General features: G+C 40.6%; 49 protein-coding genes and 1 pseudogene. 24 read left to right on the plus strand and 26 right to left on the minus strand.

Going from position 1 to position 56684, the window contains the following annotated elements:
- Window positions 1-408: 408 nt before the first annotated feature.
- The 3 genes from SAE01_RS19625 to SAE01_RS19635 all read right to left on the minus strand — a co-directional run bounded on the left by SAE01_RS19625 (window position 409) and on the right by SAE01_RS19635 (window position 4011).
- Window positions 409-1053: a YceI family protein gene (locus SAE01_RS19625; RefSeq protein WP_147205508.1), complete on the minus strand. Its 645-nt coding sequence runs from the start codon at window positions 1051-1053 to the stop codon at window positions 409-411.
- A 191-nt stretch (window positions 1054-1244) separates the two neighbouring features.
- The gene (gene tgt, locus SAE01_RS19630; RefSeq protein ID WP_147205509.1) at window positions 1245-2384 is read right to left on the minus strand and encodes a tRNA guanosine(34) transglycosylase Tgt; all 1140 of its coding nucleotides are present in this window, start codon (window positions 2382-2384) and stop codon (window positions 1245-1247) included.
- A gap of 79 nt (window positions 2385-2463) precedes the next feature.
- Window positions 2464-4011: a hypothetical protein gene (locus tag SAE01_RS19635; RefSeq protein ID WP_147205510.1), complete on the minus strand. Its 1548-nt coding sequence runs from the start codon at window positions 4009-4011 to the stop codon at window positions 2464-2466.
- 235 nt (window positions 4012-4246) lie between these two features.
- Here SAE01_RS19635 and SAE01_RS24570 point away from each other — a divergent pair, with 235 nt between their 5' ends.
- On the plus strand, window positions 4247-4399 hold the full coding sequence (locus SAE01_RS24570; RefSeq protein WP_170234212.1) for a hypothetical protein: 153 nt from the start codon (window positions 4247-4249) through the stop codon (window positions 4397-4399).
- Between the two features lie 8 nt (window positions 4400-4407).
- On the opposite strand, the gene SAE01_RS19640 is transcribed toward SAE01_RS24570, so the two are convergent.
- The 4 genes from SAE01_RS19640 to SAE01_RS19655 all read right to left on the minus strand — a co-directional run bounded on the left by SAE01_RS19640 (window position 4408) and on the right by SAE01_RS19655 (window position 8212).
- Entirely contained in the window at window positions 4408-5358 is a 951-nt protein-coding gene (locus SAE01_RS19640) for an NmrA/HSCARG family protein (RefSeq protein WP_147205511.1), read from the minus strand.
- Between the two features lie 188 nt (window positions 5359-5546).
- On the minus strand, window positions 5547-6197 hold the full coding sequence (locus SAE01_RS19645; RefSeq protein ID WP_147205512.1) for a response regulator transcription factor: 651 nt from the start codon (window positions 6195-6197) through the stop codon (window positions 5547-5549).
- On the minus strand, window positions 6194-7000 hold the full coding sequence (locus SAE01_RS19650; protein WP_147205513.1) for a sensor histidine kinase: 807 nt from the start codon (window positions 6998-7000) through the stop codon (window positions 6194-6196). The genes SAE01_RS19645 and SAE01_RS19650 overlap by 4 nt, the downstream gene beginning before the upstream one ends.
- A gap of 633 nt (window positions 7001-7633) precedes the next feature.
- Window positions 7634-8212: a hypothetical protein gene (locus tag SAE01_RS19655; protein WP_147205514.1), complete on the minus strand. Its 579-nt coding sequence runs from the start codon at window positions 8210-8212 to the stop codon at window positions 7634-7636.
- A 499-nt stretch (window positions 8213-8711) separates the two neighbouring features.
- Here SAE01_RS19655 and SAE01_RS19660 point away from each other — a divergent pair, with 499 nt between their 5' ends.
- The 6 genes from SAE01_RS19660 (at window position 8712) to SAE01_RS19685 (ending at window position 17109) form a co-directional block, all read left to right on the plus strand.
- Complete coding sequence (locus SAE01_RS19660; protein WP_147205515.1) at window positions 8712-9329, plus strand: DUF2652 domain-containing protein; 618 nt, start codon at window positions 8712-8714, stop codon at window positions 9327-9329.
- Window positions 9330-9562: 233 nt separating this feature from the next.
- On the plus strand, window positions 9563-10945 hold the full coding sequence (locus SAE01_RS19665; protein WP_147205516.1) for a Gfo/Idh/MocA family protein: 1383 nt from the start codon (window positions 9563-9565) through the stop codon (window positions 10943-10945).
- A gap of 173 nt (window positions 10946-11118) precedes the next feature.
- Window positions 11119-13680 carry a DUF7133 domain-containing protein gene (locus SAE01_RS19670; protein WP_147205517.1) on the plus strand — a complete coding sequence of 854 codons (2562 nt, stop codon included), beginning with the start codon at window positions 11119-11121 and terminating at the stop codon, window positions 13678-13680.
- 6 nt (window positions 13681-13686) lie between these two features.
- Entirely contained in the window at window positions 13687-14814 is a 1128-nt protein-coding gene (locus SAE01_RS19675) for a sugar phosphate isomerase/epimerase family protein (protein WP_218029203.1), read from the plus strand.
- A gap of 30 nt (window positions 14815-14844) precedes the next feature.
- On the plus strand, window positions 14845-15630 hold the full coding sequence (locus SAE01_RS19680) for an SDR family NAD(P)-dependent oxidoreductase (protein WP_147205518.1): 786 nt from the start codon (window positions 14845-14847) through the stop codon (window positions 15628-15630).
- Between the two features lie 144 nt (window positions 15631-15774).
- Window positions 15775-17109 carry an MFS transporter gene (locus tag SAE01_RS19685; protein ID WP_147205519.1) on the plus strand — a complete coding sequence of 445 codons (1335 nt, stop codon included), beginning with the start codon at window positions 15775-15777 and terminating at the stop codon, window positions 17107-17109.
- 28 nt (window positions 17110-17137) lie between these two features.
- Here the strand turns inward: SAE01_RS19685 and SAE01_RS19690 are convergent, their stop codons facing one another.
- Window positions 17138-18373 carry a Pycsar system effector family protein gene (locus SAE01_RS19690; protein ID WP_147205520.1) on the minus strand — a complete coding sequence of 412 codons (1236 nt, stop codon included), beginning with the start codon at window positions 18371-18373 and terminating at the stop codon, window positions 17138-17140.
- A 291-nt stretch (window positions 18374-18664) separates the two neighbouring features.
- Here SAE01_RS19690 and SAE01_RS19695 point away from each other — a divergent pair, with 291 nt between their 5' ends.
- Window positions 18665-19768 carry a hypothetical protein gene (locus tag SAE01_RS19695; protein ID WP_147205521.1) on the plus strand — a complete coding sequence of 368 codons (1104 nt, stop codon included), beginning with the start codon at window positions 18665-18667 and terminating at the stop codon, window positions 19766-19768.
- Here the strand turns inward: SAE01_RS19695 and SAE01_RS19700 are convergent.
- Window positions 19765-20277, minus strand: a complete 513-nt coding sequence (locus SAE01_RS19700; RefSeq protein WP_147205522.1) for a DUF4352 domain-containing protein — start codon at window positions 20275-20277, stop codon at window positions 19765-19767. The genes SAE01_RS19695 and SAE01_RS19700 overlap by 4 nt on opposite strands.
- Window positions 20278-20480: 203 nt before the next feature.
- Between SAE01_RS19700 and SAE01_RS19705 the strand changes: the two genes are divergently transcribed.
- The 4 genes from SAE01_RS19705 (at window position 20481) to purE (ending at window position 25401) form a co-directional block, all read left to right on the plus strand.
- Window positions 20481-21167: a hypothetical protein gene (locus SAE01_RS19705; RefSeq protein ID WP_147205523.1), complete on the plus strand. Its 687-nt coding sequence runs from the start codon at window positions 20481-20483 to the stop codon at window positions 21165-21167.
- Complete coding sequence (locus tag SAE01_RS19710; RefSeq protein ID WP_147205524.1) at window positions 21148-22209, plus strand: sensor histidine kinase; 1062 nt, start codon at window positions 21148-21150, stop codon at window positions 22207-22209. The genes SAE01_RS19705 and SAE01_RS19710 overlap by 20 nt, the downstream gene beginning before the upstream one ends.
- A 289-nt stretch (window positions 22210-22498) precedes the next feature.
- A complete protein-coding gene (locus SAE01_RS19715; RefSeq protein WP_147205525.1) occupies window positions 22499-24697 on the plus strand; it encodes a sensor histidine kinase in 2199 nt (732 codons plus the stop codon).
- A gap of 152 nt (window positions 24698-24849) precedes the next feature.
- On the plus strand, window positions 24850-25401 hold the full coding sequence (gene purE / locus SAE01_RS19720; RefSeq protein ID WP_147205526.1) for a 5-(carboxyamino)imidazole ribonucleotide mutase: 552 nt from the start codon (window positions 24850-24852) through the stop codon (window positions 25399-25401).
- Between the two features lie 82 nt (window positions 25402-25483).
- Here the strand turns inward: purE and SAE01_RS19725 are convergent, their stop codons facing one another.
- Window positions 25484-25843: a hypothetical protein gene (locus tag SAE01_RS19725; RefSeq protein WP_147205527.1), complete on the minus strand. Its 360-nt coding sequence runs from the start codon at window positions 25841-25843 to the stop codon at window positions 25484-25486.
- Between the two features lie 169 nt (window positions 25844-26012).
- Here SAE01_RS19725 and SAE01_RS19730 point away from each other — a divergent pair, with 169 nt between their 5' ends.
- Complete coding sequence (locus SAE01_RS19730; RefSeq protein ID WP_147205528.1) at window positions 26013-26462, plus strand: DUF1569 domain-containing protein; 450 nt, start codon at window positions 26013-26015, stop codon at window positions 26460-26462.
- Window positions 26463-26530: 68 nt separating this feature from the next.
- Here the strand turns inward: SAE01_RS19730 and SAE01_RS24575 are convergent, their stop codons facing one another.
- The 4 genes from SAE01_RS24575 to SAE01_RS19745 all read right to left on the minus strand — a co-directional run bounded on the left by SAE01_RS24575 (window position 26531) and on the right by SAE01_RS19745 (window position 29819).
- Window positions 26531-26701, minus strand: a complete 171-nt coding sequence (locus tag SAE01_RS24575) for a hypothetical protein (protein WP_170234213.1) — start codon at window positions 26699-26701, stop codon at window positions 26531-26533.
- Window positions 26702-26767: 66 nt separating this feature from the next.
- The gene (locus tag SAE01_RS19735) at window positions 26768-27217 is read right to left on the minus strand and encodes a response regulator (protein WP_147205529.1); all 450 of its coding nucleotides are present in this window, start codon (window positions 27215-27217) and stop codon (window positions 26768-26770) included.
- 158 nt (window positions 27218-27375) lie between these two features.
- Window positions 27376-28518 (minus strand): glycosyltransferase family 4 protein, encoded by a 1143-nt coding sequence (locus SAE01_RS19740; RefSeq protein ID WP_147205530.1) that lies wholly within the window; start codon window positions 28516-28518, stop codon window positions 27376-27378.
- Complete coding sequence (locus SAE01_RS19745; protein WP_147205531.1) at window positions 28518-29819, minus strand: MATE family efflux transporter; 1302 nt, start codon at window positions 29817-29819, stop codon at window positions 28518-28520. The genes SAE01_RS19740 and SAE01_RS19745 overlap by 1 nt, the downstream gene beginning before the upstream one ends.
- 228 nt (window positions 29820-30047) lie before the next feature.
- On the opposite strand from SAE01_RS19745, the gene SAE01_RS19750 reads away from it, so the two are divergent.
- The 3 genes from SAE01_RS19750 to SAE01_RS19760 all read left to right on the plus strand — a co-directional run bounded on the left by SAE01_RS19750 (window position 30048) and on the right by SAE01_RS19760 (window position 33328).
- Entirely contained in the window at window positions 30048-30722 is a 675-nt protein-coding gene (locus SAE01_RS19750; protein ID WP_147205532.1) for a protein-glutamine glutaminase family protein, read from the plus strand.
- A gap of 241 nt (window positions 30723-30963) precedes the next feature.
- The gene (gene cysM, locus SAE01_RS19755; protein ID WP_147205533.1) at window positions 30964-31845 is read left to right on the plus strand and encodes a cysteine synthase CysM; all 882 of its coding nucleotides are present in this window, start codon (window positions 30964-30966) and stop codon (window positions 31843-31845) included.
- Window positions 31846-32086: 241 nt separating this feature from the next.
- The gene (locus SAE01_RS19760; protein ID WP_147205534.1) at window positions 32087-33328 is read left to right on the plus strand and encodes a multidrug effflux MFS transporter; all 1242 of its coding nucleotides are present in this window, start codon (window positions 32087-32089) and stop codon (window positions 33326-33328) included.
- Here SAE01_RS19760 and SAE01_RS19765 read toward each other — a convergent pair.
- The 3 genes from SAE01_RS19765 to SAE01_RS19775 form a co-directional block, all read right to left on the minus strand.
- Window positions 33325-33807: a DUF2243 domain-containing protein gene (locus SAE01_RS19765; RefSeq protein WP_218029204.1), complete on the minus strand. Its 483-nt coding sequence runs from the start codon at window positions 33805-33807 to the stop codon at window positions 33325-33327. The two genes, SAE01_RS19760 and SAE01_RS19765, sit on opposite strands and share 4 nt — an antisense overlap.
- Window positions 33808-34123: 316 nt before the next feature.
- On the minus strand, window positions 34124-35494 hold the full coding sequence (locus SAE01_RS19770) for a glucuronyl esterase domain-containing protein (protein ID WP_147205535.1): 1371 nt from the start codon (window positions 35492-35494) through the stop codon (window positions 34124-34126).
- A 90-nt stretch (window positions 35495-35584) separates the two neighbouring features.
- Window positions 35585-37549, minus strand: a complete 1965-nt coding sequence (locus tag SAE01_RS19775; RefSeq protein WP_246113287.1) for a sialate O-acetylesterase — start codon at window positions 37547-37549, stop codon at window positions 35585-35587.
- A 285-nt stretch (window positions 37550-37834) separates the two neighbouring features.
- On the opposite strand from SAE01_RS19775, the gene SAE01_RS19780 reads away from it, so the two are divergent.
- The 4 genes from SAE01_RS19780 (at window position 37835) to SAE01_RS19795 (ending at window position 43195) form a co-directional block, all read left to right on the plus strand.
- Window positions 37835-39988, plus strand: coding sequence for an alpha-glucuronidase family glycosyl hydrolase (locus SAE01_RS19780; RefSeq protein WP_147205536.1), 2154 nt, complete (start codon window positions 37835-37837; stop codon window positions 39986-39988).
- 52 nt (window positions 39989-40040) lie between these two features.
- Window positions 40041-40829: a polysaccharide deacetylase family protein gene (locus tag SAE01_RS19785; RefSeq protein ID WP_147205537.1), complete on the plus strand. Its 789-nt coding sequence runs from the start codon at window positions 40041-40043 to the stop codon at window positions 40827-40829.
- Between the two features lie 68 nt (window positions 40830-40897).
- On the plus strand, window positions 40898-41992 hold the full coding sequence (locus SAE01_RS19790; protein WP_246113288.1) for an endo-1,4-beta-xylanase: 1095 nt from the start codon (window positions 40898-40900) through the stop codon (window positions 41990-41992).
- Window positions 41993-42115: 123 nt separating this feature from the next.
- Window positions 42116-43195, plus strand: coding sequence for a glycoside hydrolase family 43 protein (locus SAE01_RS19795; RefSeq protein WP_147205539.1), 1080 nt, complete (start codon window positions 42116-42118; stop codon window positions 43193-43195).
- A gap of 302 nt (window positions 43196-43497) precedes the next feature.
- On the opposite strand, the gene SAE01_RS19800 is transcribed toward SAE01_RS19795, so the two are convergent.
- The 3 genes from SAE01_RS19800 to SAE01_RS19810 all read right to left on the minus strand — a co-directional run bounded on the left by SAE01_RS19800 (window position 43498) and on the right by SAE01_RS19810 (window position 45851).
- Window positions 43498-44433 (minus strand): cation diffusion facilitator family transporter, encoded by a 936-nt coding sequence (locus SAE01_RS19800; RefSeq protein WP_246113289.1) that lies wholly within the window; start codon window positions 44431-44433, stop codon window positions 43498-43500.
- A gap of 81 nt (window positions 44434-44514) precedes the next feature.
- Entirely contained in the window at window positions 44515-45078 is a 564-nt protein-coding gene (locus SAE01_RS19805) for an NADPH-dependent FMN reductase (RefSeq protein WP_147205540.1), read from the minus strand.
- Between the two features lie 140 nt (window positions 45079-45218).
- Entirely contained in the window at window positions 45219-45851 is a 633-nt protein-coding gene (locus SAE01_RS19810; protein WP_147205541.1) for a T9SS type A sorting domain-containing protein, read from the minus strand.
- A gap of 289 nt (window positions 45852-46140) precedes the next feature.
- Here SAE01_RS19810 and mgrA point away from each other — a divergent pair, with 289 nt between their 5' ends.
- Together mgrA and SAE01_RS19820 are read left to right on the plus strand one after the other, a co-directional pair.
- Window positions 46141-47136, plus strand: a complete 996-nt coding sequence (mgrA, locus tag SAE01_RS19815; RefSeq protein WP_147205542.1) for an L-glyceraldehyde 3-phosphate reductase — start codon at window positions 46141-46143, stop codon at window positions 47134-47136.
- 257 nt (window positions 47137-47393) lie between these two features.
- Complete coding sequence (locus tag SAE01_RS19820) at window positions 47394-48359, plus strand: DUF1259 domain-containing protein (RefSeq protein ID WP_147205543.1); 966 nt, start codon at window positions 47394-47396, stop codon at window positions 48357-48359.
- 94 nt (window positions 48360-48453) lie between these two features.
- On the opposite strand, the gene SAE01_RS19825 is transcribed toward SAE01_RS19820, so the two are convergent.
- Window positions 48454-48699: a hypothetical protein gene (locus tag SAE01_RS19825; protein WP_147205544.1), complete on the minus strand. Its 246-nt coding sequence runs from the start codon at window positions 48697-48699 to the stop codon at window positions 48454-48456.
- A gap of 380 nt (window positions 48700-49079) precedes the next feature.
- On the opposite strand from SAE01_RS19825, the gene SAE01_RS19830 reads away from it, so the two are divergent.
- Entirely contained in the window at window positions 49080-49946 is an 867-nt protein-coding gene (locus tag SAE01_RS19830; protein WP_147205545.1) for a class I SAM-dependent methyltransferase, read from the plus strand.
- 124 nt (window positions 49947-50070) lie between these two features.
- Here SAE01_RS19830 and SAE01_RS19835 read toward each other — a convergent pair.
- Window positions 50071-50334, minus strand: a pseudogene (locus tag SAE01_RS19835) (Rieske (2Fe-2S) protein); the annotation flags it as partial.
- A gap of 78 nt (window positions 50335-50412) precedes the next feature.
- Between SAE01_RS19835 and SAE01_RS19840 the strand changes: the two are divergent.
- On the plus strand, window positions 50413-51522 hold the full coding sequence (locus SAE01_RS19840; RefSeq protein WP_147205547.1) for an SDR family NAD(P)-dependent oxidoreductase: 1110 nt from the start codon (window positions 50413-50415) through the stop codon (window positions 51520-51522).
- Between the two features lie 178 nt (window positions 51523-51700).
- On the opposite strand, the gene SAE01_RS19845 is transcribed toward SAE01_RS19840, so the two are convergent.
- The 4 genes from SAE01_RS19845 to SAE01_RS19860 all read right to left on the minus strand — a co-directional run bounded on the left by SAE01_RS19845 (window position 51701) and on the right by SAE01_RS19860 (window position 55810).
- On the minus strand, window positions 51701-52519 hold the full coding sequence (locus tag SAE01_RS19845; protein ID WP_147205548.1) for a TIR domain-containing protein: 819 nt from the start codon (window positions 52517-52519) through the stop codon (window positions 51701-51703).
- 71 nt (window positions 52520-52590) lie between these two features.
- The gene (locus tag SAE01_RS25220; protein WP_147205549.1) at window positions 52591-53151 is read right to left on the minus strand and encodes a DUF2085 domain-containing protein; all 561 of its coding nucleotides are present in this window, start codon (window positions 53149-53151) and stop codon (window positions 52591-52593) included.
- 9 nt (window positions 53152-53160) lie between these two features.
- Window positions 53161-53481 (minus strand): zinc-ribbon domain-containing protein, encoded by a 321-nt coding sequence (locus tag SAE01_RS19855; protein ID WP_147205550.1) that lies wholly within the window; start codon window positions 53479-53481, stop codon window positions 53161-53163.
- 316 nt (window positions 53482-53797) lie between these two features.
- A complete protein-coding gene (locus SAE01_RS19860) occupies window positions 53798-55810 on the minus strand; it encodes a M13 family metallopeptidase (RefSeq protein WP_147205551.1) in 2013 nt (670 codons plus the stop codon).
- Window positions 55811-56684: the final 874 nt, after the last annotated feature.

Raw genomic sequence — 56684 nt, forward strand, 5'->3', positions numbered from 1 at the left:
CCGACTAACAATATTTCTAAACCTGAGTAACATCTATTTCATTTCTTAACGCCTGAACTGGTAATTTTCTTAACGCCTTTTCTATGAGGTCGTTTCGAATACCTTCCATCCAAAACATTTTTACTGCCCAGGTAAAAGACTCTTGACAACAGTTCTTGCATAAGGGACATCAGCCGCTTGGGTGCCCAGCGAAGCGAAGGCATTTCGAAACATTGCGTAGCAGTTTCGAAAACAAGCGGGTGGAGTCACGTTGCAAGAACGAAGCCCAGCGGCTGGAGCTTTTGACAAAAATTAAATGCCTCATAAATACATTTAAACCTCGGTCTAACTAAAAACTGCCGCTTGTACAAAAAACAAAAAAAGCCGAACAACACGTGCCCGGCTTATAGATGACTTTCAGAAAGATCTTTATGCTTTATTCATTTCAACGTTTACAACAAGCTCTACGTCTTTGCTAACAACTAATCCGCCAGCTTCTGTTGCTTTGTCCCATTTAAGATTGTAATCGAAACGGTTGATGGTTGTTTTTGCTTTGAAGCCAGCTTTGGTTTTGCCCATATTAAGAGCAGTTCCACCAAAAGTAACATCGAAAACAACCGGTTTAGTTACGTCGCGAATGGTAAGATTACCAGCAAGCTTGTACTTGTTGCCGCCAGCGGGTGTGAAAGAAGTACTCTGGAACTTCATTGCGGGAAATTTTTCTGCATTGAAAAAATCGTCGCTTTTCAAATGCTTATCACGCATTTCATTCTCTGTATTAATCGAATTTACGTCAACAGTAAAGTTGATCTTAGCATCAGAAAAATCGTTCTTAGCGTTTTCCATATTGCCATCAAACATTTTAAAGTTGCCTTCTACTTCCGATACCACAAGATGCGTTACAGAAAACTTCACGTTTGAATGCGATTTGTCAATTACCCATTTTCCTGCCTCGCCTGGCAAGGATACAAAAAACTCATCTTTTGCCGCATCAAGATTTTTTGAAGGAGTAAAAGCCGAAGTTGCTACTACAAGTGCAGCAATAGCTAAAGATGCTGTAAAAAACTTTTTCATAATGTTTACCTGTTTTTCAGAGTTTTATTAAGGAGTTAAATAGGTTTCAAAAATATCAGTAACATGGTGGCGCAAATCAGCTAAGAGACCAAAGGAAGAAATGTTGCGACGAAAGTGAAAAAAAACGGTAAGTGAGCAGACTACGTCAGCAGGTTTTGCAAATGGATCGACTATATCATGCTTTAAAAGAATTATAACCGCTGTTGCAGAACAGGCACGACATCATTTTTCCAGCTTGTAAAACAGTCTTGTAAAATATGCTTTCTTGCCTCTTTCACCAGCCACAGGTAAAAGGCGAGGTTGTGTATGCTTGCCAACTGCAAACCCAGAATTTCATTTGCAACAAACAAGTGCCTCATGTACGCCTTGCTGTAGTATTGACTCACTTCGTTCGGGAGCTGATTATCAATTACTGAGAAGTCTTTCGCCCACTTGAGGTTTTTTATGTTGATTACTCCTCGCGTGGTAAACAACATTCCATTCCTTCCGTTGCGGGTGGGCATTACGCAGTCAAACATGTCAATTCCAAGATCAATACATTCAAGAATGTTCCAGGGGGTGCCGACGCCCATAAGGTAACGGGGCTTGTTCTCCGGAAGTTCTTCACAACACAACGCTGTAAACTCGTACATCATTTCCATTGGTTCGCCTACGCTCAATCCGCCAATGGCGTTTCCTGTAGCATCTTTTGAGGCTATGTATTGGCATGATGCTGTACGAAGATCTTTATAAGTCCCTCCCTGAACTATTGGAAAGAGATTTTGAGTGTAGCCATATTTTGAAGGAGTGGCATTAAAATGAGTGAAACACCTGTCGAGCCAGCGGTGAGTTAACTCCATGCTGTCCTTCGCATATTTGTATTCGCTCGGATAAGGAGGACATTCATCAAAAGCCATCATAATGTCGGCGCCAATCGTCCGCTCGATATCCATTACTTTTTCGGGAGTAAATAAATGCTTGCCTCCATCTATGTGAGATTGAAACATCACTCCCTCTTCATTTATCTTTCGATTGGCTGCCAGAGAAAAAACCTGGTAGCCACCACTGTCAGTCAAAATAGGACGATGCCATCCGTTGAATTTATGCAGTCCACCTGCTGCTTCTAACACTTCAAGTCCAGGCCTTAGGTATAGATGATAAGTATTGCCGAGGATTATTTGCGCATGCACATCATTATATAACTGCTGTTGGGTAACCGCTTTAACGCTTCCAACAGTACCAACGGGCATAAAGATGGGGGTTTCAATTTCACCGTGGTCTGTTGTTATTTTTCCCGCTCTTGCCTTTGAATGCTGCTGGGTATGTGTAAGTTCAAATTGTAATGCCGGCATAAGCCGGCAAAAGTAGGGAAATGACCTCCCTTAAAAAAGCTTTGGGTGGCATAACAAATGTTTAAAATTACTTCTGGTACTATGGATGTTTTTTGCCATAAATCCAAAAATCTTCATCAGGTACTGTCGAATGAATTGTTGGAGAGTATATCAGTTCGTAACCGATTGAGTTGATTGCAGAGTCACTTTTTCGTCCGTTAAAGACCATTGTTTCTATCTCATCCCTTAAAGCAATTTTGTAAATGTCTCGGTTGCTGCGAGGTTTCCTCTTATCATTAAACTTAATAAAACTGCCGTAACCATTAATAGTCGGATAATAAATCTCATTTATTCCTGCATAGTGCAGTAACGCCATCCCTTCAAAATCTGGATGAAGGACGATCTTATTATTATTCCTACCAGTTTTAACGAGAAAAGCTGCAGCTTCTTTTGCTCCTGAAAAAGGATATTTAACCTCATACACATGAACGATAACAGAGGCAGCAAACTGTGTTAGCAGCAAGAGGAAAAAAAGATAATTAAAATAAGTAGTGGGCTTTCCTTCTGATTTAGACGATGCGTTGTAAAGCCATACACTTAGCAGCAGCAGAACAAAAAAGGCTCCGGTGTGCCTTAGGAGTCCCCGGTCAAAAATGAAGTACATAAATAAAAGCAGGGCGACAAAAGAGCTGGTAAACAACCAAAAGACGGGACGTGATTGTTTGTACCAAGTATAAAGCGCCAGGACAAGCATACAAATTGTTAGCAGTTGTGGTACGTAGAAAACCAGTTTGTTTAAAAAAGAACTTTTAAAATAATTGCTTTCGAAGATACTGGTGCCCCAATACTTGTTTTCTTTTAAGGGCGCAGGCAGATAGAACAAGGCGTTGGAAACCTCCTTCGAAATTTTGCCCATTCTTTTAAAATTAACATTAGCCGCCACGGTTAACTTTGGTCTTCTGTCTGTTGGAGCCACCAATTGTAATAAGGCAATGGTTAGGAAGATTACGAATACAATTCCCGAGATATAAAAAAGCTTTGACTTGTAAGAAGAAGGTTTATTGAGAGGAAACGTGCTGGCAAAAAAATACATAAATAAGCAGCAGCTTATAATGGTTGCATAAATGTTACTATTTGCCGCGATGCCAACCATTATTGCTGTTAGTACAATAGAGCTTTTTGACTTGCTTTTATTAAAAACACAAATTGAGAGGAATAACAGAAAGATGCCAATCGAATAGTTTCTACTTATAGCTAAGTATTCAAATGACAGGAAGTACGAAAAACATAAAAGGAATTTCTCGAAAAAAGAAAATGGTGAGTAAAAGATGATAAGCGCTGCAACTGATAAACCAATGAGAAGATGAACTACCTGTATGGTATAGATGGAAGGGACAAGATGGTATGCGATAAATAATATTAAATGCCACAGAATAGGATGCCCCTCATAGCGCACATTTTGCCAAAGCTCACTCAGATCTTTACTATCCCTCGCTAAAAGAAATGCCTGCGATTCATCCCTCCACATTTCGTGATGATAAATGGTAGTTGCGCCAACAATACAACATCCAAGGAACAGGAGAAAAAGAAACAGACCACTATGTTTTCTTGACAGGGTGTCAACATCCAGCAGAAGTTTGGAGAACAATTCAATCAATTTTGGTAAAGTAAAAATCTTCTGCAAAAAACCTTCAAACTGAGCAGCGAGAAACAGCTAAAGGTTTTGCAGCTACAAATGTAGCTGCCCTTTATTATGCTTCGCTCACTACAAGAAAATTGAATGAAGTAACCATTGCTTACTCACGATATTACCAAGGGAATGTAGGTGAGCAACTATTAAAATAAGATGGTTTTTAGTATTTTCGAAAGTAAGAGCATTCTTTATGGAGCCAACCGAATTTCGGAAACTAAATGTAGACCTGCCGCTGGAACCGATCACCAACGATCGGCCATGGTTAGTTGTCGGCTGGCTGGTTGCGTGTTTGTTTTTTATTCTTGTTGTTTGTGCCTACCTGAAGTACAAGGGATTGTTGTAACAACCCACTTATCCAACCGGTATTTGCTGACCATACTTTTGAAGCCAACTGCTAAAAGATGCAAGATCGCTATTCAAACTTTTTGAAAATCCGATATCCCTTTTCTTGTTGAAGTCATCAGAAAAATCATGGTTGAATTGAAACATATTACCAAGATCATCTGCTCCTGGAAAGCCAAAGCTTCTAAACACTTCAGGTGGTATCTGATTGTACCCGATTTCTTGACCAAGTGCGTTCGTTAATGCTTGCGCCATTTCATTCCCGCTCAAATGGTCTCCGGCAATACCAACCGTTTTACCAACCAGTTCACCTCCTCTTTTAAAGATTCCATAGGCGCATTTTCCAATATCTTCAGCTGCAATCATGGCAAGTTTCCTATCTCCCATAGGCAGTGTTATTGCCAGTCGCCCGTCCTCCCCTTTCTTTGGCCCCATCCCGAAATAAATGAAATTATCGTAGTAAAAAGATGTTAGTAGAAACGTTGTTGGAACCCCTGCTTCAGTAAAAAATTTATTCGATTCCCCTTTAGCATCGAAGTGAGGAACTTTGTATTTTCCCATTAGCGTGGGCATTCGATCATCGGTCAGTGGTACATACTCTCGGGTGTCCTCCAACGTTGACCAAATTGCATGCTTTAGCCCGGCTTCTTTTGCTGCGAGTGCCATGGCTTTTGCTTCGTCCATTTCTCTTTCTGCTGACATGTGGGCCCAGAAAAAAGTTACGAAGTATGCACCATAAGCGCCATTTAAAGACTCCTTTAAAAATGCCGGGTCGTCAATATCGCCTGTTACTATCTCGGCTCCTTTTTGGGCCAGCTGTTGTGCTTTATCTGAATTTGCATCACGGGTAACTGCACGAACAGTAAATTCGGTATTCGGATCGTTTAGAATTGCGTGAGCTAACCCGCCGCCCTGCGCACCGGTTGCACCAAAAACGGTAATGATTTTTTTGTCTTGCATAAATTAATTTTTAAGGCCTGATGGTTGGTAAGTAGTTTTTGAAACATTAAGATAAAAACAATAATTAATCAAACAAACCCTCCGCTAGTTCGAACAGGATTAGGCACTTTTTGTTGTTTCTGTAATAATGCTATTTGATTGGAGACGGATGAGGGATTGGTACGAGCTATTAAATAGAGTGTAAAGTATTAGGTGACTATACCGTTTTTCAAAGCAAACATTACCAGACCCGCGGTATTTCTTACACCCACCTTTTCAATCAACCTGGTTCGAATACCCTCAACTGATCGTGGACTTAAGAATAAGTCTTTCCCCATTTCTGTAGCGGTTTTTTCTTCACAAATTAACTTGAGAACCTGCAACTCGCGTTCGGTGAATTCAACATCCTTGTTGAAAGATGGTTTTATGTTGCCCTTTAATACAAGTCTTTTCAACAACGCTTTATTTACCAAATCATTAAAGTAATAACCGTTTTCGTGCACAGCGTAAATCGATTTTCTTATTTCATCTGCGTCTGCATTTTTTAGCAGGTAACCATTTGCACCATTCTCCATTAGATGAATGATAAATTTGTCATCGTCATACATTGTTACCACAAGCACTTTCGATGAATTGAAACTTTTACGAACCTCCTTTGTAGCTTCAACGCCGTCCATCACAGGCATTTTCAAGTCCATGATAATCACATCAACGGCAGTACTCCTCATCCCAGTCAACAAGTCTTCGCCGTTATCAGCTTCTAGAACTACTTCCAAATTATCGTCTGCACCTAAACCAACCTTTAAACCATCCCGGTAGATCTTATAGTCATCTGCTATTGCAATCTTTATTTTCTTCATGTTGCTGTTGTGTTTATTGGTACGTTTATTCTAATTCGATAGCCGTCTGCCTCAGAAAAAAATTCTATTTTGCCTCTAAGCAATATCACCCGGTTCATTATATTTTTCAAGCCCAGCCCATCCTTATTATATCGCAATTCTTCAAACTGCTGTTGAGTCAACCCGATACCGGTATGGAAGATTGTGATCTCAAGAATGTGGTTTTGATACGTTGAACTTACCAATATTTCATCCGCCTTTGAATGCTTTAAAATATTATTAAGCAGTTCTTGCACCATCCGGTAAATACTGATATCATTCTCTGCATTTAGGGTTGTATAACTGTCATCCAAACGGGTTGTTGCTTTGATGATACTGCCTTCAATTGTCTTCTTAACAAAATGGCGGATTGCTTCATTGAGCCCAAATTCTTTCAAAATGTTGGAGTGGAGATTATGTGATATTCCGCGTACTTTTTGAATTCCCTCATCAAGCAATTCCTTGCCTTTTTCATGAAGTTGCTTACCACGTTCGTCAAGAAGACTAGCATTGATACCCTGTAGGTGTAATTTAGAAGAGGAAAGTATTGCACCAACTTCGTCATGTAAAGCTTCGGCGATTCGGTGGCGTTCTGTTTCCTCGCTGCGAATAGCAGCTTCGATTAATTGGTTTTGTTGTCGCTCGTGCAGTTCCTGCATATCTCGCTGGTACTTTAATTTCTTCCTCTGAGTAATAATAAAAGCAAGTAAAAAGCTAAAAAAGAACAAAAGCATTACAACAACGAAAACATACAATTTCCATTCGAGCGAACTATTTTGAAACATAAAAAGCTTTTGCAATAAACACACAAAAAAATAACAGTGCTACTTTTGGAATTTGCCACATTTGTACAGCAAAGGCTGTATTTTGATAAAAAGCAGAATCATAAAAAATATAAACGGCAAAAGTGGTGACAATGAAAATACTCAATCCTGTTACAATCCAAAAAGAGGGATCTTTAATAAAGGAAGTTTGTTCTTCCTTAAGAATATAGATATAATACTGAAGGCATAGAAACAATAAAATGATTGTTTCTGTAAGGCGTAAAGTTGTACTTATTTTTTCCTTGTAAAAAGATTCTAGAAAAAGAAAGTTTATAATTACAAATATTATAAATAAAATGGGTAACATAAATTTAATTCGACTAAGAAAACGTTGTTTTAGCAACAGGAAAAACAGGCTGAAGAGTAAAAGTCTGATTATAGAGTCTATATTGTAGAGGGCTACGTTATTATGCCACGGCAAACTATAGCCGTACAACTTCTGATTTGAAATAAGATTACTTATAAGGTTAAGAATAAAGGCTATTACAACATACAGCTTTACAGGAGTAAAAATGCTCCTCTTTCTTCTAGCTATTACGATAAAAAATAAGGGTATCAAAAAAGGCCAAACTTCTAACCAAGAAAGAATAAAGATCATTGTTCTAGCATTGTTGCACATACCATAGGTGGACAAGGATCTATTTCTATTGCTTGCGCAAAATAAACCTTTTTAGCATCCGCGTCATAAGGTGAAATTGAATAGGTTAAGTGCAAGTGATCACGTGTTGAAATCATAGGCTTGAAGTAGAGGCCCCCGAATGTTTTATCCTTGTTATTTTTTTGAAAAGCATCTTTGATTTTAATAATTGTTTTAATTGGAAGCGGAATATTTCCAAAGGCTACGGGACTAGTTATGATGGTGTCTTTACTTTCAAAATTTTTAAGAGTGTCAGGCTTGTTAGAATTTTCATAAGAACCATCATTTTTCTCTGCATAGGAAATAGAACTGAACCTACTTTGTTTACTTACGATATTTGAGTTAAATACATTTATTACTAAAAATCGATATTGCACAGTGTCAAGCCAGGGATTGATCTGACTAGCTTCATAAATCAAATCTTTAAATTTTGGTGATTCATTACAAGAACTAAAGGCCAGCAGTATTGATATTAATGCTAGGACTACACCTAAACTTCTATTGTTTTTAATGATTAGGCTGTTTACATTATCCATCTTTTCAGTTTTTTGTTTTTTACTAATTATTCTAAATGTTGTGTATTTAACGTGCGATAAACTTATCTGAAACTTAGCGACTCTCTCGCATAATAAGTGATCTGCTTACTATTATCATTACTCTTCTAATGTAATTCTCACTTTTCTCATTTCAAAGCTTTTGATAATATAATTGCGTATTTCTACGCAGCTTCTATAAATGAAAATTTACGGAGATGTTAGCGCGACTTAACAGTATCCTTACCTGACTTTTTTTATTAGTACATCCTACCTTGATATCGGCCGTAGTAAAGGCAAAATTTGTTGTATAAATAATCAGTTTATGTACAGCAAACTTCTCTTCTTCGCTCGCTTTCTTTTATTCTTATGTGCAACGGCCTTAATTAACCCAAATGATACCGTTGTTACTATCAGTAGAATATTTACAGCCTGCAAGTCCGTGTACTGTTTGCTTACGGCTGACTCCAAACCCTAAACCCGAATCTCAAAAAATATTCACATGAACGGCTTAATCATAATTCCAGACATTACCGGCTTTACCAATTTTGTAAAAAACACAAATATTGATCTAGGTGTATCTGTTATTTCTGACCTGTTGAATGAGGTTATTGACAGTAATCCCTTAGACATTGAGATTTCTGAAATTGAAGGCGACGCAATTCTGTTTTACAAATTAGGAAAACCTTTGTGCGTAAAACAAGTATTTGCTGGTTTAAAAACCATGTATGATGCTTTCAATAGCAAGTTCGAAACTTTGAAAAACACCTATAACCTTCAGGAGAGTCTATCTCTTAAATTCATAGTTCACTACGGCGAAATACACCTTTGCAATATCAGGGGTTTTAAAAACCTGTTTGGTCAAACAGTTATTGAGGCCCATTGCTTGCTTAAGAACGGAGAAGGCAACTCTGATTATATTCTAATCACCGACGACTATCTTGAGGCTTTGGAACAGAATGTTTCAGTAGTACACTCAGTTGCATGGAGATATTCAACTTCCGTTTCTCAATCCTTCTGCGGTTTGAGGCAAATCAAGTACAGTTTCTATAATCTGGCAATGCCTAATAATGGAAAGAACAATTGTCATTACACATCTCAGAGACAACTAGCCCTATAATAAGGTATGCATGTGTATAGTCTTTATCACTTTTTTATATCCCTTTGTTTGGCAACATTTAGAAACAAATCATCCAAGTGTTTACCCGTTTTATAAACCGATTAATTTCTTTTCTAAATAGAGAATGTTAGTATATTGCTAATGCTAAAAAAGAGGCCTGGAAAAGTATTCCAGCCTCTTTTTTCTAACGTTTGATCTTATTCATTTAAAAAAGACAACTAACTTTTCTTGCCATGAGTTATTCACCAATCGACCGCCGCCATTTTATAAAAGGAGCAACTGCTACCCTCGCCCTTTCAGCACTTCAAGCAAATGGAATGAACTTTCGCGCACCTGGCAAAACATGGTCAGTTGCCTTAATTGGAACAGGCTGGTACGGCAAGAGTGACCTCTTTCGTTTAATCCAGGTCGCACCTGTTGAAGTGGTTGCGCTTTGCGATGTAGATAAAAATATGATGGAGGGCGCCGCACAGTTGGTAAGTCAGCGCCAAAAGTCTAAGAACCGCCCTAAGTTATACGGTGATTATCGCAAGATGCTGGCAGAAAATAAACTCGATATTGTACTCATCGGAACACCCGACCACTGGCATGCACTTCAGGCAATCGATGCAATGAAAGCGGGCGCACACGTTTACGTGCAAAAACCAATTAGTGTAGATGTGATCGAAGGCGAGGCTATGGTCGCTGCAGCTCGCAAATATAACAGGGTTGTTCAGGTAGGCACACAACGAAAAAGTACTCCCCACTTGATTGATGCGAAAAAGAATATAGTTGATGCAGGCCTGCTTGGCAAAATATCGCATGTCGAAATGTGCTGCTATTTCCATATGCGCGCTAATGGTAATCCTGCTGTTCAGCCCGTGCCTGCATTTTTAGATTACGAGACGTGGACAGGTCCGGCTCCTATGAGGCCCTATGACGGTTTGCCCCACGTTCGCTGGTGGAGGACTTTCATGGAATATGGCAACGGCATTATGGGTGATATGTGCGTGCATATGTTCGACACGGTTCGTTGGATGCTAAAGCTTGGGTGGCCAAAACGTATCAGTTCTACCGGTGGAATTTATGTGCAGAAAGATGGCAAGTCAAATATAGCCGACACCCAATCTGCTCTTTTTGAGTACGACGGTCTAAACTGCGTTTGGCAACACCGTAGCTGGGGCACTCCTGCTAATCCTGACTACCCGTGGTCTTTTACTATTTACGGTGAAAAAGGCACCCTAATTGCCTCAACTATGCAGTACGATTTTATTCCTGTCGACGAAAAAAGTGGAAGCAAGGTGCACAAAGATGTTGTCTACGAAAAAGAGAAATATCCTGAGGATGTAACAGAGCCGACCGAACCTAAGATAGAATTGAATGCCGCGCCAGCAACTCGCCTGCACATGCTGGATTTTCTTACAGCGATCGAAAAAGGAGGCCGGCCAGTAGCGGACATAGAGCAAGGGCATATTTCTACCGCAAGCTGCATTTTGGCGAACATGTCGATGAAGGTTGGCAGACCGCTCGTTTATGATCCCCAAAAGCGACAAATTGTAAATGACCCTGAAGCAAATGCGTTGTTGAAAAGGCCCTATCGTTCTCCCTACGTTCATCCCGATCCAAACCAGGTATAAGGGTTTTTTGAAGGTTTTTTAAAAATCAGCATAAAAAAGAACATTTCTTTTTAGCCCGGCGGAGGCGCACTATTTAACATCGTTGCGTCGCACTCTTGTACTTTTTCTTTTTACTCGTCAGCGATAATAGTCTTTAAATCATCAAAAGTACCAGCACAACCAGGTGGAGTAATATGTTTAAGCGAGTCTACAATATTTGCTTGTTTTTCGCCATACTCTTGGGTCTCGTCTGCTTCATTAATCCATTAAATTCAAATCAGACGGATGAAGAACCTTCTCCTCCCCGTTCACCCCAGCAAGAACTTGCAACTTTTCAGACAGAACCGGGTCTGGAAGTTCAGTTAGTTGCTTCAGAGCCAATGGTACAAGATCCTGTCGTAACTACTTTTGATGCTGACGGCCGAATGTGGGTTGTTGAGATGCGGGGATTTATGGCCGACGTTGAAGGAACCGGCGAGAAAGAACGGATAGGCCGAATATCAGTGCTGCAGGATATAAACGGCGATGGGCAAATGGACTCAAGCACAATTTACCTCGATAGCCTCGTTATGCCCCGGGCTCTTGCAATCGTCAAGGGCGGAGCCCTTGTTACCGAAAACGGTTCTCTCTGGCTCACCCAGGATCTAAACAATGACCTAAAAGCTGATACCAAAACTTTAATTGACTCTGCTTACGCCGGCAGCCCGCTACCAGAACACTCAGGCAACGGGTTATGGCGCGGAGTAGACAACTGGTATTACAACGCCAAGTCCCGCTTTAGATATCAATTGTCTAATGGAGTTTGGCAACGGGACAGTACCGAGTTTCGAGGCCAATGGGGAATAAGTCACGACGACGAGGGCCGCCTCATTTATAATTACAACTGGTCCCAGCTTCATGCCGACCTGGTTCCACCTAATTATCTTTCACGTAACAAAAATCATAAGCCTACCACAGGCATCGACCACGGCTTAACAGTAGACCGCAGAGTTTACCCAATACGACCCAACCCCGCAGTTAACCGCGGTTATATTCCTGGTACACTAGACAAACAAGGACGATTATTGGAATTCACTGCTGCCTGTTCTCCCCTATTTTATCGAGGCATAGCTCTACCCAAAGAATACTACGGCAACGTGTTTGTCTGCGAACCTTCGGGAAACCTGATCAAAAGGAACATCGTTGAGGAAAACGGCTTTCTTCTTTCTGCTCACGATCCTCATCCCGGCAAAGAATTTCTTGCTTCAACCGATGAACGGTTTCGTCCCGTTCAATTATCGACCGGCCCTGATGGCGCTTTATACATCACCGATATGTACCGGGGATTAGTGCAACATGCTGCCTATATCACCCCATACCTACGTGAGCAAACCATTAATCGCAAACTTGTCCAGCCTATTCATCGTGGTCGAATCTGGAGGATCGTAGCCAAAAACTGGAAGGCTGCGAATGCGAAAAAGTTGTCTGCTGCCTCAAACGAGGAATTGATCAACCAACTATCTAATCCGGACGGCTGGCACCGCGACATGGCGCAAAGATTACTTGTAGAGCGCAACGACAAGGATGTCGAACCTGCCTTAACCAATCTTGCTTTAAAAGGAAAGAATAACCTGGGCCGTTTCCATGCCCTTTGGACGCTGCAAGGCTTACACCTTGTTCAGCCTGACTTGCTTCTGCAACTTGTTTCAGATCCAGTCGCTATTATACAGGCTACTGCCTTAAGACTGATCGAACCTTTTGCCAAAGCGGATAAAAATGTTAGGTTGAAGCTGGAAAGGACACTGGTGCAACAATGGCAAAAGGCGTCCCTTAAACCAATACTTCAAATAGCGCTCACCTCACAGGTACTAGACTCCACTACATCCTTTCCACTGTTGGCTGGTATTACCGGAAGACATGTTAGTTTCCCTTTAATTCGTGATGCAGTTATTAGTAGTCTTGAGAACAGGGAACTAAGCTTTTTAAAACACCTTTGGAAAAATGCGGAATGGCAAAAGCAGGATCCTTCAAAAGAAATTTTTCTTGAAATGTTGGCGACTGCCATTATGCATAAAAAAAATCCCAATGAACTAACTACTCTGTTCGCTATGCTGGATGAGCGAAAAGCGCAACCAGGCTGGAGACAAAAAGCAATATTGACTGGGCTTTCAATGGGTGGGGGCGAGAACAATTCACAGCCCGTGAGGCTGCCAGTTCCGCCTTCAATTCTTACAAACTCAACTATTAAAATACCAGCCAATCGGCTTGCAGCCTTAACGTCTTTGTTTGAATGGCCGGGCCACATCGTGGATAAAATCAAAGCAACTTCGAAGAATATTCTAAATGAAGAACAGCAGCAGTTGTTTGCGCAGGGACGTCAGCACTACCTTACTACTTGTGCCGGTTGTCACGGAACAGATGGTGCCGGCATGAAACGTTTTGCTCCACCTCTTGCCGGTTCTGACTGGGTTGTAGGAGATGAGAAAAGATTAGCCCTAATTGTTTTGCACGGTATGGAGGGAGCAGTAGAAGTTGCGGGAAAAAAGTACGATGCTCCTGAAATCTTACCTGTCATGCCTGCACATTCTACTATGGATGATGCAGCCATCACGGCTATTTTAACTTACATCAGAAACGAATGGGGAAACAACGCAGGCCCGATTGGTAAGCGTACTGTCGGAACCACGAGAAACACGACACAAGGCCGGGTAGTACCATGGAAAGCAGCGGAATTAAAAAAGTATGTGTTAGAAACCAAAGTTCAGGAAAGCAAATAAACTGTCATGAATATGTTCAAAGTAATGAAAGATGATATACCGGAACTGCCGTTGCACAACACGAACAATAGAGTAATAGACAGGCGTTCATTTCTGCAGAAGTCAAGCCTTGGAGCGGCTGCACTGCTATTACCTAAACTACCTCGCTTTGCAAAAGAAACTGCGATGGGAATTGTGGTACATTCCTACGGTTTCCGATGGAACTTAAAAGTTGAAAGTCAAAAATATCGGGGCTTTGCTAACGCCCTAGAATTAATGGAGCATTGTCACCAAATAGGAGCCGGAGGCACACAAGTCGTCGTCAGCAATTGGACAAATGACTTCTCAAAAAAAGTTAGAAGCAGCCAGGAAAAGCTCGGGCTTTACCTGGAAGGATCAGTCGGTGTACCAAAAAACGCAACGGACCTGTCACGTTTTGAACAAGACGTTATCAATGCAAAAGACGCAGGCATGCAGGTATTAAGAACAGTTTGTTCGAGTGGCCGCCGCTACGAAACCTATCATTCCGCCGAGGCTTTTCAGCAACTTCAAAAAAATGCCTTGATTTCGTTAAAACTAGCAGAACCGGTTTTAAGGAAACACAAGATGAAACTGGCTGTTGAAAATCACAAAGACTGGCGGGCACCTGAATTAGAACGAATGATGAAGCAAGTGAACAGTGAGTGGATCGGCGTAACGCTTGATTTTGGTAACAGCATTTCCCTGCTTGAAGACCCAATGAATGTTATTCAGACACTTGCTCCCTATGCCTTTTCTACCCATGTAAAAGACATGGCTCTGGAAGAATATGCAGACGGCTTCCTGCTATCAGAAGTTCCTTTAGGAAAAGGTATTCTCGATTTGCCTCGTATTATTAGTATTTGCCGAAAATACAATCCAAACGTTACTTTCAGCCTTGAGATGATTACAAGGGATCCATTGGAAATTCCATGTTTCAAGAATGAGTATTGGGAAACGTTTGGCGACGTACCGGGCTCAGACCTGGCAAGAACAATGCGAATGGTGCGACAAAACAAAAGTGCTACTCCCCTGCCACGTGTCTCCCAACTTAGTGCTGAAGAAAAGTTAGCCGCAGAAGAGCAAAATATACTAGCCTGCCTGGATTATAGCAGAAATACATTAGGCCTCAAATAACTCCAACATAATAAGCTCTAAAAACAATTCATGGATAAAGAAGTACTCCCGGGAATTAAACAATTTGATCTTAATGGCAAGTCCGCTATTATAACCGGCGGCTCAAAGGGTCTCGGCTTGGCGATGGCAGCAGGATTGGCTTCCGCCGGAGCCAATATCATGCTCGTTAATCGTAACGCAGAGGAAGGAACCCGTGCTGTAGAAGAATTAACGGCCGACTTTGGCATTAAAGCAATTTCCTTTCCGGCCGATATTACCAGTCAGGAACAAACCGAGGCAATGGCCTTAGCGGCTATGGATGCTTTTGGAAAAATTGATATCCTTATCAACAGTGCCGGCATCAATATCAGGGGTGCAATAGATGAAGTTAGTCCCGCAGATTTCAACAAGGTTTTAGAAGTAAATGTAAACGGCACGTGGCTTTCCTGCCGAGCAGTCACTCCCTTTATGAAGAAAGCTAATAAGGGAAGTATCATTAATCTCGCCAGTACGCTCGGCCTTGTAGGCTTATCCAATCGTACGCCCTATACCGCTAGTAAAGGAGCAGTTGTACAAATGACACGGGCACTCGCCCTTGAATTGGCGCCTTTCAATATTAATGTGAATGCCATCTGCCCGGGACCGTTTTTAACTGAAATGAATATGCCCATTGCTGATACTGAAGAAGGTAAAAAATTTGTGGTAGGCGCAACTGCTTTGGGTCGTTGGGGAGAAATGCGGGAAATCCAGGGAGCAGCAATATTTCTTGCAAGTGATGCGGGCAGTTACATGGTCGGCTCGATGCTTACGGTGGACGGTGGCTGGACGGCGCGGTAAGCTTTAAGCAGTATTATAAAGTGATTTTGAGGCGGCCTTTATAACTCCCCTCAACATCGTTGCGTCGCACTCTTGAACTTTTTTAACCATATTCTGCAAAATGCCAAAACCAAATACATAACCTCCACTCACCCAAAACAACTAATGGAACAACCAATCGGCAAAAGCAAAAAGACCAGGATTCGATACGCCATGTTAGGCCTTGTCTTTATTAACGTAATGATTAATTACCTCGACCGTAGCAACCTGTCTGTCGCCGCTGCTTCCCTTAGTAAAGATCTGGAGCTATCTACTGTACAGATGGGTTTAATATTTTCAGCTTTCGGCTGGAGCTATGCACTACTCCAAATTCCCGGTGGATTAATAGCCGATCGCTTTGGACCAAGAATTTTATACGCCTTTTGTCTAATTACCTGGTCCATTACCACTCTTTTACAAGGTTTTGCACGTGGCTTCGTCGGTCTTTTCGGACTTCGCCTTGCTACCGGTGCTTTCGAAGCACCTTGTTATCCCATCAACAACCGCATTGTTACTAGCTGGTTTCCAAACCAGGAAAGGGCTTCAGCAATCGCTTTATACGTATCGGGCCAGTTTATAGGTTTGGCTTTTTTTACCCCTGTTTTGGTAACTATCCAATATTACTTTGGTTGGCAGGGATTGTTTATCACTACCGGTTTAATCGGCTTACTCTGGGGATTTATCTGGTATTTCTTTTACCGTGACCCGCTTGAACATAAACGAGTAAACGCAGAGGAGCTTGACTACATAGAAAAAGGAGGTGGTTTAATATCAGGGAAAAAAGATAACCCTGCCCAGCCATCTATTTGGAAATGGGTCAATATAAAACAAGTCTTTTCTAACCGAACTCTATGGGGAGTCTACATTGGCCAGTTTTCTTTAAATGCGATGCTTTGGTTTTTTCTGACATGGTTTCCTACTTACCTTGTCAAATACCGCGGCTTCAACTTTTTAAAATCAGGCTACCTTGCCTCTATCCCTTTTCTCGCAGCCTGCGCTGGCTTACTCATCTCCGGCTTCTTATCTGACTACCTTATACGAAAAGGCAAATCAATTGGAGTAGCACGAAAAACGCCGATCATTATCGGCCTCATCATTTCTATCAGTATCGTTGGAGCTAATTACAGCAACGATGCCGCTTCAATTATCTTCTTTATGGCACTGGCTTTTTTCGGCGCAGGAATGGGCTTGATCTCTTGGGTATTTGTTTCCATCTTGTCACCGAAACACCTCATCGGGTTAACTGGAGGGGTTTTTAATTTCATGGGCAACCTTGCTTCTATTGTGGTACCTATTGTAATTGGCTTCCTGGTGAAAGGAGGTGACTTTAAACCGGCATTGGTTTTTATAGGCGTAATTGCACTGATAGGCGCATGCTCTTATATTTTTCTGGTGGGTAAAATAGAGCAGGCTCCGGCAACGAATGAAGAAGTAAAAAGTAAAAATCCGCTAGAGGTTTAGAGAATAGAAGTATTGTTTCATTCAGTAATTAGTAAACATGAATTAAAGCAGCTATCGTAAATGCTATTACGGACACTGCAATTCCAAACATGAAAATGCTATAAGAGATTCTCAGCAACTTGTATTTCCTCCCGAGCACCTTGCCTTGCCAATAAGTGTCCTTAATCAAACTTCCATATAAAAAGTATCGGTCTTCCATCATTTTCCTCATCCCATAATCATATTCCTTTAGTTCCATATTGTAGAAGCTGCCGTAGAACAATAAATTAACGGACTTGTTTTCCACTTGCTCCGGCGTAAAGACGCCTCTGGTCGCCTTTGGCCTGGTTGCCAAAATGGAATAGATAATGGTAGCAACATTTGTCAGCAATAAGATAATCGTCGGAAAGATGAGGTACCTGTAATTATCCAATTTTCCGATGATCAGTCCCAGTATTGCCGACATGATAATTGAGTTGACTGAGATCATAATATGGGCTTTGTTATCAGCCATCATACTTATTTTCTGACTGTTCGAAGAAGTTACCCTGAACATCGTTTCTATACCCCGGGTCGGCTTCTTATCAGGATTGTTAGGCTTTTTATTTCTACCTGGAATCGTTTGCTCCGCCGGCCCTTCATCTGTATCGTCGGCAGCAACTGGTTCCGGTTCTGCTGCAAACGATTTTTCCGCTTGTTTACTTTTTAGCCTGTTTAGATTTTCCTCTTTTGTTTTGTTCAAAAGCGTTGTACAGTAATCGGTAAGAAAATGATGACTTTCCATCATTTTGATAATTTCTGCACGCCATTCATGACCTCCTATTTTGTGGTTTTTAACTCCCTCTAGTTCCTTTCTAAGCAGCTTCTGGTCTTCTTTAAAATGTGCACTTCCCAGCCAAAACGTATTTACGTCACAAAGAATTTTTGCAGGCAAGCCAGTAGCATCGCCCGGCTTTCTCGTTGAGACAATACATTTTTTAATTTCGTTTATATCCTCTTCCGTCGCTCCACTGCTTTTTAAAAAGTTTTCAGCTATTTCTGCACTCTTTGTTTCGTAAGCCTCCAAAATTCCAGTTAGATAGCCCGTTTTATGAAACCAGGCTGAAGCGCAAACAATAAAAAATAAGCGGTCATCTAGTTTGTAATGCCTCGCAATTTTTTCTGCAATAAATGCAACTTCTTTTGCTCGCGCATAGGTACTAAAAACAATTCTTTCGTCTGCATGCTGAGCATAAAACGCAGCAGTGTATTCTTCAACCTTTTTTAATAGCTTACTGTAATTCATATCAGTGCGGTGTCTGTTAAACGCTTATCAAGCATCCTCTAATATATTCTATTTTTTCGACTCTAATAACTTGTCCAAAGTACTTAGACTGCTTAAATAACCCGTGCAAAATTTTTATCGTCGGGCAAAATTCCTTATTACTTTGAAGTGCAAAAACGAGTTCTTATATTGATGCCGACGTATAGGAATTTGAAGGCATAGGCTATTCTAAGATGAATGCTAATTGATACAACGTAACGAAAGAACGAGACCACCATACTCACAATGCTTCTATCTGATAAATTTTTTCCCATGAAAATATTTTTATTGGCATTAGCTTTTTCGAGCTGGATCTTCTATGCTGCCAACTATCATAAACACTTCGAAAAGAATTTCCCTCCTTACGAATCTTTCAATTCGACAACAACGGGCCTTTTTGAAACAGATGATGTATTGGACATTAAACTAAGTGGAAGTCTACGTGAAATTTTTGGTGATCGTACCGAAAACGCAAAGTACCGTCCTATAGTTGTTTCTTATGCTTCAAAAGACAGCGGTGAAATTACTGTTGCCGCTGAAGCGAAAACTCGCGGCCATTTTCGCAAGACTGTCGGAAACTGTTCATACCCTCCTCTTATGCTTCATTTTATAAAAAACGCAACTTTTAAGTCTTCTGTCTTTAACGACCAGGCAAAACTTAAATTGGTAATGCCCTGCCAGGGAGATGAATATGTTGTAAGGGAATGGATGGTTTATCGCATTTATAATTTAATTACCCCAAAAAGCTTTAAAGCACGACTCGTTCGTATAGAGTTGGAGGATACAAAAAAGAAAAAGAAGACATCACCTTTTTATGGTATCCTACTGGAGGAAGAGCAACAGATGGCAAAAAGAAACCGGTCAGTTTTGATAGATAAACAAATGCTGAAACCTCAGCAAATCGACGAGACAAATTTTCTAACAATGGCTGTGTTTGAATACCTTATTGGTAACACAGACTGGTCCGTGCAATACCAGCAGAACGTAAGATTATTGCTGCAAGACTCTACCGCTTTCCCAAACGCTGTGCCTTACGATTTTGACCATGCAGGCCTGGTCAATGCACCATATGCGAAACCTGCGGAAGAGCTTCAAATGTATTCAGTTGTAGAACGGCGGTTCCGGGGATACTGTGTGCCAAATATGAAAAAATTCGATGAAGTAATTTCTGTTTTTAAACGTTTAAAAAAGGACATCTACAGCCTCTATACCGATTGTCCGCTCTTAGATGCAGGTTATATAAAAGCTACAAAAAAATACTTCGATGAATTTTATGCCACCATTAATAATGGCAAGGCGATGCAAAAAGAGTTTTCTTACCCATGCGATGAAAATGGAACGGGCAATGTTGTTATTAAAGGTCTCCGAAAAAACTAATAAGGAGGAGACGGATTTAAATCGAATTCAATAACCGCTTTTGCAGAAAGAAAGGCGTTTTCTTCCTTGGCTACCCTGTTACTAAAACGATAACTCACATAGTCGAGCATCTCACCGTCTTTCTTGCACTTTTTGGGAGTTAAAACATAATTTTCAGATCCGTCGACATTCCTTTCAATCATTGTCTCAAGTGGCAGCCTAAGGTGTCCAAGGGAGAGGTTTTTTAATGATCTTGGTTTAGCGGCCATGGAATCCAAAGTGATCAAACCGCCCAATTTGTTATCATTGCCATCGTAAGCATAGCCTGTTAAAATATAGCTTTTGCTATTTACCTGCTTAAAAGAAAAATCAAAGTATTTGAATGACGGGTAGCTGTTAAGAATATTTTTTACAGTACTTCCTCGCAGAGTTACAATGCAATAACTATCCTTATCCCCCTGACTAAAAGAGGTCATAAAAAAACATAAGAAAAACATTGAGAGGAATACGGGTATTAATAATTTCTTCATGCTCGAGTATTTGTTTTAGATAAGGTTTAGGAAGTAAGGTCGACAAAAAATTCAATGAATACTACAAGTAACAGAGTTTTACGTAAATATGCAAGAGCTACAAACGAAACTTGCTATATTACTTGTGATAAGAAAGTAACCAATCCAAATAGTTGCAGTTCTAATTTCTCAATCCTAATTTGAGAAGTCTTTACGACTCACTTATGAAACATCTAAACTTCAGCACGCTTCTCAAGCAGGTATTGGACTGGTCTGAGGTTTGGGCAATACTGATACCATTATTCATATTACGTATAACACATAAAAAACAGCCATTTTATTTAAAGCCCGTCATAACATATTTATGGCTGGCACTTGTAATGAACCTCCTGGTGGACGTTGTCGGAGATTTTAAAGCCTACCTTCCAAGCTGGGCGCAAAGCAATAATCCCATCTATAATATTCATTCATTGGTGAGGTTTGGCTGTTTTAGCTACTTTTTTATTTTATTGCGAAAATCACTGGCAACAAGATTTAAAAAAATTATCCTCTGGACATTTGTTGTATTTATCATTGTCAACTTCTTTTTCTTCGAAACGTTCTTTAACCCGCGGCATCTTAGCGGAGATCTTTTAGCAGTCGAGGCTTATCTTTTACTGATTTGTTGCATGCAATATTACCTGTCGCAATTGCGCCAGAACGAGGAAGGCATTTCAGAGGATGCTGACTTTTGGGTGGTAACGGGCCTGAGTATTTTTGTAGTAATAAATTTCTTTCTCTTCCTGTTTTATGTTCCTATGATTACTGAGAATCCTGCGCTGGCTGATAAAATGTGGGATATTCACAATGTTGCCTACATCATTTTTTGTATTTTAATAGCTAAAGCTTTTTATGTACCTGCTCGCAATTGATCTTGAATACCGGGTTATCATTGGCATTTCAGCTATGGTAATCCTCTTTACCAGTTTCATTATTTCTTTTGTTATAAGCCATCGAAAAAAGCTTCAGTACCACAAAGACTTGCACATCCTGCACCAGGAGCAACAACGAATGCTAACCGAACAAAATGAATTGCTCGAAAAAGGAGTACAACAAAGAACCGCAGAATTATCAAAGCAAAAAGAAGAGCTTGAAAAAACAATTTCTCATCTTAAACTAACACAGGCCCAATTAATACAAGTAGAAAAGATGGCCTCACTAGGGCAACTTACAGCGGGCATCGCACACGAAATTCAAAACCCTTTAAACTTCGTCAACAATTTTTCTGAAGTAAGCACAGAATTGGTTGAGGAAATGGAAGAAGCTTTAAAAAAGGATTCGAAAGAAGAGGCAGTAACCATTGCTACCGACCTTAAAGAAAACCTTAGAAAAATAGCCCATCATGGAAAACGTGCAGATGTTATTGTAAAAGGAATGCTTCAGCATACTCAAATAAGCACTGGAAAAAAAGAGCTGGTAAGAATTAATGAATTGGCAAATGAATACCTAAGGATAACGTACAACGGTTTTTCTCTAAAGGATAAATCTTTCTATGCAGTTATAGAAACGGATTTTGATGAACGTATAGGAAAGGTTGAAGTGGTGCCGCAGGATATTGGAAGGGTACTCCTGAACCTGTTCAACAACGCCTTTTATGCTGTTATCGAAAAGAAAAGACAATTGAACGGAAGCTTTGAACCAATAGTGGCAGTAAAAACAAAAATGGGAAAATCGGGATCCACGGATAAGGCCGAAACAATTTCAATTATCGTGAGGGACAATGGTTGTGGCATTTCTTCTAAACTCGTTCATAAAATATTTCAACCATTCTTTACAACAAAACCAACAGGGCAAGGAACAGGTCTGGGATTGTCAATTAGTTACGATATAGTAAAAGCGCACGGCGGAGAATTAATCGTTGAAACTGAAGAAGGCAAATACTCCTCCTTTGAAATTTTATTACCGCTCAAATAATATTGCTTGAACCGTTGTGTCTGCACATACACCTTTGCCGCCGATTGAAAAAGGACTGAGAATTAGAATGTAAGGAACCGTTGAAAGGCAAAAAGGTAAGACATCATCTTTATTTACTGCTCCTGTTTTGCATGTTTGACGAATAAAGGTGATAAGTATAAGGGTGTGACACAACGATGTTGAAATTGGTTTCGACGTTGGTAAAACAAAAATTTGTTTTCTATACAAGCCTTAAGAGTCTTGCTCCTTGGTTTAATTGAAATCGGTTTGCTCAATAGGAATTTTTTTTATGGTGAAAGTTTACATATTACTGTTATTTATTTTCCCACTGGATTTGTTTGCCCAGCTGTCCATTCCTCCTGCCTATACGATTGATTCAGATACTGCACATTCTAAAATCCTGGATAGAAGTAATTGGCAAATGCTGGAAGATACAAGTGGTGGTAAGTGGACTATCAGCGAAGTAAGCGGTTCAGCTATTTCTAATCTTTTTCATGAAGAAATTGAGGGAGGTGAAAAACTTAATTCTCCTGTTAATACTTATTGGATCCGGTTTAAATTGAAGAGTAATTTATCCCGGATCGCAAACTTGTCTTTGCAACAAAAAAGCGCTTACGCTGATTTTTACGTTGCACGATCTGATGGGAAATGGATACATAAAACAACGGGGTATAATACGCCCTGGAGTGACCGGGACGGATACAAATTGGTGACCGCTGTTCCAATTATTGTAAAGCCGGGCGAAGAGGTGACTGTATACGAAAAGGTAGTTTTTGACTACCGGGCTACCAGGCCACAACCACTTGAAGCAAGATTTGTTTTTACTGAAAAGCTAGTGCAGGATATTTATATTGAGAATGACACTTTTCTGTTCAAAACTATTCTTGGATCATTCTTTATAGGCCTGCTGTTTTTCGCTGCCGTGTTTAATTTTTTCTTTTTCCTGGTGGTTCGTGAGAGGGTTTATCTCTACTACTCACTCTGCCTTTTGGTCGGAACGGTAAACGAATACCATACTATTTACTACCACGTTTTTTTTAGAGATCATCCTTATCTTTTGAATACAAACCTCATATTTTTCCTGGTACTTGTCAACTACTTCGCCATTCAAATGGAGAGGCATTTTCTTAATACTTTCACTCGTTTGCCACGGTGGGATAAATTTTTGCAAGCATCTGTTTTTTTTCAGTTTGCAGCTGCATTGGTTATTTATTTTATTGGTCCCCACCTTGCTAATAGCACAGATATTATTTTATGGAAAGTATGGGATTGGATACAGGGAATTGTCTTGATTAGCATACTTACAACGTTTCTGTTATTTATCAGAAAGCGAGACAAGGCAGCCAGGCAATTCATTATTGCTTGTCTTCCAGTGGCAACCGTCTGGATGGTGAATTATATAATTATTCATGGCACCAACAGCTCGATCGCTGCAGAGTGGAACATGTATTACGACAGGATTGAACTGCTATGCATTTCATCGCTCGTTATTATTTTATCATGGTTATTGTTTGACAGGTATAACACTCTGCGAAAAGAAAATGCGGAGCGGGCTCTTTTAAACGAACGGCTGGCAAAAGAAAAAGAGATAGAAAGAAGCCAGCTAATTGCGCAGCAAAAAGTGGTTTTAGAAGAAGAAGTTGCAGCTCGAACTGCGGAATTGAAGCAATCACTGGCAGACTTGAAAGCAGCAGAAAAACAGTTGATACAAAGAGAGAAAATGGCGTCGCTGGGAGAACTGACCGCGGGCATCGCTCACGAAATACAAAACCCATTAAACTTCGTAAACAATTTCTCTGAAGTAAGTGCTGAACTACTCGAAGAATTACGGTCCGGTCCCTTAGCAACGCTACAAGACGGATTTAAATCAGAAGCCGATGATGTAGTCGCCGACCTCACCGCCAATCTCCATAAAATAAAACATCACGGCAAGCGGGCTGAGTCAATTGTAAAAGCAATGCTTCAACACTCAAGTAGCATTACCGGTAAGAAAGAAATCACAGACATTAATTTGCTTGTCGATGAATATCTGCATGTAAGCTATAGCGGCATGGAGGCAAAAGACAAAACATTTAATGTAAAGCTGGTTACTGATTATGATGAAAGCATAGGAAAAATAGAAGTAGTTCAACAGGATATTGGACGGGTTTTGCTCAACTTGTATAACAACGCATTCTATGCGGTCAGCGAAAAAAAGAGAGCTATAAACGTTCAAACTGCTGAGATATACCAACCAACCGTTTTAGTAAGTACAAAAAAAATAACCGGGCGTGTGAAAATTTGTGTAAGAGACAACGGTGTAGGTATTCCGGAGGAGATTGTTGACAAAATCTTCCAGCCATTCTTTACCACTAAACCTACGGGACAAGGAACGGGTTTAGGTTTATCGTTGAGCTACGACATTTTGAAAGCAAATGAAGGAGAGATTAAAGTGGAAACAAAAGAAGGTGAATACAGCGAGTTTATTATTGAGCTTCCTTTAAAATAGAGTTCGTTCCTATATGCCCTGCTGAATTCAACCTGCTGAAAAACAACACTCCTCTAAAACAATCCTCAAGCATCTCCTTCCTCCTCCATGTCTCTTACTATGTTTATCTTTAACCTTTTTTAACAGGCTTTTTCTAAAATTAAATAATCAGCATGGCAGATAGAGATCTTCAAAACACAGCCTTGATAACACCTTTAGTGGGAATAATTATGGGAAGCGACAGTGACCTGCCAGTTATGAAAGCTGCGGCTGATGTTTTAAAAGATTTTGCAATTCCATTTGAGTTAACAGTGGTGTCGGCACACCGAACACCTTTAAGAATGGTGGAATACGCAAAGGCGGCAAGGGAAAGAGGCTTGAAAGTTATCATTGCTGGTGCCGGTGGCGCAGCACATTTACCAGGAATGGTAGCGGCCATTACTCCGCTGCCTGTTATCGGGGTTCCCGTAAAATCTTCTAACAGTATTGATGGATGGGACTCTATCTTATCCATACTACAAATGCCAAACGGGGTACCAGTTGCAACGGTTGCCTTGAACGCTTCAAAGAATGCCGGAATTCTTGCTGCAAAAATGATTGCGTTAAGTGACGAAGTTGTATCACGAAAATTGATTGATTTTATGGCTTCTCAAGAAAAGTCGGTGAATGAAAAAATCACTTTTCTTTTGAATGAAGGATGGCCTAATGAATTTGATAAACTCTAATAGCAAGCTTAGGAACAGGTAGATTTTGATTAAAAGAAAAAGCCGCTTAAAAGTAAGCGGCTTCAATTTTTAGCTTGTTAACTTAAGGTTGTTTGTCTTTAAGTCCACTCTCCTCCACGTAGTGGCGGTGGCCTTTCTTGTCAACCCAGTAGTACTTCGACTCGTTTGTAATGTAGATAGTTTCGCCACCGGGACCAGCTTTACCTTCATACGTTTTATCTACTATTTCCGATTGACCTTTAGAAGCTACTTCTGCAGTTTTTTTACCCGCGGCACTAGCGCCTTTTGAAACTGCGCGTCCTGTAGCTTTAGCGCTTTTCTTTATAAAACGACCTGTAGCCTTAGCGTCTTTTTTAATTTCCTGTCCCACTGTTTTATCTTCTTCCTGTGCATTTGCAAAAGAAAAGGTTAGTAAGAAAATAGCAACAAATACCTTTTTCATAATTAAGAGATTTAATGAATGAATACTCTGCTACTGTCTAAAATTATACCAACCCTTAAAACTTGTGCAGGAGTATTCGAGTGAATATCATTAGAAACTAATTTCTACCTTCTTCATTTAATATTTATCTTAGTATCAACTTATTGTGTATTTATACCGGCCTGTTTATATGAAAAATTTATTTCAACCTGAAGCGCTAGAGGAGATAAAACAAAGGATGCAAAAGCTGCAGCCGAATACAGAAAGACTATGGGGAAAGATGGAAGTTGCTCAAATGCTGGCACATTGCAGCGCAGCAATGGAAGTAGCGGTAGGTGACAAACATCCTCCAAGAATATTTATTGGTCGTCTGATAGGACCCTTTATAAAGTCAGTTTTTACAAATGAAAAACCTCTACGAAAAAGCACCCCAACCGACAAGAGTTTCCTGGTGATTGATCAGCGGAATTTTGAGAAAGAAAAATCGCGATTGCTAGAGTTGGTGGAGCGGTTTTCAAAAGGTGGCCCTCAAAAAGTAACCACGCACCCTCACTCTTCTTTTGGAAAACTTACTCCAGTAGAGTGGAGTACAGGAATGTACAAACATCTGGATCATCACCTCCGTCAATTTGGGGTCTGACTTTTACTTCCGTCGTAAAAGCTAAAAAGATGCAAACTTAAAATTTGCATCTTTTTAATTTACACCGGTTATTTCTTTTGCTCTGTCGGCTCATCTTGTTCCATTCCCGGTTCCCTATCGACTTTTTTCCCTTTTAGATCATCGGTAGTCAATTTGTTTTCGTCCTGTTTTCCGGGATCGTTTTGCTTGTTTTTTTCGTCGCTTTGTCCGTAATCCTGGTTATCGTTGGAGAGTGGCATATCTATATTTTTAATTGTTATAATGAAACAACAAAAACAATTATGCCACATAAAAGGTAGAAAATACTAATCTTCAGTCACCACAAAATTCTCCATTGCAGGTTTCCCCTTGTGCTGCCAATTAATAGCGCCGATTTTTTTAACTACCTGCACCATCCCATCGAAATTATTAGGCTTAACTACAAACAGGTTAGCACCTTTTTGATAGCTTGCTTCAATGATTTTTGAATTTGTGGTGGTAGAATAAATAATTAAAGGAAGTGAGGTGAATTCAGGGTAACTTCTTATTTCTGCAAGCGCCTCAAGTCCATCTTTATGAGGCATATTTATGTCGATAATAACAACGTCAGGCAGAGGTTTATTTTTAAGAAAAGACAAAAGACTATTGCCGTCATTAGCATGAGACAAAACTATGTTCAGGTCTGAATGTTCTAAAGCCTCATTAAACAAATATGATTCATCTGAATCGTCATCGGCAAATAAAATATGTAGGGGCGCTATCTCTTCTGTTTTCACTTATATTGGGGGTATGTATTAAGGTTTTAACACGGATAATTGGACGGCAAATTAAATTCATTTTTATTTAACAAATGGAAAAAAGATGATTGAGTATTGGAATTAAGGCAGTACGGCAAAGAAAAAATAGACTTGGGTTAAAATAATATTGAAATGAGTTATGATTGAATGGAACTAAACCAGTCAAGAAACTGCTTTCCAATACTTTGATAGTTGAACTTGTTTCGGGTCTGCAAAGAAATAGCGAGCGGGTCAAATTGCTGATGCTGCCGTATCATTAGTAGTATTTTCGCAGCAAGTGCTTTTACATTTTCACTCTGCACAAAAACACCATTAAAATTGTCTTTGATTAATTCCCTCGTCACTTCCAAATCACTTACAATTACTGGTAGCCCGCACGCGTTTGCTTCTATAATTACACACCCAAAGGTTTCGTGCCTGGTAAAAAATACGAACACGTCGCTTTGCTGCATTATCTCCGCTACCTCCTGGTAATTTCTCTCATTCCACAAAGTGACATTCGCCCCCAAACCGAGCTCATTTATCAGCTCGTTTATTGAGTTAGGTAAGGGACCTACAAGATTCAAAGTAAAATGAGGAGTTCCCTTTTTCACTTCTGCAAATGCCTCCAACATTCCTTCAACATTTTTTTGAGGGGCCATATTTGACACGTGTACAAAAGTTACCCTTTCATTAGATATCTCATGGTTGTAGTAAAACAAACTGGAGTCAACTACATTAGGAATCACCACTGCTGCCTTATCGAGAACGAGTTTACTTTTTAATGTATTTGCCAAATAATGAGAAACTGCATGAAACGAGGCGCTGTGGTGAAATACCCACTTAAACATTGCTTTTCTAGCCCGCTTCATCTGATCAAACCTACCATCTACATACAGCGTCGACTGCTCAGAAACTATATAGGGAACTTTATAAAACACCTTTATAACGAAGCCGACAATCTGATTTTTCTGCAAAACATACAACTGCGTTAGGCTGATTTTTTCTTCCCTGTTTAGAGCTTTGAATGTTTTGAGGCAGTAATAGTTGTAACTGATAAAAGATAAAAGATTGTCGATCCATTCGATAGAGCTGAAAGATGGATAGTAATAATAGATTTCAGTAAGAGCACCTTTTTGAATAGTTACAATATCCTTTTTTTTAACAGATCTATCTTTTATCGGAAACACCACCGATACTTTGCAAAACTGCGAGACGGCGTACATGTGTCTTTGAATGAAATCGCCGCTTAACTTATCAATCTTACTTGGATACCAACCCGGAAAGACCACAATGTGCATCACTTTGAATTTGGAGAACGATTAGCAATAAGGGAAGTATAAGTTTTTAGTTTGAACGTTTCTGACGTAAAAATGTCTTTCCAGCCAATGGTTGCCTGCTGCATAAATAACAGCAAAGAAACTATAAAAGCAGTTGTGTAACCTAAAGAACTAACCAGGGCTGCACCGGTAATGCCCATTCTTTTTATTAAAACTACATCCCCGATTAAAACAATCACAAGCCCCGCACTCGTACTGATCACGTTGTAGGCGGGTTTGTTTTTAGCACCAAAAAAAGCAGCTATAATAATATGCATCGACAAGAAAAGAATACCGGGCAACAGCACGAGAAACGGGACATACATTTCATCAAACGTCTTTCCAAACAGCCATAAAAAAACAGGACTGCTAAACAAATAAGATGCAATGATTATAATAATGTATAACGGAACAAACAGCGTAATCATCCGAACGATGTACTTCACCATGTTGGCATTTTCACCTTTCGCCGCTTGCGGGTAAACGGCACTTGCAATGATCGAAGGAATAATCAAAAACAACTGCCCCATCTTGGAAACCTGCACATAATTACCCAACGATTTTGCAGAGCACCATGCTTCTACAAAAAGATAGTCAACACGATTGATGAGGTAGTAAGCAATGTTGGCAAACAAAGCAATTACCGCAAATCGAAAAAGCATTTTATATTCCTGCAAAGTAGGTAGTTGCAACTTGCTGACGGGTGAATACAGGGTCAGGTATAATATTGCGAGGCCAAGACCCTGCAGTATAAATTGAAGGAAATAAATGTAGAGGAATTGCTCCCGGTTAAGGCCCATAAAGCCCTTGGCAAAAAACGGGACCAGTATAATGACAATCACGTTTATTGCGCTCATCAAAATATTAGGCACAGCATAATTTTGCCTGGCATAAAACAAAGAGGTAAAAAAATTATTCAGCGAGATGCCGAAAGTGTAAGCAACGCCGGCTACCAAAAGAAACAGATAATCCGAGGTAATAAAATGCTGGCTGATTAAAAACATGGTACAGCCAACACTAAAAATGGCTACAATAAAAGGCCAGATGATGGAAACCAGCGCGAGCTTGTTTCCCGAGATCTGGTTGCTTGCACTAAAATAAGTCATGCTGGAATCCAGGCTCACCCCTCCTATCAAGACTACCAGGAAAAAATTATTTGAGATAAAATAAATCCAGCCGCTTTGTGGTGCTTCATAAATCCTGGCGATGCAAACGTTGAGAAGTAGTGTGGTAATAAAATAAATCCCCCTCCACAGAAAACTGTCCAGCAAAGCCTTTTTCATAGCCAAATGTAGGGAAAAGCTGTTTGGGCGTTTAGGTCGGATACCCTTGCTATCCGACTTAACCCTATAAAAGATTTTCTTTTTTGGTCACAAACACCAGCTCATTGTGCTGCCCTGGTTGTGTCACTCTCTTCAACTTGTAGCACAATGGTTTGCAATCTCTATCGTGTTACAGAAAGATTTCACGCAAAACTATTATGTCCACCGTAAAGTATCTTAGCGACGAATATGGTAAAAGACCTAATTATTAAAACACTCTTTGTTGACTCTTTATCCGATGAAATAGATACCGGTGAAGGTGTTTCAATAGAGGATGCAACCCACCTTTTCACATTTTTCAAAAACTGTTCTCTTTTCCGTTGGAGTGATGCAAATAACGATTGCGAAGACAGGGCTAATGCAATCTGCATTCTACTCGATAGCTGGAATATTCCGAATTATAAGGGTTGGGTCTTCAGTGGTTATGTGTTTAGGAAGATTGGCTTTCTAAAAAACATGTGGAAATACCACGTAGCAGCAGCTATCCCTGTAGTGGAAGGAAATGAAGTAAACATTTACGTGATCGATCCGGCAACGCTCGATGCATTGATGAAAGTGGAAGACTGGGCTGCTAATGTAACAGACAACCCGCAGAGCTACCACCTTGTGAAACGAGGAACTACTTATATTTTTCCAGCCAACATAAGGAAAGACAAATGGTACGACCGAAACAAGCGAAATTATAACTGGACAATTCAGGGCCTCTCAGGAATTAACGGCGTCTCCACTAAGGGGAAAGCGCAACTTCGCTTCAACAAGAAGCGGGTATTGAAGACAAGACATTTGTTTAATGAATTAAGAAAGACAAAGCCTACTTTTTTAAGTCCTGCCATACATCAGTTTACCGGGCAGGAGAATGGCTGATAGTTTTGTTACTGTAACAGTGTGCGACGCAAGAGAATCTCATTAGGATTACTAATGCCGGTAACAATAATTCTTATTCAAAAACACAAATTGTTTTAACCTTTTTCGCCCTAATTTTTGAAAAGGCAAAAGTTGGCTTACCCTTCTTCCCTTCGTCACGAAAATCACATAATCTTCTAAAGATTTCATTATCTGCCTATCATCATAGACCTTTGCCACCGGTTAAATTAAAATAATTAAGATGGCTGGAATACTTGACCTTGTTGGCAATACACCGATAGTTGAATTACAAAAAATACCGACCAATAAGGCGGTTACAATTTATGCGAAGCTGGAGGGAAATAATCCTGGCGGAAGTGTAAAAGACCGTGCTGCCTATGGTATGATAAAAGGGGCGATTGACCGCGGAGAAATTAAACCAGGCATTAAACTGATTGAAGCAACTAGTGGCAATACCGGTATTGCACTTGCCCTTATTGCTAGCTTATTCGATGTTGAAATAGAAATTGTAATGCCTGAAGATGCGACTCGCGAAAGGGTATTAACCATGCAGGCTTTTGGCGCAAAAGTGATTTTAACGCCTAAGTCTCAATCGATGGAAGGCGCTATCGATTATGCCGCAGCACAGGTTGAAAAAGGGGGCTACCTAATGTTAAACCAATTTGGCAACCCGGATAATCACGCTATGCATCACAAAACGACGGGGCCTGAAATCTGGCGCGATACCGATGGAAAGGTGACCCATTTTGTTTCAGCTATGGGAACAACAGGAACAATTATGGGCGTGTCGGAATTTTTAAAAGAGAAGAACAGTGATATCCAGATAGTCGGCTGCCAGCCAAGCGAGGGCTCGCATATACCGGGAATAAGAAAGTGGCAGGACGCGTATTTGCCGAAAATATTTAAGAAAGAAAGGATAGACCGCATTATAGAAGTTGATGAAAAAGATGCCCGGGCAATGACAAAAAGGCTAGCTCGTGAAGAAGGCATTTTTTCCGGCATGAGTAGCGGCGGAGCAGTGCACGCCGCAATTGAACTGTCGAAAGAACTGAGTTCCGGAGTTATTGTTTGCATCATCTGCGACCGTGGCGACCGGTATTTGTCTTCGGACTTATTCGACTAGGAGTTGTGAGTAATAAGTTTTGAGTTTGAAGTTTTGAGTTTTGAGTTTAAAGTTTCAAGTTTCAAGTTTTTGCGTCTGAACTTTTGTTTAGGAAAAGTAGAAGGGTATTTGAAACATTATTCATTATTCATTATTCATTCAATAATCAACCTGTTCCTCCCTCACTTAAAACTTACCACTTACCACTTACAACTCACAACTAACATCCTCTTTTGGCACAATTTTAAAACTGTAGCTCTGCATGAAGGGAAGGGAAAAATTTAAACTTATTTTGATATTGGGCCTCTTGTCTGCAATTGGTCCGTTTTCAATTGATATGTACCTACCGGGGTTTCCTTCTATTGCTGCGGACCTGCATACGACTGTCGCAAAAATCTCATTATCACTTTCAAGCTTTTTCATAGGTATTTCGTTTGGGCAGATGTTGTACGGCCCGTTGCTCGACCGGTATGGACGAAAAAGACCTTTATACTTGGGATTAACCGCGTATTTCATCGCTTCTGTTGGCTGTACAATAGCTACTTCCGCCGACCAGTTGATATGGCTACGATTGCTGCAGGCTCTGGGCAGTTGTTCGGGCATGGTAGCATCGAGGGCAATGGTACGTGACCTTTTTCCTGTAAATGAGAATGCAAAGGTCTTCTCGCTGCTTATGCTTGTTGTTGGCGTCTCGCCCATTATTGCACCAACCTTAGGCGGCTATTTGAGCTCAGAATTTAGCTGGCACTACGTGTTCGCGGTATTGTCGGTCATGTCCGCATTAATACTTTTAGCTGTACACTTTTACTTGCCGGAAAGCAGGAAACCGGACCCTAACTTTTCGCTAAAGCCAAAACCTATAATCAATGGTTTTTTAAGTGTTGCGAAAGAGCCACAATTTTATACCTATGCGTTGGCTGGTTCCATTGCATCGGCTGGTTTGTATGCATACATTTCCGGATCACCTTCTGTTTTTATGGAGTTGTATAAAGTAACTGAAAAACAATACGGTTGGATCTTCGCAATGGTGGCCATTGGGCTCATCACTTCAAGTCAGCTTAACACAGTTATGTTGAGAAAATATAAAAGTGAACAAATAGTGGTGATAGCACTGTTGTGTCAATCCGTTATTGGAGCGTTGCTGGTAACCGGAACTATCTTTGAATATCTAGGGCTTTACATGACGGTTGTTTTATGCTTTCTTTTCCTTAGTTGCCAGGGCTTTACTTTCCCTAACACGTCTGCCCTATCATTGGCACCTTTTTCTAAAACTGCCGGCAGTGCATCAGCTTTGTTAGGAAGCGTGCAAATGGGGATAGGAGCTTTTACTTCAGCACTTGTAAGTTATTTAACTAACGGAACCGCAATACCAATGACTGGTGTGATGGCTTGCTGCGCTTTAACTGCATTTATGATATTAGTCGTAGGCGGTAGAATAATCCGGAGCAAAATGTCTGTAGAGCAAGCGCAACAAGAGTCCGCCGAAATGCTTGTTACCTCTTAAGTACTTTTATGTGTGCTTTCAAAATCCTCGCCCTTGCGCCTTTTAGAAATTAGTAACCCGACAACAATAAAAAGAATTGACAAACCGAGGAAACCTAAATTCCATAATTGCTTATCAGGTGTTATTTCTCTCACGTTGTGCAATTTCAAAAGCTGGTGATCTGCTATTCCCTCCAATAAATTAAATAATCCCCAACCAAATAGCATTCCTCCGGCAAGTAGGTTTCCTGAACGGTTTATATCTTTTCGACGCAATAATTTCCAAAGTAAAATAACGCCTGTTATTGTAACAAGTAGCGTGAAGGCATGAAAGATTCCATCCCAAAACATATTTACACTTTTACCAATGTAGGTTGTTGCAGGAATTTTATTAGACAGCATCTCGTGCCACTGCAATATTTGATGCAGGACAATTCCATCAATAAAACCTCCTAACCCTATACCTAAAACAGTTGCAGCGGCCATTAGGAAAAGCAGCAACAGCGGCCCTATGGGTTTTTAACGAAAAAGAAGAAATGACGGCAACAACAAAAGCCAACGCTATAAAAGGCAAAAGGATAATAAAAAGGTTTGGATAAAAAGTACTGTCAAAAATTGCTTCCCTTATTTCCTTATTGCAATTGACACAAGCTGAGGCTTTGCTACCTATAAAACACAGGGTAAAAAAGGCAAAAGGTTTAATTGCTTTCATTAATATACTGGTTAATTGAACATCACTATTATACGTTTATATTCAAAAATTTAACCAAGTGTGTACTGAGTAATAGGGAATAAAACAACAAGTCATCTTCGAAGTCTACTTCAGGTAGTGGCTTGCATATTGAATAAAAGTCTCCCAGTTGGGGCCCGTCGTGTGACCGCCACTATGCTGGCGAAACGCTACTTCTCCATCTACCAAAGGGGTTTCGATTGGTGGAAATTCAGTGGTACCTAAATCTTTTTTACCCAAAAGCTTATATACCGGTCCCGCATGAACACCTCCTAAAAACATTCCTTTTGCGTCTATCCACTGGCCCTCTACTTTTGGGGATCCTGAACTGATAAAGACGGGACGTGGCGCGCACAAAGCGACCAGCTCGTGCGCATCGACAGGTAAATCATTGGGTGTTAAAGGGCCAACATATTTTATAAAGTTTCCGGCAAACCAGTGATATTCTCCCGATGAAGCAAGGTTCTCCACCTGCTCGCCAAATACGCGTCTAAGTATTTTTGCACCACCCGCGCCTGACGATCCTATAAATGCAATGGCAAAACGAGGTTCGTAGGCCATTGCAACAAGAGCAGCTTTACCATACCTTGAAAGACCTTCAATGCCTAATTTTTTTGTATCAACCGCTTTGTCTGTCTCATAATAATCAATTGCACGACTTGCACCCCACGCCCACGCTTTTAAAGTACCCCAATCATCTGGTTTACGTGGCTGCCCTTTGTTGACCAGTCCGATAATGCCTTGGGTTAAACCTGCACCATTGTCTGCCTGGAAACTTGTCGGAACGATGACTGCACAACCCCAGCCTTTTTCCAAGAGCTGTTCCTGCCAATTTTTTACAACGGGAGTTCCAGCGGGAGGAGGAGGCATTCTAAAACCGGGAGGAAATACAAAACCAAATTCAGTAATTACAGGAACCGGCCCTTTTGCATTGGTGGGCGTGGTTAACGTAAGCTGTATGTCAACAGTAGTTTTTGGATAGGCTGAGTTATCGACATGGCCCAACAAATATTTTGTAATGGCTTTTATATCTCCAATAGTCGTATCCGCTGTTCGTGTCACCTCCCATCTTACTTTCGGCGTTTTTGCAGGTACCCGGCCGTATACTTCACGATCAAAATCTTCTACTATTTCCGCTCGGCGGTGCGACCACCACATTTTTGCTGTAGTAACTTTTTTGCCATTTTTTAGTACTAAGGGATCGGGAAGCGTAGTATAAGGTGTTGCTTTTGCCTCATCACTATTAGCAGCATTGGGCGCTTGCGGATTACCAGATGGACCGGGCCGTGTAGAAGTTATATGCAACTGGTCGAGCATATTTTGATAATCCTGCTGTGTGCTCTTTTGCATCGCACGCATCATACTATCTCTCCTGATGCTGTCGGCAGGGGAACGCTGAGTTTGGGCAGAAGCTGCAGTAACAGTACACAACGCAACGAGGCAAGTAACAATTTTCATTTTTTTGATTTCAATATGTGATAGAATGTGGAAGGGTGCGACGCAAGTAAAGATTGGTAGAATTACTTAAGCTTGCTATATGAAAAATCTCTAATGATCCGTCCTAAAGGGCGATGCAGGCAGACCTTCCTTATTATATAAATTTGCCCCGTCAGGATTATCAGCCCAGGCATAACGAACGAACATTGGGTTTGTAATGTGATCACTCCACACCACCACTTTATCGCCTTCAATTTTCGCTGTGGCCCATACAAACTTTTTGTCGGCACCTGCAATTTCAACACGGTATAGTTCTTCGCCATCATTGGCTATTAGTCCACCGCCAACATGATCAAACGTGAGAACAATCTTATTACCTTCTATTGCTGCTGCCTTAAAAAGCGGACCGGAAGGTACAACTGCACCATCGTGATAAGCAACTTTCATAGCTGCCAATGCTAAACGGTCGCCTACTTCTTTTTTTCTGTCGGGATGAATATCGTTCCACTCGCCCAGGTCAATCGCTACAGCCATACCGGTATTTTGAACAGATAAAGTTTTTAACTGAGCTTCCCTCAATACTGCCCACGGACTCTCAGAAGGTACATATTGAACTTCCTGGAAGTTGGGAAGTTGTACATACAAGAATGGAAGATCAGGTTGTTTCCACTTGCTCCTCCAATCAGCTATCAGCCCGGGAAGAAGCTTGTCATACTCGGCAGCATTATTTATATTCGATTCTCCCTGGTACCACAAAACACCCTTAATGGTAAAGTTGTTGACGGGAGCAGCCATCGCATTATATAGCGACGTGGGCTGATTTTGTGCAGATATGCCACCTCCACCCCCAACTCCTTGTCGTGTATAGACTTCACCTACTTTATATTGCCATGTTCCCTTCAGATCAATTGTATCGCTCCCGGCGGAGAGGTAATAAGGTTTATCAGGCACAAATCCTCCTTTGCCAAAATTGTTTAGGACCCGAATGACAAACACATTCTTCCCGGGCTTGAGCACCCCTGCCGGTAATGCATATCTTCTTTGAGGATACATATAAGTTGTATTGCCGGCAAGCTTACCATTTACATATAAAAAGTCCGCATCTACAATTCTGCCAAGAGCAATTTTTGCAGGCTTGCCAATCATAGAAATCGGCACATCTATTTCACGTCTATACCAAACTGCGCCGTCTAAATCTTTTATGCCCTGGTCTTCCCAATACCCGGGGATGTTGATAGTATGCCAACCCTTAGGAATATAGCCTGAATCGTACCATCGCTTAGCGGCTAACAAGCCTTTGTCTTGCTGGCGCTGAGGAGTATTTGCATTGGCTGCAGAAGCTTTCCTGTTTAGCCCATTGACATAAGCTGTATCCTTGTTTTTTTCAATTGTGGAAATAATGGTCGGAAAATCTTTAAACCCTTCTTCACTCGTCCAGGCTTCGATAGGTGTGCCGCCGACGCTGGCATTAATCAGCCCAATTGGAACGTGATATTTTTCGTAAATAGCTTTGGCGAAAAAGTATGCAACCGCTGAAAATTGAAGCACATCTTTTGGGTTAGCGGATTTCCAGGAACCCATTGGTAAATCCTCCTTTGGACCTTTTAGATCAGTTAATGTAGGAATCCAAAAATGCCTGATTGCACTAAAATTTGCCTGCGCTATTTCATTTGCGTATCTCTCTTTATGCAGATCCATCTGGTGCACCATATTTGATTGCCCCGAACAAAACCAGACGTCACCAACTAGTATATTACTGAGGGTGATATGGTTTGTTGCATCAATGTTCATTGTGTATGGGCCGCCGGCCTTTAAGGGTGCTAATACAACCTTCCACTTGCCATCCTCTCCCGCCTTCGTTTTATACTTTCTGCCATTAAAGGTTATGGTTACGGTTTCATTATTATCTGCCCAACCCCAAATGTTTACTTTGCTATCTCTTTGCAAGACCATACTATCCCGGACAAGCATGGGAAGTTTGACTGCAGAAAAAGTTGAACTGGCAACTATTAAGCATCCTGCCAACACTAACAACCGGCATACTTTATTTCTCATATCTACTTTAGATAAAAACATGAAACCAAAATTTTTGAAATTTAAAACGCAATAAAAACACCAGGAACTTTGGAAGTGCCAGGTTGCTGGAAACCTAAACTACCCAGATAGAGACACTTCGACGTCTACTCAACCGACTGCAAAATATTTTGTTTTTCGTCGCATTGATTGTTTTGTCACGGTTCGTCTCTATAAAGGCAATACAAATAAAGACCAAATAATTAAATGCAACCGATCGCAGCAATAATTGTAAATGTGTTTACTTTAGCGCCTCTCATCTAAAATACCTTGTACTACGTCCATTATATGAAAGAGTTTTTGTGCGCTTGTTTATTTCTTATTGCAATGCCCTCAGCGAAGGCGGATGACGGATACAGGCTCTGGCTGCGATACGAGTTAGTAAATAATTCAACTTTGCTAAGTAACTATCGCAATGCTGTTACATCTGTTTACTTGCCGGGAACCTCGCCTTCGTTACTGGCAGCGAAGGATGAATTACAAATGGGACTGGAAGGACTATTAGGCAAAAAGGTTTCTTTTCAAAATACCCTTGCAAACGCGCAGTTGGTTGTAGGCACTCCGGCAAGCTCTTCTCAAATTGCAGCGCTTCCATTATCAAATCAGTTGTCTAAAGCCGGAGATGAAGGATTTGTGATTGTTTCGACCACGCGATCCCAAAAGAAAATTATAGCAATCGCGGCGAATACTGATATCGGCGTGCTTTATGGTGTCTTTCATTTTTTGCGATTGATGCAAACGCAACAAAACATCCAACACCTTGCAGTTACTTCTGCCCCTAAAACAAAATATCGCTTAATTGACCACTGGGATAATCTTAACCGCACCGTTGAAAGAGGTTATGCAGGGTTTTCCATCTGGAACTGGCACACTCTTCCCCGTTATATCGACCAGCGGTATATTGACTATGCACGGGCAAATGCTTCCATTGGTATTAACGGAGTGGTAGTAACAAACGTGAATGCCAACGCTTTGATCCTTACAAAAGAATACCTTGAAAAAGTAGCAGCTTTGGCAAACGTCTTTCGCCCCTATGGCATCAAAATATATTTAACCGGGCGATTTAGCGCTCCAATCGAAATAGGGAAATTGAAAACCGCCGACCCTTTAAATGCCGAAGTAAGGCAGTGGTGGAAAAACAAGATCGATGAGATCTATACCAACATTCCCGATTTTGGTGGTTTTTTAATCAAAGCAAATTCAGAAGGACAGCCGGGACCGCAAGATTATAAGAGAACACATGCAGATGGAGCAAACATGTTTGCTGAAGCCCTTGCACCTCACAAAGGAATAGTGATGTGGCGGGCTTTTGTATATAGCAATGAAAGTCCGGAAGACCGTTTAAAACAAGCCTACGCCGAGTTTAAACCACTCGATGGAAAGTTCAACAACAACGTAGCTATCCAGGTAAAAAACGGCCCGCTCGATTTTCAACCCCGCGAACCTTTTTCTCCCCTTTTTGGCGCTATGCCTAAAACGCCCTTGTTTATAGAATACCAACTCACGCAGGAATATTTAGGCTTTTCTACCCATCTTGTTTTTATGGCGCCCTTGTTTAAGGAGGTCCTAAATGCAGACACCTATGAAAAGGGCAAAGGGTCAACGGTGGCTAAAGTATTAGACGGATCATTGGATGGGCAGGCTCTAACAGGAATGGCAGGAGTGGCTAACATAGGAAATGACATCAACTGGACGGGTCATCCTTTTGGGCAAGCTAACTGGTACACGTTGGGTCGACTGGCCTGGGATCACCAGTTATCGTCTGCCCAAATTGCGAATGAATGGGTGAGACAAACTTTTGGAAATAGCAAACCTCTTGTTGACACAGTCGAAAAAATGATGCTGTCTTCCCGCGAAGCAATGGTAAATTATATGACTCCACTGGGACTTCATCACATCATGGGTTATGGCCATCATTATGGTCCCGCCCCGTGGTTTGATAAAGCTTCACGGGCTGATTGGAATCCTGTTTATTTCCATAAGGCAGACTCTATCGGCATTGGATTTGACAGAACTGCCAACGGCACCAATTACTTATCTCAATACGCTCCTGAGGTCAGGAAGCAGTTTGAAGATATCAACACTTGTCCGGAAGAATATTTGCTCTGGTTTCACCACGTTTCATGGAAACATACTATGAAGTCGGGTAGAAATTTATGGGAGGAGTTGTGCTATAGGTATTATGCGGGAGTAGATTCAGTTCGCGTGATGCAAAAGGAATGGAACAGCCTCGAAAAATTGGTGGACAAACAAAGGTTTAACCAGGTAAAAATGTTGTTAGCTGTGCAGGAAAAAGAAGCAGTTTGGTGGAGAAATTCCTGCCTGTTGTATTTTCAAACATTTTCAAAAATGCCAATTCCGCCGAGTTATGAAAAGCCGGATCAGACATTGGAATATTATAAGAACCTGAACTTTCCATTTGCGCCGGGAAACGGGCGTTAGGGTGAGAGGAGTAAAACGGCTATTGAATCAAACAAAACGACGGACCAGAAAAATGCAACAAATATTCTTACTCATTCTTATCTCGTGTATCGCTTCAGGCTCTTTTGCCCAAAACGGAAGGTTATGGAACAACCGCAAATGTGCTGTCTCCTTAACATACGACGATGCTATAAATGTTGATCTCGACAATGTAATTCCTGCTTTAGACTCAGTGGGCCTCAAGGGTTCTTTTTATCTATCCGGCTACTCCGGAGCCTTATCCGCAAGGATCGATGAGTGGAGATCAATTGCAAAAAACGGTCATGAACTAGGCAACCACACGCTTTACCATCCATGCGCAGGTGGTCCGGGAAGAAGTTTTGTAACGCCGGACTACGACTTAAACAGGTATACTTTCCGCAGGTTAGTTGACGAGATCAAAATGACCAATACTTTACTTAAAGCAATAGACGGAAAAACAAAAAGAACTTTTGCTTATCCCTGCGGTGATACTAAAATCGGTGACTCATCTTATGTAGATCTTTTAAAAAATGACTTTGTTGCAGCAAGAGGAACTGTTGCGCGAATGCCTGCAATAAAACAAATTGATCCATACAATATCGAATGCTATGTTATCAACGGAGAGACCGGCGACCAGCTTATCTCGCTAGTCAAAAAGGCAATGGAAACAAACACACTGCTTGTCTTTCTTTTTCACGGAGTGGGCGGCGGCCATAGCCTTAATGTTTCTTTACAAGCGCATAGCCAGCTTTTACATTTCTTAAAACAAAATCAAAAAGACGTTTGGACTGCTCCAATGATCGACATTGCAGGGTACGTAAAGGACTACAACAAGAAATAATCGAAGAGTTACATTTCGGGGAAAGTGAAAAACATATCTAAAAACATTAAAACTACAATTAGCCAATTTTGAAGAACAAATTTTTAAGCGCTACAATCATTCTAAGCATCGTTGCTGCTTCCTGTAGTTCGCAACGCGCTGCCACTACGACCGCCGCAAACAAGGGATTGAAAGATTACTATAGAAGTTTTTTCCCTGTAGGAGTAGCAGTCGCCCCTAGAAACCTGGCAGGCGATGAAGCACAATTAATTTTGCGCGAGTTTAATAGTCTTACGCCTGAGAATGCGATGAAGATGGGCCCGATCCATCCACAGGAAGACAAGTATAACTGGGCGGACGCCGATTCAATTGTAAATTTTGCGCAACGGCATGGATTAAAGGTTAGGGGCCATAATTTGTGCTGGCATAGCCAGGCTCCGCGCTGGATGTTTACAGATAAGGAAGGTAAAACGGTTTCAAAGGAAGTTTTGCTACAACGCCTAAAGGATCATATTACAACTGTTGTAAACAGGTACAAAGGAAAATTATACGCGTGGGATGTGGTTAATGAAGCCATTTCAGACGCCCCGGACGAATACCTCCGAAACTCAGAATGGTTAAAAATCTGTGGCGAAGAATATATTGCCAAAGCCTTTCAATATGCGCATGAAGTAGATCCTGATGCAGTCTTATTTTATAACGACTACAACGAAATAAGCCCGGTAAAAAGAGAAAAGATTTACAAGCTTGTAAAAGGATTGAAAGACGCAGGCGTGCCGATTCATGGAGTTGGCCTGCAGGGACATTGGGCAGTGAACGAACCTTCACAAGGACAGCTGGATAGTACGATCAAAAGGTTTGCAGACCTTGGACTAAAAGTGCAGGTGACGGAATTAGACATTTCCGTTTACCCGAAAGAACACAACGCAAGGCAAAGGCAGGCTAATGATAACGACACCAGTTTCACTCCACAAAAAGAACAGAAACAACTCGAGGTGTACAAAATGAGCTTCGACCTTTTTAGAAAATACCGCAATGTTATGTCTGGTGTTACTTTCTGGAATATTTCTGACAGAAGCAGCTGGCTTGATGACTTTCCTGTTCGAAACCGTAAAGACTATCCGCTGCTGTTCGACAGAAATTTAAAACCGAAGAAAGTGTATGGGGAGGTTGTAAACTTTTAAGGGCATTTTTGGTACAAGCTTAATAATACAATTGGGCATCGTTGCGTCGCACTTCGTTCATCGGCAAATCTTTTATCACCTTACTTTCAACCTATTTCTAACAATTAAAGTTTTTCTTTAAATATGATCAATCGTACAAAACTCTGCTCGACCGTGGTTGCCGTTTCCGCTCTATTGGCCGCTACTACTAACCTCGATGCACAAAAAGCTTTTAACAGCAGCGATCACTACTTAGCTCAACCTTTAATAAAAAATATTTATACCGCGGATCCTTCAGCCCATGTTTTTAAGGGCAAGATCTACATTTATCCTTCCCACGATGTCGAAGCAGGCGTAAAAGAAAATGACAATGGAGATCATTTTGATATGCGTGATTATCATATCCTTTCAATGTCGAGCATACCAGGAAAAGTTACAGACCATGGCGTTGCATTAAGCGTTAAAGACATTTCCTGGGCGGGGCGTCAACTATGGGCGCCTGATGCAGCTTATAAGAATGGAACTTATTACCTCTATTTTCCTGTTAAGGATAAACAGGATGTTTTTAAAATTGGGGTAGCAACAAGCAAATCACCAACGGGCCCTTTCAAGGCGCAGCCCAAACCAATCGAGGGCAGCTTCAGTATCGACCCTGCTGTTTTTACTGATACAGATGGTAACTCGTACATGTATTTCGGCGGCATCTGGGGCGGGCAACTGCAAAGGTGGTCCAATGGAAAATATGATGAAAACGGATCGAAAACAGACCTTGGAAAAGCAGACGAACCAGCGCTCACTGCTAAAGTAGCGAAGATGAGCAAAAACATGCTGGAGTTTGATGGCCCTGTAAGAGATGTTCAAATTGTTGACAAAGAAGGCAAGCCTTTATTAACGAAAGATCATAACCGACGCTTTTTCGAAGGAGGTTGGATGCACAAATACAAAGGGAAATATTACTTCTCGTATTCTACCGGCGATACACATTTATTGGCCTATGCTATTGGAGACAACCCCTTTGGACCGTTTACTTACGAAGGTATTTTTATGAATCCTGTAGAGGGATGGACAACGCACCACTCGATAGTAGAGTTTAAAGGAAAATGGTACATCTTTTACCACGACACACAATTGTCAGGAAAAACTCACTTGAGAAATATAAAAGTGGCCGAGCTAAAACACAATGCTGACGGCACGATTTCGATGGTAGAGACTTACAAGAAATAATTTGACTATACCTAAATAAAAGAGCCCATTGCAAATCAAAAAAATTGCAATGGGCTCTTTTATTTAGAAAAATAGAATAGCGCTAAATGAAATTAGCGCGGCTTATTATTGTTGGCACAACAAGCGATAATACTCTAATAATTCCTTCAGTGAAATTCCAATGGAGCTAACTTCCGCAGCTTCATAATAATAATCTTCCGGCATTTAATCTCGTTTCGATAGAAACGCAAAAGCTTTTGAAATTATTATTCTATTTGAAAAAAGTAAGCAATTCTATTCAAAGTAGTAGTTGATGCAATTGCTCAACAATTAGTAACTACGCAAGGGTCATCCGCAAATTCTGTTTCAATCGTCATATGCTGAATGTTCATGTGCAACAAGCGGTGCTTTAATTCATCTTTTACCGCTTTGACCCCTTTTTTGTCGATAGTTGTATCAAGTACTAGGTGGACGGTCATCGCATTTTCACTTGTGCTCAGCGCCCATACATGTATGTGGTGAATATTTTTTATCCCTGCAATTTTTAGCGCTTCTGTTTTTATCTTTTCAAGATCTATGTTTTTTGGGACGCCATCCAGTGAAAGCCTTAAACTGTCTTTAAGCAACTTCCAGGTACTACCTAAAATAACCAGGGCAATAACAATACTTATTACGGGGTCAATCCAAAACCAATTGGTATACATCATCACTATACCTCCGACAACAATACCTGCACTCACTGCAGCGTCAGCCATTAAATGCAAATAAGCGCTCTTGATATTAAGATCGTTCTCTTTATTCTTGAAGAATAACAGCGCTGTAATAAAATTGATAGCGATACCAATGCCTGCAACAATTGCAATGGTCTTTCCAGGTAAAGGTTCAGGATTATTAAAGCGATGAAGGGCCTCATAAATAATAGCTCCTATCGAAATCAGCAAAACGGCCCCATTAAACAACGCCACCAGGATGGTCGTCTTGCGATAGCCGTAAGTGTATCTCGGATTCGACTTAACCTTCATTAACCTAAAGGCCAATAAAGAAAGGGCGAGGCTTCCTACGTCCACTAGGTTGTGTCCTGCATCTGACAATAAAGAGAGCGATTTTACCGACAGGCCAACAACTACCTCTATTACAACAAATAAAAAATTAAGTACTATGCCAATAACAAATGAACTATTTACATTGGTAAGAACAATGCTGTGACTATGATCGTGATGTGAATGGTTGTGTTCCATGAATGAATGCAATAGTATCAAAATTAATGATTTACTATTAGCAAGAAAGGTGTTGTCTTATGCACCAGGAGGAACTGAAATACTTATGAATGATGCCAAATATCATTCGGTTGTTGGATGACTGAGGACTTTGCTGTGCATAGAAAAAGTAAATGCTTCGATCAATTCTTCAATTGCAGCCAATGTTATTTTATCAGTGATTTCCGAACTGTAATTAATTTTCGTTTTCGCAAATGAAATTAATAATTGAGACTTCTCTCCTACTTCGGCCTCAATCATTTGCAGGGTACCTAACAACGACTCATGTGCTTTTGCGCCGGAGGTAGCCGCTGTAATGAGGGCAACAGGTTTATGTGACAACTCGCAAGAAGAGACCAACCAATCGAGCGCATTTTTTAAAGAACCTGGTACTCCTAATGCATATTCAGGCGTACAAATCAGCACTCCGTCTGATTCTACTATTAACCTTCGAAACTCGGCAACTTCACTCGGCGGAGTATCGGTATCTAAGTCGGGATTAAAATGCGGTAACGCGGCTAGCGAAGGATACATGTTAATCTCAAAGCTTTGATTGCCCAAAGCGGCAACGGCCTCAATGAAGTTTAGATTGGTTGACTTGCTTCTTGTACTTCCGCATAAGGCTAACACTTTTTTTCTCTCTGGCATATAAAAACATTTGCAGAGATTGAATATACAATGAAGCCGTTATTTCCAACAAAACTTATCTGCTTGAAAACTGGCCTCGGAGTTAGAAATCTTAGATACGATGTTGAACAAGGGTCTGTGTATTTGATCCATCAAAATTCCTATTGTAATATGACCTGCTTATTGATTCTTGTATCGCCATTAGTTAGCTGTAGAAAGTACATCCCGTGACCAAGATTTTGAGGAAGATTAATAGTTTGTGTTATTGATCCCTCCAACAAATCCAAAGAACGGGCAAAGACTTTTTGTCCCGAATTACTGTACAGGCTAATCGCGTACTTTCCGCTGCTAATATTATTTAATTGCAAATTGAGAACGCCTCGCTGCACTGGGTTAGGAAGTATTCTAAGATCAGTTCGTCCGACTCCCCTGTCAACCTGTATGATGTTGCTGAAAGTTTCACGTCCATCCTTGCTGAGAGTACGTAAGCGATAATAATTAAGGCCTTCAACTGGTGTAGCATCTAAAAAAGAATACCGATAGGTACCGGCATAATTTTGAGCTACAAGATTTCCAATATTTGTAAAAGATGAGCCGTTTGCGCTTTTCTGAATTTCGTGGCTCTCCGCGTCGGCTTCATACATAGCTATCCACCCTAATTGAACTGCATTTCCTTTTTGCTGTGCTTCGAAGTTGCTGAGCAAATTTGCACTTTGTCGTTGAGCAACGCTAAAAACTGGCAGCGACACTGAACAAAATATCAAAGAGGCGATTAGTAAAAAAGTATTTTTCATAAAATACCAGTTTGTTACAATTCGAGTAATGCAACTTGCATGCCTTTTTTATTTTATACGAATCGGTTTTAGAGAGAATTTGAAGACTTGGAAAGCTGTTTTTTCTTGGTAACAAATTGGAGAGCTTTTATGATAACCAGAAAAATTGCTTCAAAAACCTTTAAAACTGTAACACCCGAATATGAAATTTTGGAGGCCTGATTTTTTTACGTCAAAGAGCTGAAAACTTCATCATGCTTAAGGGTACAAATAGATAATCGTTACTTTTGAGCTTAAATATCAATAACATATGTCGTCATACACGCCTTCAGCAGAAAGATATAAAACAATGGAATACCGACGTTGTGGAAAAAGTGGTTTATTGCTACCGGCAATATCACTTGGACTTTGGCACAACTTCGGCGACGTCGATGATTATAAAAACTGCCGTAAAATTTTGCAGCATGCATTTGATAGCGGCATCACGCACTTTGACCTTGCAAACAATTACGGACCTCCTCCCGGATCCGCCGAAGAAAATTTTGGGCATATCCTTAAAAAAGATTTCGAGGGCTACAGGGATGAGATGATTATCTCTTCGAAAGCCGGTTACAAAATGTGGGAAGGGCCTTACGGAGAATGGGGTTCAAAAAAATACTTAGTATCGAGCCTTGACCAAAGTCTAAAAAGAATGAGGCTTGACTATGTAGATATTTTTTATAGCCATCGTCCCGACCCTTCCACGCCTTTAGAGGAAACGATGGGTGCTCTTGACCTGATTGTAAGGCAAGGAAAAGCCCTCTACGTTGGTATATCTAACTACCAGGCGCCGGAAGCAGAAAGGGCGATGCAAATTCTGAAAGAGCTGGGAACGCCGTGCATCATACATCAGCCTAAATACTCTATGTTCGAGCGTTGGGTTGAAGGAGGGTTGCTAGACTTGCTTGAACGGGAAGGTGTTGGATGTATACCCTTTTCGCCTCTTGCGCAGGGGTTGCTGACTAATAAATATTTAAAAGGAATACCTGAAGATTCACGTGCGGCTAAACCAACCGGATTTTTACAGGAGAACCAGGTAACACCTGAGACCGTAGATAAAATTGCAAGATTAAATTACATAGCGCAGGAGCGAGGCCAGACGCTTGCGCAAATGGCCCTTTCGTGGCTGCTAAAAGACGATCGCATTACTTCCGTCCTTATAGGCGTAAGTAAGGTGGAGCAATTAGAAGACTGCCTTGAGTCTTATTCGAGAACTATTTTTACGCAGGAAGAATTGGACAGGATTGAACATATCTTGGGTCAATAAACGTAGGTAAGAAAAAACAGAAGTCCCATCAGTCATTGATAGATTGCTGGGATTTTTGTTTTTAGCAAAGACCTCTGCGAGTATTTTCCTTTCGGGAAAAAGGTTAATAAAGTTTTACAAGTACAAGTGAGTGACACAACGATGTACAATAAAGTAACGAGGGCTGACGAAGTAATAATAAAAACTTTCAAAAAATTTTAAATGAATGTTTTGCTGTCAATTCTAAACCTCTACTTTCAACCAATAAAAGCACAATAATGAAAAAAACACATAAAATGTTTAGGTGGTCCCTCCTTTTTGTTACTATAATGGCAACGAATGCCATAGAAAGTTATTCGCAGGTGAAGGGAAAAGGCAGCGCAATGAAACTTGCGACGCTTGATACATCAGCTATTGAACGTGTAATGGGGATGAAAGGAAAATCAAATAATGGCGAGTACAAAATCACTGTTCCCCAAAACGATTTAGACGTAAAGGTTGACGGCTTTAAGATTATTCCTGCTATGGGTTTAGGTACCTGGGTCGCCTTTACACCTTCGCCTGACGGAGCTATGGTAATGGGAGACATTATTATTACCGAAACTGACTTAAAACCAGTGCAACAGGAAATTATTAGGCAAGGTTTGACAAGTACTGCTATCCACAATCATTTCGTACGCAATCATCCTAATATAATGTTTATGCATATGGGCGGTTCTGGGAGTACAGAAGCAATGGCACAAAAAGCAAAGGCAGTATTAGATAAAGTGAGAGAAGTGCGTGGTGGCGATCCTTCAAAAGGTACGGCGTCATCGGAAGCAGTGAGCAATTCACTTGATACCAAAAAATTGGATAAAATCATTGGTAGTAAGGCTGAAATGACGAAGGGGGTTTATAAATACACAATTGGCCGGCCCGATGTTGATTTAAAAGAACACGGGGTAAAAGTGACAACTTTCCTTGGATTTAATACATGGGCCGCCTTTCAGGGCACACCAGACAAGGCTGCAGTAGCGGGAGATTTTACAATGTTGGAAAATGAAGTTGAGCCAGTACTTAAAGCACTCATTGAGAATGGAATTGAAGTGGTTGCTTTACACAACCATATGGTGCATGAACAACCGCGTATTTTCTTTTTACATTATTGGGGAGTGGGGCCAGCTGAACAACTGGCAAAAGGTTTGCGTGCTGCGTTAGACCAAACAGGCAAAAAACAAGCAGCTCCGATGAATATGAAAATGTAGTTGCGACCAGTTGAAATTTATAACAAAATGCTATTCTGAAAAGAGTAGCATTTTTTGTAGAAGTTGGTGTAACAATCGAATCGCAAAACTCCTTTTACTTTTTTGATAGTCGCGAAATCAGCACGAATAATGATCCTGCAAGTATTCCGATGATTGACGCTTTCATCAAAATAATCCATGGAAAGCCATTTCCTTTAAAAGAATAAAGGCCTGCGATTATTAAACCGACAATCAATCCTCCTGCAAGGCCGCCCCAGACGGCATTTTTGTTTTTTGAAAAAAGCACCAATAATATTAGGGAGATACCTCCGAGTATATTCCAGATGTTAAGTGTCAGCATTGTTTACTGTAGAATTATAACTTTTAAAATGGCGGCAAGCAACGGCATAAAGACGGGAAAGAGTATTTTAACTATGTACAATTTCATCAACAAAAAGTAGCGTATAACAGACAGTACAAACTGTTAGACGGCAATTTTCTATCAACCGCATAACGTACTAGCTCTTACAACTACTGTTTCATCTCATCTATCTCAACAACCATTCCGAGCAAAGAGAAATTTCGTCGTAACTCTTTTCGCTCTAAAAATTTTTATGCATCTTTTTAATTCGGCTTTTAGCACTTTTAAAAGTTCAGTATTTATTTTATTTTGACGGAAGCTTTAAGAATAACGCTGTTTAGATCAAGGTTCTAACAACATCTACTTTTAAATTTAAAAATATGGAAACAACTACTCCCCAATTCGATGCAGCCAAGTACAAAAATACGACGCGTGACCAATGGCAATCGGCAGCAGAAGCATGGTACAGGTGGAGTGATACACTGCATCAATGGCTTGGTCCTGCAACAGAAAAAATGTTGGAGATGGCTGGTATTACAACCGGTCAACGAGTACTTGACGTTGCTGCGGGAGCAGGTGAACAATCTATCACCGCAGCAAAAAGAGTTGGTTCTTCCGGCTATGTTCTGGCCACTGATATTTCTTCGAATATTTTGGAATATGCCCAAAAAATGGCTGAACAGGCGGAGGTGAAAAACATTGAAACCAAAGTAATGGACGGGGAAAATTTAACTGTACATGACGAAAACTTCGACGCTGTTATTTCGAGGGTAGGTCTTATTTATTTTCCTGATCAACAGAAAGCTTTGAAGGAAATGTTGCGGGTTTTGAAGCCAGGGGGTAAAGTGGCAGCAATTGTGTATTCAACCCCTGACAAGAATAAATTTTTCTCAGTACCTGTTTCTATTATTCGCACTCGGGCCAAGTTGCCTCCTCCTCTATCTGGCCAACCAGGACCATTTAGCTTAGGAGCGGAAGGCGTTATTGAAAAAGCCTTTTTACAAGCGGGTTTTAAAAATGTACAAGCAGAACGTATCAACTCTCCCCTTCGTCTTTCATCAGCAGCAGAGTGTGTTCGCTTTGAAAAGGAGTCTTTTGGCGCGCTACATCAAATGTTGAGTGGGCTACCAGACGCCGAGAAAGAATCAGTATGGGAAGAAATTGAAATGGAACTAAAACAATTCGAATCAGAAAGGGGATTTGAAGGCCCATGCGAAATGATCGTGGCAGTAGGAGAAAAAATATAACGGGATCAAAGATTTATTAAAGTACTGCAGTTGAATGGAGCATCGCCACGAGAATGCCATCAACGATCATTTGCGCAATTATAAAAAAGCTGGTAAAAAGGTTCCTAGTTTCATTAGCTGCAATCTACAAAACCAGGTACACTTTCCCCTGTCCTTCGGTAACCTCGTATGTTTTAATTTTTTCTGTTGCGGGCCCTGCTTTAACCGCGCCGGTCTTTACGTCAAACTGTGTTCCGTGCCATGGGCATTGAATGGTACCGCAGATCATGGCACCACCGGCAAGAGATCCGCCCTTGTGAGAACAGCGATCGTCGAAAGCAACAAAACCTTGTTCCGTCCGGGCAACTACGATTCGCTTGTCTTTTGCATGGATCAGTTTCATCTGGTTATTGCCAAAAGAGCTATGGCACTCTTTTTACATGTTAATTTTTTATAATTTCTAATAGCATAGTAATTAAAAAGACTTATGAGAAAATTTACATCAATACAAAAGAATAATGAAGTTATCACTTATCTGCTCACATATACTAGTCATTGCTTAGGGCTTAAATCGTTTCTCCATAACAAAATTTATTTTCTATCACTGCTGTTCGGCTTTCTATTAGTAAGTTGTTCAACATCGAGACTTAGTCAAAGCGGACAACGAAAAACTGCAGGTAAAACATTTGTAATAGTGGGCGCTTCGAGTGGCTTTGGGCGCGGTGTGGCAGAAAGGCTGGGCGAATACAAAGCCAACGTAGTGTTAGCTGCACGACGAACAGACTTACTGGAGGAAGTAGCTGCTAAGGTTAGGACTAATGGAGGAACGGCGCTTGTAGTTACTATGGATATAAGTAAACCTGAAGATGTGCAACGATTAAAAGACTCGGCGCTTAAGCAATTTGGAGATATTGACGTTTGGATAAATATGGCAGGCGTCGGCGCCATTGGTCGCTTTTGGGAAATTCCGATCGAAGAACAGGCACAAATTGTTGACATCAATCTCAAAGGTTTTATTTATGGCAGTCATGCTGCTATAAACCAGTTTACAAAACAGGGATACGGTGTACTTATCAATATGGGTTCTATCGAAAGCGAAAACCCCCTGGCTTACCATGCATCATATGCTGCTACCAAAGGTGGAGTGTTGAATTTAGGCGAAGCGATTAACCAGGAACTGAGGTTGAACGGGCACAAAAACATAAAGGTGGTAACTGTCGAACCTTGGGCTTTTGATACACCTTTTTGGAGACATGCTGCAAATTACAGCGGAGGCACTCCACGCATGGCTGCTATGGATAATCCGGATAAAGTAGTCAATGCGGTGATCTGGTCATCGCTTCATCCGCGAAAGGAGCTGGCTGTTGCAACAAAGGCAAAGTTGACCAGGTTTTCACATCATCTGTTCCCTCATACTACAGAAAGAATGTCAGCTAATATTGTTCATAAGTATCAAATAAAAACAGCACCACCAACGCCACCAACTTCAGGTTCGGTGTTCAAACCAATGGAAAGCGGCAGAGGGGTTGATGACGGTGTACGTGCAAGAATGAAGGTAGAAAAAAAGCAACTTAAGATGCAAAAGAAACAGAAGTAATAATTGTAGGAAATATAGAACTATGTGCAAATGAAACTAGGTCTGTCTTGTCAAGTATTCAAGGGATCGTTAATTACACTTGACTGGAAGAGTTGTGGATTTAGGTTGGCGATTGTTATGACAGATTGAAGTGTTGTTGGAGATATGGAGGACGAAATTTTTATGAATGTTCAACACTTCAATTTGCTCTTTTACCACACTTAATACAAAAAGATTGTCCAGGAGTAATTAGGTTCCCACAATTGATACAAAATTTTTTCTTTTCCGGTAACGGATTTTTGATTTCAGAATTATTTACAATGCTTGGTGTGCTGGGTTTTTCTGGAATTTGCATTATCATTTCCCAGTTATCAACAAAAGTCTCCCGCGATAGCCCGTCATTTAAAAATGCCTCGAGATTCCTTATTAGTTTCTTTTCTTTATCACTTGGTTCACTCGTTTTATTTAATAGTATAACAGATGTAGAGTACACCTCTACACTAATAATGCCCCTGTCAAAAAGATCGAACAACTTTTCCCGCTTGGTTTTTATTTGATTGGTCTTTTCTTTCTGTTTCTCATCAACGATTCCTTTTTTTTCTAATCTACTTTCTGCATTTTTTGGGGGATCACCGATTAGTCTTTTTGCATGCCGAAGAAGATCTTTGAAATCGTCTTTTTCTGTCGGTGTGTTATAACTCCAGGTTACAGATTGTATCATGCGAAAGCCTAAAGGAGGGAGTATATTTTTGCTAATCAACACAGGAATAAGTACACCTCTGTCTAATGCTACATTTGCTTCATCTTTTACGTTTCTTGAATTAACGGAGCGTTCAGACCAAAGAACAAGGACACATTTTGCCTCTCCAAGTTCACTTTCAATTACTTTGTCATAATCCTCGCCAGCAGGTATATCATGATCCCACCATACTGTCCAGCCTAAGCTATTTAACTGAAGAGCCAGTGCTTTAGCGGGTATAATATCCTCACGTTTATAGCTTATGAATATATCTGACATATTGAACTTAAGTAATAATGGGATTGGAAGCTACAATAATGGTGACATGGTTAGCACAGGGAACTATAAATTTATTTTATCAGAGCTGAAAAATTAGCATCCCTTAGGCACAGTAGAGTGATGATCATGTTCGAAAAGAATAAAACGAAACCTATCGCTACAATTACCGTAAGAAGATGAAAAATAAAAAGAGAAGTTGTAATAGTTAAGAGAAAAATAAAAGCAGAAGAAATTATTAATGGAACGAAAACATGTAAAAAATTTAGTCCGTTTAAAAGATGCTTCTCGCTCTCCGCATTTTGAATAAACATTAAAAATAGCGGAAGTGTAATGCCTGTTAGCAATCCTGTTATTGATCGCACTAAAGGAGGAGTAGACCATAAAGCGAAAAAATTTGCAACGCCATCAACAAACAGTGGCAAGATTAGTAACGTTAAGATTAAGCCTGCCTTCTTATCGATAAAAAAGTTTATTAGCTGCTTACTAGAAAAAATATATACATAGGTAGATAGTACACCAAAGTAAAGACCGGCACAGCGAGAGCATAGTGGGAACACTTGCCCTAAACACTGAGGTGACCGAGAGGGCATTTGGTGGCAAAGAAGGCTAAAGAAGGAATGAAATACATTCATATAGTTGCATTAGTATCCTGAAGATCCAACTACGCTCGCATACAAACAAGCCAGGACAAGCCCGCCAATACCAAGATAAAGATAAGTTTTACCAGCAGCCTTCTTTGAGGGATCCTTATCGTTCATCTGGCTTATGCCCAACACTATCCCAACTATAGGAATAATAAACGAAAGAATTGCCAGCCCTATTTTCGTTCCTTCTGAAGTCGTTGTATTAGTTTGATTCGCTAAGAAGGATTGAGGAATATTACCAGCAAGCGCTGTACCGCAGGTCTCGCAAAATTTAGCTTCATCTGGGTTTTGATGGTTGCAGTTGGGACAATTTTTCATTAGTTAGTTTTTATGGCAATGAACAAGTTCTGTGTCAACGGGTTTTAATCAAAAGGAAAATGAATACAATAATTGTTGAAACCTTCTGTTAGCATATTCATCAGTACTTCTATACACATACTTTCTTAAAAGGCCTACATGTTGCGTAAACTTAAATAATATAAATTTTAATTGCAACTGCTTTGGTTGTGTAAAATCATGTCATCCAACAATGTATAAAGGATTAGAAAGGTTGCAATTTCAATTTTGTTTGTCCTGCCATCATCTCCTTCGTCAGCCACAGATCTTTTCAACGAGGCCATCACTGGTAACATTTCTACCAAATATGAATCCTGTCCTTTTCAGGTAAATACATACTGTCGCCCGGCTGAACATTGAATGCTTCATGAAAATGCGGGGTATTCATTAAGGGACCATTTACACGCCACATAGGGGGCGAGTGCGGATTATTATTGATCCATAAACGGAGGAACTCATCTTTCATCTTTACCCGCCAGATCCGGGCAACAGAAATAAAGAACCGTTGGTTAGGTGTATAGCCTCCCACCTTCGTGGTATCTTGCCCTTCTTTGGTCATTTTAAAAGCATCATAAGCAATGGCTACGCCGCCAACGTCTGCAGCGTTCTCTCCAACTGTCATAGCACCTTTCACATGTACAGTATCCAACACTGTAAACTTATTATACAGGTCAACCACCTGCTGTGTTTTCGCCTTGAACTTTGTATAGTCGTCTTTCGTCCACCAGTTTTTTACATTGCCTTCTTTATCAAACTGAGCGCCCTGGTCATCAAAAGCATGTGTTATCTCATGGCCGATGACCATACCAATACCACCATAGTTAAGGGCATCATCAGCATTGTTATCAAAGTATGGCGTTTGCAATATGGCTGCAGGAAAAACAATTTCATTGGCAGCAGGATTGTAGTAAGCAGTAACGGTTGAAGGCGTAGTAAACCACTCACTTCTGTCAACGGGCTTATTCAATTTTGCCAGTTGAAACTGGTAGTTGTGAGCGGAGGCTGAAACAATGTTCTCAAAATATTTACCTTTTACAATATTTACGTTGCTATAATCTCTCCACTTATCAGGGTAACCAATTTTTTTGGTCATGGAAAACAGCTTTTCTTTTGACTTTTGTTTGGTGCTGTCGCTCATCCAATCAAGCTTATCTATTCTTGCAGCCAATGCTTTTTGTAAATTGTTCACCAGTTCCAGCGTCCGCTTTTTAGCATCTTCAGTGAAATATTTCTTTACATATAATTGTCCAAGTGCTTCACCTAACAATTGATCAACTGCACTTGCCATCTTTTCGCCGCGTGACTTTTGCATCGCCTGTCCCGTTATTACTTTGTTGAAATCAAAAGCGGCGTCAACAAAAGGTTTACTTAATACGTCTGCATAAGTATTGATAGAATAAGCTTTCACGTAGATTTTCCAATCCTCAATAGGGATTGATTTTAAAGCCATGTTCAACTTATCGTAATAGGCAAGTTGCGCTACATCTATAGAATCTGTTTTCGCGCCCAATTCGTTCAAAACGTTTTGCCAGCCGATATTGGGTTGCCGCTTTACAAGTGCTGCGACAGGCATTTTGTTATAGTTAGCGTTTATATCCCGCAGGTCAATATTCGTCTTATGGGATGATGCAAGTTGTCTATCTATGTTGTAAACAATAGCAGCATTTTTGGCAGCAGTTGCGGTATCGCTGCCTGTAAGTTGAAAGAGCCTGGCAAGATATGTTCTGTATGCCCGCTGAATGCCAAGGCTGGAAGCATCTGTCTTAAAGTAATAATCCCGCTCAGGCAGACCAATACCAGTTTGATAAATATGAGCAATATTAAGGCTGCTGTTTTTATTATCAGGTCCTACACCAAAAGCTAAAAAAGAGGTATTAGATGCCTTTGCTTCAGTAGCTGCAAACCTAATTAAAGAGGCACCATCGCTGATACTGTCTATGCGAGCAAGTAAAGGCCTAATAGGTTCATAACTACGTTTGTCGATTGTAAATGTATCCATGCCTGATGCATAAAAATCGCCGAGCTTTTGTTCAATGCTTCCCGAAGCATTATTTGCCTTTGCAACACTATCTAATATTCCCTGCAAACGCAGGCGTTGCGGATAATTCATAAACATATACGCTCCCACCCCGGACTGTGAAGGAGGTATTTGCGCCGAGTCATACCATCTATGATTGACATACATAAAAAAGTTATTGCCCGGTTTAAGCGAAGAGTCAATTCCCTGTATCTCTGTTACCGTTGCATCCGGCGTAGTATTACATGCTGCTGCCGAGAACAATACTGCAAAAAGAAATAGTAATCTTTTCATAACGGATGCTTTATAGATTTGGTTTTTTTGTTTGCCGAAGTTAATTGTTCCAATTATTCTCAAATAGAATAAAGATTTGGATCCGTTGGGTTAGTAATTTTATTGGGCTCCGGTTGTGTCACTCACTTTTGCTGTATAACAATAGGCAGCCAACCGATACACATCAATTTATAACCTAATTGAAGTAATATGATTTACATGCTCGTCAATCTTCTGTCTTTAAATTAAACTTAAACGAAGGAAGGAAAAATTTCTTCACAGCTTCTTTGAGGCCCTGTTACGGTTAATAATAATAAGAGCGGCAACCACAACGAAGAGAATAACAATAGCCAGCAAAATTTGGGTTTACAGAAAAACACCTTAAAAAAGGTTAAAAGTAAGGTCAAACGCGCAAGGCTAAAAACAACCAGGAAACAGCGCTCCTCGATGTAGCAATAAAAAACAAAAGCTACCGAAGTAGCTTTGCTTTGCAATATTAATTGCTCTTATTGCAGTACTGATAAAACGACTTTGAGTCCATCGACTGTTACTGGCTTGATTTCCCAGACAATAACAGTTGATGCTTACCTGTTCGTTATCGCAACTTGCAGCAAAGATCTCTTGAATACAAGCACCGGTCAAAGGGTTTGAATAAACGATTTGACATTTAGGCTTATCTAATGCTCTCGTCTTATCCCGTGGATCGATTTGTATTTACCCCTTAAATGCGGCTAGCTTAAAATAAGTTTCCCCCTTTTCATTAATTAATTAAAGTATTACATTCACTGAACTAACTGATAATCATGAGGAAATTTATTACCCGCATCCTTAGCTTTCTTGCCGCATTCCTGCTTCTGTTTAAATTTTCAATTGCTCAAACTGCTTTACCTCTCAA

It is taken from the genome of Segetibacter aerophilus, assembly GCF_007991655.1.
Classification (GTDB): domain Bacteria; phylum Bacteroidota; class Bacteroidia; order Chitinophagales; family Chitinophagaceae; genus Segetibacter; species Segetibacter aerophilus.

Bases quoted from the DNA above. Each gene is read 5' to 3' on its own strand.
- SAE01_RS19820 (WP_147205543.1), top strand. From the start codon at position 47,394: ATGAAAAAAACACATAAAATGTTTAGGTGGTCCCTCCTTTTTGTTACT.
- SAE01_RS19640 (WP_147205511.1), bottom strand. From the start codon at position 5,358: ATGCAAGACAAAAAAATCATTACCGTTTTTGGTGCAACCGGTGCGCAG.
- SAE01_RS19660 (WP_147205515.1), top strand. From the start codon at position 8,712: ATGAACGGCTTAATCATAATTCCAGACATTACCGGCTTTACCAATTTT.
- SAE01_RS19840 (WP_147205547.1), top strand. From the start codon at position 50,413: ATGAGAAAATTTACATCAATACAAAAGAATAATGAAGTTATCACTTAT.
- SAE01_RS19715 (WP_147205525.1), top strand. From the start codon at position 22,499: ATGGTGAAAGTTTACATATTACTGTTATTTATTTTCCCACTGGATTTG.
- SAE01_RS19700 (WP_147205522.1), bottom strand. From the start codon at position 20,277: ATGAAGAAATTATTAATACCCGTATTCCTCTCAATGTTTTTCTTATGT.
- SAE01_RS19670 (WP_147205517.1), top strand. From the start codon at position 11,119: ATGTTTAAGCGAGTCTACAATATTTGCTTGTTTTTCGCCATACTCTTG.
- SAE01_RS19860 (WP_147205551.1), bottom strand. From the start codon at position 55,810: ATGAAAAGATTACTATTTCTTTTTGCAGTATTGTTCTCGGCAGCAGCA.
- SAE01_RS19780 (WP_147205536.1), top strand. From the start codon at position 37,835: ATGAAAGAGTTTTTGTGCGCTTGTTTATTTCTTATTGCAATGCCCTCA.
- SAE01_RS19705 (WP_147205523.1), top strand. From the start codon at position 20,481: ATGAAACATCTAAACTTCAGCACGCTTCTCAAGCAGGTATTGGACTGG.
- SAE01_RS19650 (WP_147205513.1), bottom strand. From the start codon at position 7,000: ATGTTTCAAAATAGTTCGCTCGAATGGAAATTGTATGTTTTCGTTGTT.
- SAE01_RS19760 (WP_147205534.1), top strand. From the start codon at position 32,087: ATGAAGGGAAGGGAAAAATTTAAACTTATTTTGATATTGGGCCTCTTG.
- SAE01_RS19855 (WP_147205550.1), bottom strand. From the start codon at position 53,481: ATGAAAAATTGTCCCAACTGCAACCATCAAAACCCAGATGAAGCTAAA.
- SAE01_RS19685 (WP_147205519.1), top strand. From the start codon at position 15,775: ATGGAACAACCAATCGGCAAAAGCAAAAAGACCAGGATTCGATACGCC.
- SAE01_RS19740 (WP_147205530.1), bottom strand. From the start codon at position 28,518: ATGCACATTGTGGTCTTTCCGGGTTGGTATCCAAGTAAGATTGATAAG.
- SAE01_RS19775 (WP_246113287.1), bottom strand. From the start codon at position 37,549: ATGTTTTTATCTAAAGTAGATATGAGAAATAAAGTATGCCGGTTGTTA.
- tgt (WP_147205509.1), bottom strand. From the start codon at position 2,384: ATGCCGGCATTACAATTTGAACTTACACATACCCAGCAGCATTCAAAG.
- SAE01_RS19725 (WP_147205527.1), bottom strand. From the start codon at position 25,843: ATGAAAAAGGTATTTGTTGCTATTTTCTTACTAACCTTTTCTTTTGCA.
- SAE01_RS19665 (WP_147205516.1), top strand. From the start codon at position 9,563: ATGAGTTATTCACCAATCGACCGCCGCCATTTTATAAAAGGAGCAACT.
- SAE01_RS19680 (WP_147205518.1), top strand. From the start codon at position 14,845: ATGGATAAAGAAGTACTCCCGGGAATTAAACAATTTGATCTTAATGGC.
- SAE01_RS19770 (WP_147205535.1), bottom strand. From the start codon at position 35,494: ATGAAAATTGTTACTTGCCTCGTTGCGTTGTGTACTGTTACTGCAGCT.
- SAE01_RS19830 (WP_147205545.1), top strand. From the start codon at position 49,080: ATGGAAACAACTACTCCCCAATTCGATGCAGCCAAGTACAAAAATACG.
- SAE01_RS19805 (WP_147205540.1), bottom strand. From the start codon at position 45,078: ATGCCAGAGAGAAAAAAAGTGTTAGCCTTATGCGGAAGTACAAGAAGC.
- SAE01_RS19785 (WP_147205537.1), top strand. From the start codon at position 40,041: ATGCAACAAATATTCTTACTCATTCTTATCTCGTGTATCGCTTCAGGC.
- SAE01_RS19795 (WP_147205539.1), top strand. From the start codon at position 42,116: ATGATCAATCGTACAAAACTCTGCTCGACCGTGGTTGCCGTTTCCGCT.
- SAE01_RS24570 (WP_170234212.1), top strand. From the start codon at position 4,247: ATGGAGCCAACCGAATTTCGGAAACTAAATGTAGACCTGCCGCTGGAA.
- SAE01_RS19710 (WP_147205524.1), top strand. From the start codon at position 21,148: ATGTACCTGCTCGCAATTGATCTTGAATACCGGGTTATCATTGGCATT.
- SAE01_RS19730 (WP_147205528.1), top strand. From the start codon at position 26,013: ATGAAAAATTTATTTCAACCTGAAGCGCTAGAGGAGATAAAACAAAGG.
- SAE01_RS19810 (WP_147205541.1), bottom strand. From the start codon at position 45,851: ATGAAAAATACTTTTTTACTAATCGCCTCTTTGATATTTTGTTCAGTG.
- cysM (WP_147205533.1), top strand. From the start codon at position 30,964: ATGGCTGGAATACTTGACCTTGTTGGCAATACACCGATAGTTGAATTA.
- SAE01_RS24575 (WP_170234213.1), bottom strand. From the start codon at position 26,701: ATGCCACTCTCCAACGATAACCAGGATTACGGACAAAGCGACGAAAAA.
- SAE01_RS19695 (WP_147205521.1), top strand. From the start codon at position 18,665: ATGAAAATATTTTTATTGGCATTAGCTTTTTCGAGCTGGATCTTCTAT.
- SAE01_RS19655 (WP_147205514.1), bottom strand. From the start codon at position 8,212: ATGGATAATGTAAACAGCCTAATCATTAAAAACAATAGAAGTTTAGGT.
- SAE01_RS19625 (WP_147205508.1), bottom strand. From the start codon at position 1,053: ATGAAAAAGTTTTTTACAGCATCTTTAGCTATTGCTGCACTTGTAGTA.
- SAE01_RS25220 (WP_147205549.1), bottom strand. From the start codon at position 53,151: ATGAATGTATTTCATTCCTTCTTTAGCCTTCTTTGCCACCAAATGCCC.
- purE (WP_147205526.1), top strand. From the start codon at position 24,850: ATGGCAGATAGAGATCTTCAAAACACAGCCTTGATAACACCTTTAGTG.
- SAE01_RS19825 (WP_147205544.1), bottom strand. From the start codon at position 48,699: ATGCTGACACTTAACATCTGGAATATACTCGGAGGTATCTCCCTAATA.
- SAE01_RS19745 (WP_147205531.1), bottom strand. From the start codon at position 29,819: ATGAAAAAGGCTTTGCTGGACAGTTTTCTGTGGAGGGGGATTTATTTT.
- SAE01_RS19675 (WP_218029203.1), top strand. From the start codon at position 13,687: ATGAATATGTTCAAAGTAATGAAAGATGATATACCGGAACTGCCGTTG.
- SAE01_RS19690 (WP_147205520.1), bottom strand. From the start codon at position 18,373: ATGAATTACAGTAAGCTATTAAAAAAGGTTGAAGAATACACTGCTGCG.
- SAE01_RS19750 (WP_147205532.1), top strand. From the start codon at position 30,048: ATGGTAAAAGACCTAATTATTAAAACACTCTTTGTTGACTCTTTATCC.
- SAE01_RS19845 (WP_147205548.1), bottom strand. From the start codon at position 52,519: ATGTCAGATATATTCATAAGCTATAAACGTGAGGATATTATACCCGCT.
- mgrA (WP_147205542.1), top strand. From the start codon at position 46,141: ATGTCGTCATACACGCCTTCAGCAGAAAGATATAAAACAATGGAATAC.
- SAE01_RS19645 (WP_147205512.1), bottom strand. From the start codon at position 6,197: ATGAAGAAAATAAAGATTGCAATAGCAGATGACTATAAGATCTACCGG.